This is a genomic window from Cohnella sp. 56 (assembly GCF_037963805.1).
Lineage (GTDB): Bacteria > Bacillota > Bacilli > Paenibacillales > Paenibacillaceae > Cohnella.
In genome coordinates, this window is record NZ_JAZDQE010000010.1 from 1 (window position 1) to 57,671 (window position 57,671).

Consider the following 57,671-nt stretch of genomic DNA (forward strand, 5'->3'; position numbering starts at 1 on the left):
ATTCGAGTGAAATCAAAGGACGAACTCAAACGACGGATCGAGCGATATCTTGAGGAAGTGAACCAGAATCCGGTTCCGTTTCGATGGTCGTACGGGTTAGAGCGTTAATTCTGGAGCGTTCTACTAGATGCTGACGATATCATAGGTTGAATAGGATTGTTTCCTTTGGATTGCTAGGTTGCGGTTAGCCTGGCTGCGGTCGATCGGATATGATACAATTCAAGCTATTACTCGATTGCCAATAAAAGAAAGAAGGTACGACGATGACCTGGAGAGAAATATCAACTGCCGACGAGTGGCATTCGCTTGTAGCTAAATCCGCCGAACGCGGACAGGTTATTTTAAAGCATAGTACGACCTGTCCCGTCAGCGCCAATGCGCTTCATGAATACGAGCAATATTTGAATGGTACGCCGAATCCGGACGTGGACTATACGCTGGTCAAGGTCATTGAATCCCGCGCCGTATCGAATCAGATCGCGGAGGACCTGAATGTCAAACACGAATCGCCGCAAATTATTTATATGAAGGATAAGGCTAAATATTGGAGCGCTACGCACTGGGCGGTCACCAAAGCGCATATGACGGCCGTGTTGGACTAACTTCGGTGATTGCCGGTACTCGGCTTGGAGTGCGGCAGCTTTTCTAAAAAGAATACTTGACTGTATGGCCTGCCGCATGGTATATTATTTCTCGCTGATGCCGAATCATCGGCAGTACAGCACACCTTATGCGGTCGTGGCGGAATTGGCAGACGCGCTGGATTCAGGTTTTAGCGCGCCCACAATTTAACGCTTCAACCGGTACTCAGCCCGCACGGTGATTGGGTTCTTGCAAAATGAGCAGCGCGCCAAACAGTCGCAAGGCGCACCAATCATGAAATTTCCCTCAAAAGTTTAGCGCACCCCGCTAAAGAAATCTTTAGTGCGGCCGACATAGGCGCGGCTGGTGTGTCGACAGTAACTCTCCGGGGGAAGAGAGTCAAGCAACAATTTTATATGCGGTCATGGTGGAATTGGCAGACGCGCCGGCTTCAGGTGCCGGTGGTAGCAATACCGTGGAGGTTCGAGTCCTCTTGACCGCACCATACCTTCAAACAAACTCTTCTTTCGGGAAGGGTTTTTATTTTGTGTATTACAGTACTGTAATCTCAAATTATAAAGGAATTAAAATTCATCATCTGTTATAATGGGTTTGAGGTGACGGATATATGGCCGGAATAAAAAAAATAACGCTGGACAATCAACTTCAGGAGAAGCTTTGGAGCCTGATTCATAACGAGGATGAAGTTATTGCCGACGTACTGGGTACGGAAGTCAAGTTGACGGTTATCTCCTCTGTTCCGCACGATCAGCGCGAGATTATAAAAGAAATTGAGTCTGACCCGGAACTTCAAACCATGTTGAAGGATTCCGAAGAGGATGAAAAGGCCGGTCGTAACTATTCGGTTGAAGAGGCCATTAAATATATTCAGGAGTTCCATGCGGAATAATGCGACGGGTGACTTTTTCCGAGCAAGTTTTGAAGCGGATTGCTACCATACAAAGTCTGCTTTTTTCTCGACAGGAAACAGAAGAATTTCAAATCAAGCTCATTCATTCGATACATGCTCGTCTTTCTGTAATCGCTCCACATGAAGGTTATCGTGAATATGATCGGGGGTCATGGGCGAATACACGTCGTATTGTAGTGATGGGCTACAAAGTATATTATGTTTACAACAGGATGGAAGATATCATTCGAGTGAGAGCCATAAAAGCACCTGGAATGAAGTAGGTTTATTCTTGTTTATGGGGATGACATTTTGGAATGCTCAGTGCCTATTATTAAGAGTGCTTCCGCTAAATTAGATTCGTTGCTCCAGGCTTCAGGAAAAGTTAATCTGTAGATGATGTTGTTTCGTAAAGCCTTACAATAAAAAGAGATGCCGGATGGGCAATGACCTGTCCTGGCCTCTTTTTTTGTTTATCGCTTTCTGTGAAGCCGATGCTGCTCCAGTATAAAGTAACGACTTGCGTCTCGTCTGGATAATATCTAGGGGGAATAACCCAAGTAAACTGCAGAGATGACAAAAATGTAAAGGAAATATGACATTATAAATAGATGGTGTGTTGCTGAATTTGTCAGAGATTGCTATGGCCGATGCAGGAACTAGAAAAGGATTTAGAAGCATTACGAATTGTTTAATTGTTTGGCAACTTTGCTTCTTCAGCATGCAGTCAAAGGGAACGTTGCCTCGCCGCAGAACTTCCGCAGTGAAGCTTTGGTAATGCCGATTACTTGCATTTTAGATATAGGTGGCAAAGAGTGCAGGTACTGTCGTAACTATAGCACTTCGTTGGATGTTGGAGCGTAATACCCCCGATCTTAGTAGGGAGCAGAATGATGGCTACTCTAACATAGAGAAACATGTAGAAAAAGCATATGATTAATTTGAGTTTTTTTGATAAAATATGACTATACCAAATGATTCCAATGAAGGATAGTCAGAAGGTGAATGGACAATGTATAGATCAAATGAATTATTGTGCGAAAAAATCAAACTGGAACTCTCCAATATACAAGTGAAAACAATTAAACTCCGTCAGCTTGAAAATCTTTTCGAAGGAGAGGTGGAATACGATATATTCTTTGCAGCCATAAGGCAGTTAGAAATGGAAGAGCTTCTTAAACCGATTAAATCACATGGCATCAATCATCATGGCCTTGCTCATGCCTTTCGCATACAAAAACAAGATTTAAATAAACCGCTGCAGGAGCAAATCCGTATAAAACAATTACAAATACACCCTCTGATTAATTTATCATGCTATTTTACTTTGTCTCTTGAGACCTGGGAGAACGATCAGGAATTAATCAATCGGTTAAATAAATATATAAACGAAAAGGGACTTCCGGACAAGGAGGCATTCTCCTCTGAACGTTCCTATGAACTTGCAGGCGATGAAAAATGGATCGATGAAGGGGGAGGCCGTGCTTTTTTGGAACGAGTAGGGATCTACTCGTCACTGCGAATTGTCTCTATACCAGAACCACTAATGTTTGCTATAAATCCTTCGCAAATGGCATCGGCTGAGCATATTCATTTGATTGTAGAAAATAAGGCAGTGTACGCCGCGCTTTCTACTTGTCTTGTAGAGTCACCGTATACAACCTTAATTTATGGATCAGGAAAAAGCTTTTTATCTAGTATTATGAAATTGGAAGAACAATTGAATATGCCGGATCGAACGCATCGGCTTTTATATTTTGGAGATCTGGATCGTGAGGGTATTACGATTTGGAATAGCCTTCATCATAGACGATTTGCTCCACCTTGTTTGATTTTTTATCGTGCGCTCCTTGAAAAAGATTTTACTTACGGCAAACAGAATCAACGGCATAATCATGAGGCAGAAAACAATTTTGTCAGATTTTTTCTGGCACATGAACAGGACAAGGTCCGTCAGATGCTAGCAAAGGGCGGCTATTACCCGCAAGAGGCTTTAAAAGCTGATGAACTTCGTGAAATATGGAGGCACTCATGGAAAGAGTAATGGATGATGCTATCAAAGGATACGGTGAACGAGTAAAACGGCTAGCTATAATGGACCCTTTATTTCGATTAAAGTATCGAAAGAGAAATGAAGAAGATGAAAACGTGGATTGGTTTTCTATGGGCTTGTTATCGCTTCTTTTCTTTTTTGAATGTATGCTTCAACGCCAATTTAAAAAAGGTGTTCCTGAATTATCAGATTTTTTGTATAGTATCTGCGGAAAACGCTTGCAACTTAGTCGCTCACGTTTTCATCAAATTGCAGAAACCATTGTTCAAACGTACCGTGATCCAACAGGGAAAAGACAAGAGGAACAGTATTGGGATTGGGAGACAAGGATAACCGAAACATATTCCTTTTCTATTCTAAAGACAGCTGGATTTGATAAATCTGAAAATCGGCAATATTATACGTTGGATGAAGCGGGAATCGAGCTTATTTTTGCTACTAAAGAGTATTACAGCGAGTTTCGAATTTCCATTAATCAACTTCTTATTCGTAAGCAACTTGAAAAAGGCGAATTTGTCAACGCTCTAACTGAAATACACGAAATGAGAATTGCCGTAGAAGTGATCCGGGAACAGATGCGTCGGCTTGGAATGGATGTCGTTAGAAATATCGTATCAGATGAGACTTATCAGAAATTTTTGCAAATCGTTAAAGACACTCACTCACGTTTGGTGAGAGAAGACGAAGAGTTCAAAGAATTGTACAATTTTGTCATGGATACGACTCAAAAGCAAAGTGCTGATTTGCAAACATCCAAAGATTTGAAAGCTTATGAGCAACTATTGCAAATCTCCAAAGAATTAGGCGAGGTCCATCATTTGCACCAATTGTTACTCAAAGAGGCTATTCAATTAAAGAACAAAGCATTTGATTCGGCTAAACAGGCGCTTTATTCCATTGGATTACAAACTTTTCATTTCGATCATGAAATTGTATCACGACTTGTCTCTTCTCCATTGCCTCCTCTCGCGGCTAAGGGGTTAGCTACAACTTTCACATCGTTACATCGGCACAGAAGTTGGTCACTTTTGACGGTCTTTGATAAACAAAGAAGTTCTTCCTTCAATCAGGAGCCAACGAACTATGGTTACCCAGAAGTGGACGATGAGCAGGTTGAACAAAATCGACAGATACAACAAAAAAATTTCTCACTTATTATGAAACAAGTTCTGGAGATTATGAAGGAAAGTCGTGAAATCGAACTCAAGGAACTCAGTGAGTTGCTTCCATCACATATTGTGAACCATCGATCTTACTATGATTTCTGGCTAGTCCTGCATCAGCGTTCCCCAGCAAGGTGGGAGCCAGATCGAGACGGAGATGTTATGAATGGGGCGCTTGTGCAACTAGAAGGTGATGTTCTTGTTGTAACCGAATGCATAGGAGTCATTCAGCCCGCGCCTCGATTTGCCATTCAGAATATGCGTGTGGAACGGAGACTGAAAGAACGTGAGATATAATGAGCAGGCAGTGATGCAGGCATTTGAGATATTTGCAGCATTAATGGGTAATGGGGAACAGTCTGGGAAGGAGATTGAACCTTATTTATTGAATGACGATGTTCGTAGTTTGACCGAACAATTCGCTTGGCGAGTCGACAGTGTAATTGTGCAAGCTGGAGATATATTGTACCTCATTCCGAAGACAGGTTTCTCTCCATTTCATTTAAAAATGGAAGAAGTACGTCGCGAACTTGGCGTGAATGCTACAAATGCTGATGTGTATATGATGTATTTATGCATTTTGATTTTTATAGGCGAATTTTATTGCAGTTATCAATCTTCCAATATCCAGCGTGATTTTTTAACTGTTGATGAATGGCTGGACAAAGTTGGAGAACGGATAGAGACGTTGCGTGAGCATGGAGAAGAAGCGCTTTTGCGTTACGAGAAGGATTTTGACTGCAATTGGATCGCGATTATCCAGAAATGGGACGCATTAAATGATATTCGAGAATCCTCCTTCAGACAAGCTGGGCGAACAGTTACACGAATCAGTTTCTTGTACAAAACATGTGAGTTTATGAAAAAACAACAGATATTGATGGAAATTGGCGATGATGAGTATACGCTGACCGAGAAAGCTCAGATCATTGTTCAGCGCTACTTTATGGAGACACAATACAATCGGGGCATTTTACAGTTCATGTATCAATATGATGGTCGAAAGGAGAACGAGAATGCCGGCAATATCTAAAATTAGATTTGCTAATGTTGTATATGAGGGCGGCGGAAAACGATATAATGATGAAACTTTTCGTTTCGATGGTCATAATGCCGCAATATTATTGGAAAATGGAGGAGGAAAGACGGTATTTATTCAAACGGCTCTCCAGGCAGTGATTCCCCATACTAACCTGGCAGACCGTAAGTTGCTCCAAACGCTAACATTAAGCGGCGCTCATGCGCATATTGCTATTGAATGGATTTTACAGGACAAGCCAAGACAATATGCGGTTACTGCGGTCACCTTGTTTCTTCGAAATGAAAGACTTGACTCTCATAAATACGTTTATACCTATACAACAAATGACGAAGGAGCTATCGAGAAAATACCATTCTCAGTTCCGGATTCGAGAGAAAATCTGCGCCCCGCTTCTGCCGGGGAAATAAATGATTACTATATAGGAATGAGCCGAAAGCATCTTACGGCAAAAACATTTTCAACCATTGAAAGCTATCGCGCTTATTTGGAAAAGCATTTTAAAATCGTTGAAACTGAATGGGATTCGCTTGCTACGATTAATAGCGGTGAAGGCGACGTAGAGGCATTCTTTGAGAATTGCAAAACCACCTCTGACCTGGTGAATCGATTGCTTATTCCTTCCGTACAAAAAGCAATCGGTGGACATGGTGTTGGGGGATTTACTGATTTGTTCGAAGGGAATCGGGATAATTTTCGAAAGAATAAGCAGCTTAAGGAACAGATTGAAGAAAATATACGGATTGAATCAGAATTGGCAGGTATGATGATTGGTTTCGAACGGCTGGATCAATTAAAGCAAGAAGAAAATAAATATTACGAGCAAATGAAGGCAATATATTCTTACACCTCTGCTCAAAAAGTGGAAGCGGATGAAAGATATAGCACGCTACAAAAGCAACTAGAGAGTCTAATAGAGGAAGAAAAGATACTCGAGCAAGAGCATGCGTCGCTTGCTATTGCTGACTTGACTATTAAGGAAGAACAAGCGAATCGGTACTTTCTTGAGTCAAGAACTGCTTATGAAACGATTAAAACCGAGCAACTCAAAGTACAGCATGAATTGGAAAAATTAAAGTATTTACGAGACAAACAGGATTATGATCGCAAAACAGCTCAGTTACAGGCAGAGGAACTGCGTCTGAAATCATTAGATGAAGAGCATGACGAATCGGAGTTAAAGGAACAGCTGCAGGTCACGCTAGCTCAATTAAAAGATGTGTATGAAGACAAGGAGCACTACTTAGGGAGAGAGTATGAGGCGGTTAAACGTCAGATCGAGAATACCAAACAAGAAAAAACGAAATTAGATCAGGATATTGAGAGTAAGCATGCTCAATTGATTGAACTCGATAAACAAACGGTAAAGTTCTCTGTATTAACCGATGAGCTGGTAAAGCAGAAGGAACGCATTGAACTTGAAATTTTGGAAAACAGCCAGCAACTCGTAGAAAGCGAGTTAGTCGTCTGGATAAACAAACTGGAGCAAGTTCAAAAAGAACTTGTTGAGCAGAAAGCGCTAGAGCAGAAGGCTCAAAAGGAGAAAGAAGAAAATCTTGAATTGATCGGTTTTCTTCGTGAAGATATAAGGGTCACAGAGCTTTCACATCAGGATGCGGAAAATGTTGTGAAGAGGGTCATTCAAGAGCAAGAACAACTCCTTACGGATTTACGTGGTTTGTATGCACTGAGAAATGTTTCGGATGTTTATTTGGAGCAGGACAAAATTGTGATGTCGCTTGAAATTGAGGAGACAAAGAAGAAAAAAACGCTAGAAAGCGCGCGGCTAAAGGAACGGGTTGCTAGCCGTTTGCAGGATTCATACGGTGATTTGGATGTCTTTACGGCTGACCCTTGGATTCGCCAGTGGATCAGACAAATCGATTATCCTGTCGAAAGCGGAACGGATTTTGCTGAAAGATTATTACGTGAAACGCAACTAAACAAGCAGGAATTATTTGTTCGTTTTCCGTTTTGGCAGATGAGTATTGTGGTCCAACCTGAGAATAAGCACATAATTGAAAAGAAACTTGAAGATTCTGCTAGCGAGCTTACTTTTCCAGTAATAGTACTTTCTGTTTATGAAGCCAGGACACTTGCCGAACAACCATTTATTTATCAAACAGTGACACCGTCTTATTGGCCGGATGTGTTAGAAACGTCAGGCTTTGAACTATGGAAGCAAAAAATTGCGGATCATGCAAAGGCAGCAGCCGACAATGTAAAGCATTGTGAGTTTGAGTTGAACGGCATTATAAGGATGATGGATGATCTTAAACGTTTCCTTCAACGTAATTCATATAAAGTATATAAAGAACGGGTTGAACAGAAAAAGCAATGCGAAGAGAAGCTGCGTCAACTCCGTGGGGAGATTGTTCAATTAGATACCAGCTTAGCCGAAAACGAAAAAGTGATAGTAACGATAGCGGAAAAAAGACAGTGGTTATCCGATTTTATTCGTAAGTTAGAGTATAAAATGCGTAAAGCTGCAGAGTGGCAAAATAAAGTGAAAGAACTACAGACGATTAATATTCAACTTAAAGCATGCAGCGAGGAAATGAAAATTGCTCAATTAATGATAGATCGAATGAAAAAAGAACAGAAATCTTTGGTTGAACTACTGGAAGAACTGGAAAGTAACCGTGAGGCTGTATACGATCTGATTAGTGAATTAAAAGGTGAAGAGCTTTTCCTAGAGTTGAAAAAGATAGAAAAGTCGATGCCGGCAGAAAACTCGGAAGCAGCGCTTAAACAAACTCGTATTTTACTAAAGGAGATGCTGCTGGAGGTTGAGAAAGAAAAAAGCGCAATTGAAAGACGGATTTTCCAATATCAGGAGGAGATCAAACAGCAAATAATAAAACTAGCGGAGTATAAAATTGAACTTCCCGACCAGGAGTTTCCGGCTGACGGACAAATTCGTATTCAACAGGCAGCGTCCAAATTAAGTGGGCTGACAAATCTTATGGAAGATAAACATATATCCTTTAAGGAAGCGGAATTAAAAAAAAGAGAAGTAGAAGCAAGATTAAGTGAAAAAATTGATGCTTATCATAAAGGACATAAAGGACCAATCCATTCCTTTAGTGATCCGTTGGATATGGTTGAAACCCACCTGATTGAAAAAGGAAAGCGGCTCTTATCTCAACGTTCTTTTTTGGAAAAGGAGGAACAAATAACTAGAACAGCAATGGAAGAATTGAAAAAAATGCTGAATCATATGGACAAACAGAATATTAGATATGAATTTCTATCTGAACGTGTCCGGCAAATTGTTTTTCCCACGGAAAGACGGAACGAGTTTAATTTAAATAAGGAGCAATTCGTGCTTGAATTCCTAAAACAGATAGAGGACATTTATAAACGGGTGACGCTTGAAAAGCAAGGGGTCGAAAGGGAGCGTCAAAAATTTGAACGATTTGTGGAGTTTAAGATTAAAAACGAGAAATTGCGTCAGGCAGCGCTTAATGGAATTCGGCAGCGAAGTACGTATCAAGAATTGAGAGAATGGGAACGCGGAATGAAGGAACGTGTAGCGCGTGCTACCTTGATTGCGGAGCAAGGGATGCAAGAATTTAATCAGGATTTAAAACATTTTATTCAGCAGTTACATACGTACATGACTACAGTGCGTGATGAACTTGGCAATATTGAAAAGATGACGAGAGTCAAAGTGGAAGACGCTTATAAATCCATCATTGTAATTACAACTCCAACGTGGGAGGAAGACTTTGCCCGAGAACGATTGTTTCGCCATGTTGAGTGGATAAGTGAGCGATTGACCGGAGACGAATATAAAACAGACGAAGGGATCGAAGATACCACAAAAGTTCGTCGAGACATTGAAAAATGGTTGCACCCGAGACACCTTTTAATGAAAATTAGCGAGCATCCCATTAAAGTCCAGGTTCGCAAAGTTTCCAATGACAATCGAGTAAGTCACGCACTCGAAGAGTGGACTACCTCCAATTTATGGTCAGGTGGCGAAAAATGGAGTAAAAACATGGCTCTTTTTTTAGGAATTCAAAGTTATCTATCGGAAAAACGGCAATATGTTACCAAGACAAAAATGAATAACAGGTCAGCTATTCTGGATAATCCCTTCGGCAAGGCTTCCAGTGACCATGTTTTAGAACCTGTTTTTTTTATTGCGAATCAACTCGGATACCAAATCATTGCACTAACCGCTCATACTGAAGGTAAGTTTCTAAGGGATTACTTCCCTATTATTTATAGTTGTCGCCTCCGTAATGCGAAAGATGGGGGAACGTCGATAATAAAATACGATCAGGAAATCCGTCACGCTTATTTTGAGGATAAGGAACCTATAGTTTTGGAGAGGCTTGGCAAAGTAGAGAAGATACAACAACTCCAAATGTTTTAAATTAAAGAAAATGATTCGGCAACTTGTTTTTTTGTTCTCTTAGATCCCATGGAATCCCTCAAGCTGAATAAAGCTAATATTTCAATGCAAAGAGAAAAGTTGCATTCGTATTGAATAGGACTAGGGCGTGTATTCAAACTATCGAAAAGGGCTAGAATCCGGTAAACTTTTCATATGAGAAGACGATACGAGATCCGTGATGATCAATGGGAAAGCCTCAAAGACCTCTTGCCGCCGGAACGGAAACCCCAAGGCGGACGCCCGGCCATCGACAACCGCCATATGCTCAATGGGATGCTCTGGGTGATCCGTTCAGGAGCAGCCTGGCGGGATTTGCCAGACTATTATGGCCCCTGGAGCAGCATTTACACCCGATTCCGCCGCTGGGAGAAGGCCGGGATATTTGACCGGATGCTGGAGACGCTCGCTGCCGAGCCCGATTCGGAAAGTACGATGATGGATGCCTCCATCGTCCGTGTTCACCAGCACGGCGCGGGGGCAAAAGGGGGCAGCAATTTCAAGCCATCGGACGATCCCGAGGAGGCTTGACCACCAAGATTCATGCGGTGGTGGATGCCCTCGGCAATCCGCTTCAATTCGAAGTGACGGCAGGCAACATCAACGATTGTGTCGTGGGCTATGAGATTTTGCTAACCTTGGATCTTAAAGGTCAAAATGTGTTGGCCGACCGCGGCTATGACACCGACAAGATTATCGAACTATTGGATGAAAAGCAGTCGAATGCGGTCATTCCTAGCCGTAAACATCGCACCGTTCAACGAACGACCGATTGGTACTTGTTTAAAGAACGGCATCTGGTCGAATGCCTCTTTAATAAGCTGAAGCACAATCGGCGATTGGCAACCCGATACGACAAATTAGCGCGGACCTTCATGGCCTTTTTAAAGCTGGCGGCTTCCATGGTTTGGTTGGCCTGAGGTTTGAATACACGCCCTAGGAAAATCTCTTGAATGCTCATTTTCTAAAAAAAAGTATTGGAGTGTCAGGCTATGTTGCATGTGGATAAAATGAGGAATATAATGTAAGAGGGGCTTGTGCTCCACACTAAACTACGGGTAAGTTCCGTAGGCTAGTGCAGTATAAGGAGCGACTCATAATAACGTGAGTCAGCTAAATTGTTCATTCAAGGTTTGACGAATACCAGGCTAAGCTTGGTACATGCACTCGTAACGAGTGAAGGAGAAGACCAGGAGAATTTTTGGTCAATAGGTATTTTTGAAGAGCAGGTAATGCATTCTCTACAAGGTATAATTGAAAATTACGTTCTGCTCTAGTCTTGGTACGTACCCCATGAACCCATGGAGGATGCGTATTCGAAGAACAAGAAAGAACAAAAGTAAGAAACGCGGTCATTTCAAGCAGTATTTGATTGAGGTGGCAACTGGCCTGACTGTGGGCTTGTTGCTTATCCTGATTGAACGACTGTGGAAATAGGCGCGTAACGCGGAAGAGGGGCAGGCCACCCCTCTTTTTTGTATTTCGTTGCCGAAGCCCCAAACGAGGTGAACCGTATCCTAAGTGACGGCGAAAAATTTGGGGTATGGGTAAGTGTATCTGACATAAAGGAATTTATAGCCCCTATTACCTGAGCCGGGAGGAAACAACGGCGTATATTGTCACTTAGGAATACCGACTTCGATGAGCATTTCTGTGTCAGCGCCGAGTGCGTTTTATGCTGGTAGCACTCGGCGAGCCACACATGAACAGTTATCGCCTTCTTCGAATCTGAGCATGTTCAACAGGGCTGTATTTCCGATGCTGCTCCCGCACCTCATTGTTAAAAAGTCGAACATATATCTGAACCATGTCCAGGCAAGAATGGCCGAGAATGAGTTGCAAAGAAAAAGGATCGCCGCCATTTCGAATGTACATTTTGGCCATCGTGTGGCGGAAGGTATGTGGGGAAACCCGCACGCCCGTAACTTTCGCCATCAGGCCATAGTCATGAATTCGCTCTTGCAAGGAGCGGATTTGCAGCGGTTGATTATCAATCGAAACAAACAATGCCGGAGTGGGCAGATTCCCACGTTCGGCCAGATAAGATCGAAGCGATTTGGCGCAGGTTTTCTGGAACGGAACCCGTCGTTCTTTTGCTCCCTTTCCCATAACGCGCAGCTCCCTTTCTTGCATATGGAGATCGTTTACGCGCAAACCGAGGAGTTCGCCAATACGAATGCCTGTATCCAGCAATAGCAGCAGGATGGTGTAATCGCGAAGCCCGGTGAAAGTGGATTGATCCGGCTGTCGCAGTAACCGCACAAGTTCGTTTTGGGAAAACGTAGCGATCGCATCTTTGGGAGCTTTGACAGACGTCAAGGCTGATGCCGGATTCGTCGGGATGTGCTGATGCTGGTGCAGAAACCGAAAAAAGATCCGGCAGCAACTTAGACGCCCATTTATCGTTTGCGGGGCCAGTTGCTTCCCCAGCATGTAGCCGAGGAAATGACGCTGCAAGTTATCAGCTGTGATTTGATCAAAGTCCGCGCATTGCTGTTGTTCTTCCAATACCTGCAGCAGGTAACGCAATGTGCTGTCATAATAAGCAATGGAACGCTGGCTGAGGTTCCGGGATCGGCAATCCTGGAGGAAAAGATCAATCCATTCCTCGTTCGATGCTTTGGCCGAGAAAGACCGATCCGTTTGGGTGGACACACGATTGGTACGACGTTTAACGGGACTATTCACGAGACATCTTCCTTTCTTCTTTGCATTCCTGAGCATAACGGAGAAGCGATTCGACGGGGCTGCATGTTTCGTGCCAATGGCGTACATCGGCGGGCTGGAGCGGCACATATTGACGGGTCATGGTGATGTCGCTATGTCCTAAAAGGGCTTGCAAAGCGTAGGCATTACCGCCATGCATTAAAAAAGATTTGGCCATCGTTCGTCGGAAGGCATGGGCGGAACCGGGTACACCGGCGTCATGGCAGTGCTTGATAATCAACTGCTTGATCGTGTCTGGCTGAAGGGGTTGCCCTTTGCTTGAGATCCATAAGCCATCATGCTGCTGCCCGCCGCGCAGTCGCAGATACGAGCGGAGTGCCGCGGCGCAAGTGTTCTGCATGGGGACGAAGCGGCTTTTGTTTCCTTTTCCTTGGGCAATGCGAATAAAGCCGTCCTGAAAGTCCAGGTCGGAAATAAGCAAGGTGCTTAATTCGGCAAGTCGAATACCGGTATCCAGCAATAACAACATCATGGTGTAGTCCCGCAGTCCCGTGAATCGCCGGAGATCGGGTTGATGAAAAATCCGTTCGACTTCCGCTTCCGTGAAGCAGATGGGCTCGTAAGGGTTGACCTGTGAATTCGAAGGCATGGCTATGGCGAAGTTTTCTCCAGCTGTATCCGGAAATGCGAATCGAAAAAATTGCCGACACGTATAAAATCGGCCACGAATGGAATGCCGGGCATAGCCTTGCTCGTTCAATTGTTGAAGCCAATCCTGAAGGACCATCACGCAGTTGGAAGCGAGGAACGGCATCTGGCGAGAGATAAAAAATCGTTCCAAGCCCAACAAGTGGAAGGAATAGTACGTGATCGTTTGGGGGGATAAACCGCGATGCGAGGCGGCGAGGAGAAACTGCCGAACCTGGTCTTGAAATTCAGGCTGGTGGAAGCTCGGCAGGTTGTGGGGAGTAGAGGTTGGACTCGTAATCGTCATACAGAAGGCCCTCCAATCAGGAAATGGAGGGAGAAGCAGAATGGAGATTTAGAGGGGAATCGTCCGGTTGACGCGCTTTTCTCCCGCGCCAGATTCGGCGAATGAAATCCACTGGGCGAATAATCTGGCGCGTCTCCCCAACATGAAGAACTCTTGCTCCACCTGCATTTCCCAGCCCCGAATTTAGCGCGTCTCGGGCCAGACACGCCGATTTCAGGTGCCGGTGGTAGCAATACCGTGGAGGTTCGAGTCCTCTTGACCGCACCATACCTTCAAACGAAGCCCTACAGATTATCTCTGTAGGGCTCTTCATATTTTATGCGTTATACGTAACTATTGATTTAGGTGCAAGAAGAGGATTAATAGCTATTCCTTCTTAGGTAGACATAACAAGTTGAACGGGTCACTTATGAGATACAGAGTTTCATCAGGCGGAGGTCGATTATAGATTGAATCCTTGTGTCCAAATGTAGCCGATATCAAATGAGAAAAACGGTCTTGGACTTCCGCTCCTTTATTGAGGTATCTTTCGCTTTTAGCACAAAACAATGATTATCGATTCATGTCCATTAGTGGCATGTCAATTGAGTTCAATTGGGCGTGCCGACAGTTGAAGAATCAGCGTGCAGGTGTTGATTATTTCGGCGCGGCAGAGCCACGCGGTTGATGAGTGAGAGCCACAATGTTAATGAAATAGGGCCACTGTGTTAGTCGGGAGAGCCACCGCTAAATTCGACAATTCTGTATTCCGTATATAGTAAGCCAGTCAAGGCCGCGAAGTGTTCATTTCAGCCTTAATGGCGATCTCTCGTCCTCACCTCTTCTATGGTCCAGCAAAGCCTTGCTGGACCTGCTAAACGGCGAGTGACGGGGTGCAAGGGGCGTGCTCCCTGCGTTTCCCTCGAGAGGGGGACGGAAGGGGGAGTTTGCATTCCTTGACATAAAAACAATGTGGCTCTCGCCATTTACATCGAGGAACGGCATCTGATGAAAGATAATAAATCGTTAGAAAGAATAATATGTGAGCGTTCAGGGAGATAAAACCGCGATGAGAGGAGGTAAGGAGAAACTGTCGAATCTGGTCTTGGCTGATGGAAGCCCTGCAGATTGTGGGGAGTAGAGGTTGGACCCGTAATACTCGTATGGAAGCGACCCTCCAATAAGGAAATGAGGGGAGCAGCAGAATAGGAGTTAGTGGGGGCTATCCGATCGACGCACTTTCTCCCGCATCGGACTCGTCAAATTATCAGTGCGATCTCACAGACAAGAATAAGCCGGAATAAAGGATTCTGATCAAATATGTCGAATTATGAAAAATAACGTACCATGTTAAATTTTACTAAATGGGCGAGTGGAAAATATGAACGAGTACTACGTAATTTGCAGGAGTTGTGTTGACGATCTAATTGAAGTCATTAACAGGCTAAATATAAAAGTAAGTATTAATAGAAGACCACGGACCATAAGAGAAAGGAAAGAAAAAACAAAGTATAACTGTTTACTGTGTAATTTAAAACTTGATGCTTACGTTGAGTATTATCCTGAAGAGTATTTTGAAGAGAAGATAATACCCATCTTCATGTTAATTGGAGGCGAACTTTCAAAAAAAATTCATGGGTGTTTTAAATGTGTCGGAGCGCAACTTGATTATGATGTTTATCGTTGGAATAAAGATGAAGAAGACCCAAGTAATTTTATTGAAAACAACGCAGGACAAACTGTTGAAAGTTTTTTGTGGGAAGAAGGAATAGACGAGAAGTTCCATAAGCTACTACTTGAACATCTACGATGTCAAACTTGCCACTACGGTGAAGAACCAATTGATTACTCCCATAATCCGGATGGAGGTACTTTTGAATCCTATGATCAAGTTTATGATGAACATGAAACAATTTCGGTATTTGGATTAGATGACTTTGACTTTATTGAGTTTTCTCAGTTTGCCCAAAAATATAATATTGATCTTAGTTGGCTGGAACTCCATGAGTTTAAACAGCATCTTTTGAAATATCCTCTTCTGGCATATAAGCATGAAACGGGGAAAAAAGTATATGATCTTCTGCAAAAACATTATGAAAAGAGAGACTATATAGAATTAAGAAGTGGGACTCAACTTTTTAGAGGAAGGGCACGAAAAAAAGATAGGAAACATGTGTTTGGAGAAGAGGAAATCTGGAATCCACCTGAGGGATTGCCTCAGCACGGACGTTATAATGCTGTTGGCGTATCCGTTTTATATCTGAGTAATCGAATGAAAGCCATCCCGTATGAAATTCATCCGTTAAACGATGAAAATATTGACATTGCTCTTTTTAAAACGAGAAAAAAATTGAAGTTGTTTAACATCGGGTTGTTTGATCACAGTTTCCAGGGTTTTTTTAATGAGATAAACGAAGAGAGTAAGCCCTTGAAAAAGGTTTATCTACTAACCAATTATATTGGTAATTGTTGTGCTGAAATTGGATTTCATGGTGTGGCTTATCAAGGTGTAAGCGATAGAAAATATACAAACTATGCATTGTTTAATTTTGATAAAAACAATGAAATACGAATTGTTGAGGTTGTCAGTTTTGAAGTGGAAATTATATATAATCTGAAGACAGAAGCTAAAAGTACAAAACATAAAGGGAATGAAGATTCCTTTCAGTTCTAGCACGTATATCAAATTTCAAAGGCTAAGAAAGAGGTGGGGTAATGTATATATCTGAGCTAAAAGTGGCTGGGTATAAAAATGCGAAGGAAACCTCACAAATAAAATTTAACAAAGGACTTAATGTTTTAGTCGGTGAGAATGGATCAGGGAAAACCACTATAATAAATGCATTGAGGTTAATTCTCAAAGAAAATGAGTTTTCATATATGAACATATCGGAGGATGACTTCTTTATATCGCTTGATAAACAAGTTTCTTCTGAAAATATTAAAATTGATATCACCTTTGATTCATTAACTCCAGATGAAGAAGTAACCTTCTTATCATGGTGTGATGCTGAGTTCAAAGCACAACTCCATTTAGAAGTAAATGCCAATCCCAACCGGAAAGGCTACTATAAAAAAGAAGTTTGGGGAGGACAATCAAAAGCAAGTATTTTCGAAGAAGAAACCTTCGAGTGTATTGATTGCATTTATTTTCCACCATTAAGAGATGCTGAAGAGAAATTAGTGAACGGGAAAAAATCTCGTCTTGCTCAGCTTCTAAAAAAGCAATATGGTGATAATAAAGAGAAACTTGTCGATAGCGTCAAAGGTTTTAACGACATAATCACCAGTAATGCTGATGGGAACTATAATGAAATAGAAGCAGCTAAAAAGAACATAAACACAAAATTAGTGGAAACCTTGGGAAGTCATCTTGGACAAAGTGTCAATTTACAGTTTGCAGAGACAACCTTTAATAAAGTGGTTGAAAGTATTAAAATGGTGTTTTTTCCTCTTAGCGGAGAGACGGATCCCAATAAGTTCAGAGATATTGCAACAAATAGTCTAGGCTACAACAACCTTTTATATATCGCTACAGTATTCGCCGAACTTGAGTTGCTAAAAGACAATAACCTGGTGACGGTATTACTGATTGAGGAGCCTGAAGCTCATTTACATCCTCAATTGCAAGTAAAATTCATTAAGTACCTAAAACAGTTAACAGATATGTTGCATAATACTCAAGTGGTCATTACGACACATTCCCCTGTTTTAGCCTCATCAATAAGTATAGACAACTTAATTCATATCGTGCAAAAGGATGAGAGGTTTGTTGCAACTGCTTTGAAAGATATCAATATGAGCAACAGTAAAGGGTATTTAAATCGATGGTTAGATGTTACAAAATCAACGTTACTTTTTTCAAAAGGAATCATTTTAGTAGAAGGTATCAGTGAAGCTATGTTAATTCCTGTGCTAGCGCAAATAACGCTGGCAAAATATAATATTTCAGTAAGTGAAACTTCAAAAAAACCATTGCCGAGTTCCTTGGAAGAGGCGGGGGTCTCAGTTATAAATATAAATGGCATTAATTTTAAACATTTTTTGAAGTTGTTCTCCGATTGTGATAATAGTTCGGGAGATGAAAAATTACCAATCCGTTGTTCTGGTATTACTGATAATGATCCGGGGAAAACGGAAATTCCTTTATTCGATCAAGATGGAATGCCAATTTTGAGTGATGATGGAGAGCCCCAAAAAAAGTTTATCGAGACATACCCACTTTCCAGTAATCCTTCAAAAGGAAACAATAGCGCCCTTGCATTAATTGAAGATGTTAACAAAAGCAAGTGGGCACGATTATTTCATTCACCATTAAAAACTTTTGAATATGATCTTGCTATGGAAAAAAACACAAAATTAATGGCGCAAACGCTTAAAATTTTGTGGCCTATTGAAAATGGAAAGGTAAGTAAAGATTGCGAAAAAATTATTGAGTACGATAATAAGTACGTTGATGAGAATCTTCTGAGTGAAGATGCAAAGTTTATTATTGAGCATATTGACGATGAGAATGTAGGTAAAGGAACTTATGCTCAACAATTTGCAGAAATAATCGAAACTCAAATCAATAATGAACTTTTTAAAATTGCTTCAGATAAATCTAATTCGACGGCAATATTGCAAAATATCAACAAGCTGATAAATGTCCCAAAATATATTGAGGATGCAGTAATTTGGTCTTGTGGTGGTGACTTACATGACTAAAGAAGAAATGCAAGAGGTACTGTCAAAGGTTTTATGCAGGAAAGACCACCCTCTTCATTGCGACAGTTGTTCTCATAATCCAAACAAGATATCATCGTCACAGGAAGATCGGTTTATTTGCCGCATTTCAGAAAAGACGGAACAGCAGTTGCAATATATATTTTCCTCAATTAAGCAGAACATTTTTTTAGAGGCATGCGCTGGAAGTGGGAAAACCGAAGTTGTTGGGATGAAGATGTCATATGAAATTAGTAAATGGACAGATAGAAACAACGGAATAGCTGTACTAACGTTCACTAATGAAGCTACAGAAACAATAAAAAATCGCGTTGAGCAATTTTCTAAACTATCCTCATTACACCCTCACAATATTGGGACACTAACAGGATTTCTTCATGGATTTATTGCTCAAAAATTCGGCTACAAATTTTTTGGTAATAATGGGAGGAATGGAGACTTTTCTTATCGGTTGATTGATAAAATGATGGATACTTTTAAAAATCATTGGCTCGAGAATTATAAGTCAAAAATTCCATATGTCTATGGAGCTGGAAAACAAGAAAGTATTTACGCAAATCAAATTTATTATGATTATCAGAAAAAAGATTACTATATACAATTCTCCGAGAATTACAAATTAACTATTACTGAGTACTATAACTCAAAAAACTTCCAGAAATTTGTTCAAGATACTCGAAATAAATATAATAATAACGAGCTATATAAAATTGAATACGTAAAGAAACAACTCATTAGTGACAAAGTTAAATTTTTAAAAGATGGATTTGCAAATTTTGAAGATATGAATAACATTGCTTTCAAGGCTTTGCAAGAAAATATAAAAGTAGCTTCAATCATATCCAAGAGGTTTCCCATCATTATAGTTGATGAGTGTCAGGACTTATCATGGATCGAAATTCAAATCCTTAAGAAATTAAAAGATGCTGGAAGCACACTTCATTTTATTGGTGATTTAAATCAAGCCATCTACGATTTTAAGAATGCCAACCCAACATATACAAAGGAGTTCCTGTCTAACTTTATTTGTTATAAATTAACTGATAATTTTAGAAGCTGTCAACCGATTGTTGATGTATCAAATCGTATATCTTCTATTACAACAACAATAGCAGGAAGAACCAATAATAAATTAAGTGACAATAGTGTTTGTTACTACGAATATGATGACTTACAAGTACTTCAAGAAAAATATTCGTCATTCTTAAACCTATTCAATATCCAACCTGAAAGCTCCTCTATTCTGGTGCGTCAACTTTCTTTAAAATCAAATTTACAAGTTCGTTCAGCTCAAAAAAGCATTCACTTGATATTAGATGCAATTCAACTTTGGAAAGCGAAGCAACAATCAACTAGAATAATGGCGTTAGAGCTTGCAGGAAAGCAATTGCAAAAATGGTTAGGTGGATCTAAAAATAAAGATAATTATTTTTGTCCAATTGATATTAAATCTGCATTCAGATGGCGGATTTTTATCAAGGATTTCCTTGAAGCCTGTTGCTCAAACTCTTTTATAAATAATTTTGAAAATAAAAAATATGGTGAGTGGTATAAAACAGCAAGGGAACAACTCCCTTCTATCTTGCTGAATACATATAAAAGTTTAAAAGAATATGATGAAAATCCGCGTGATTTTAATAGTTTTCCTATTTTACGTACACCTTCAGGTACAACAGAAAGTGCCATCGACGCGATATCAATGTTTGAGCCTCCTACGTCAATAAGAATTAATACGATCCACTCTGCTAAAGGTTGTGGTTTTGAAAGTGTAATGGTCGTTTCGAGTAAAGATCAGAAGAGTATCGGTGGGCATTGGAAACAGTGGATAGAAGTGGAGGGCGAATCAAAACGAATAGGATATGTTGCAAGCACTAGAGCTAAATATTCATTAATATGGGCTGTACCGAAACTAAATGCAAAAGACAGAAAGCAATTAGAGACTTATGGATTTAAAAGAATTGAATAGTTCTATGTATTAGCAGAGATGAGTTTTCGTTATATAAGATGCTGGAGAGTTAAAGACATTACGGGGTGAGGAAGCCAAACTTTGCAATGGAACGATTCAATGGAAGGCGCGTTTATTGAATCGCGGTGGAAAAAATTCCAGTGTCAATGCTTACGTCATTGATGATTATTAATGCACCGATAAAGTACGTGAACGGCGACATTCCGGCGATAAGCTGCTACGATCATTAGATTAGACCAATGAGCCTAAAGCGATATTATGAGATACGGACAATGAAATTTGAGGAACCGAGATGAGAGTAAAAATATGTTTTGTTCTTTCGCGTATATTCTACACCCATTGTAGTTCCGGCGACCAGACGAGTAATTGGTCTTCGAAAAGTATGAATTAGAATGAAAAAGGTCAGTTTCATTGAAGGTAACGGTAATTCGGGTCGTGCAGCATAATGAGAAATAATGTGAAGAAAAGGTGAGTTCAGACGTGGACGTGGCCAAATATCAGTTCAAAGAAGTGAATGGGTTTATTTTGCGATTGCTTTTGCATCAGGGGTTTGATTACACCAATGACCGAATTGTAGATGCGTATTTGAAAGAACGTCAAATCTCATGTGTGTTGCGAAGTGTGCAAGATCACTTTTTATATCTTGCGGGTAAAGGCAAGGAATATATAGAAGTAAAGCATATTCAAATAGACGAAAATCAAATGGCGGCAAAACTCACACCGCGCGGTGTTGATCTGCTGTACGGTGTTATTGACGACGATCCTGGAATTTCAATCGATCACTGATTTTTTCTCTGATCTCTTTCCAAACAATTAGTCTGATCATTTGCAAATAGTGGACAACAGAGACTGATACCTTCCTCCTGGGTATCGGCTTTTTTGTGTTGAAGGTCCCGTTACGAGTTTAGGAGAACTAATCCGTTGTTCATCCGGTCGCCGCGGCACATGTTCGGCAAGAAATCGGTCGTTTGAGAAAATCGATTGACGCCAACTGAAAAGCAGGTGCTGGATCTTCTACTTCAGAGCTGTACAAGAAGAGAGATTGCGGAGAAGTTAAATATATGGCTCCAAATACGGTGGAATTCCATCTGTGAGGGCTGATCAAAAAAATAGGAGAGTCTGTAAAATAGATTGTGTAAACTCCCCAAACCATTACAATGGAATGAGATGAAAGGTTGGGGAGCACACATGGGATTATGGACGGAAGAGCAACTGCGTGCGTTTATTAAGGAGAATCAATTGGTGCTGTTGCCACTCGAATTGTCCATGTTACAGGCAGTTCGCAGTAGAGAAAGGCGATAGCAAGCTTGTCTTGATCCTTGAACTGTAATGCCTTCTTATCACTTAGGAATCCAACTTCGATGAGCCTTCTATGGCAGCGCCTAGCGCGATTCATGCTGGTAGCACTCGGCGAGCCGGACTTGAACAGTTCGCTCCGGCACTCTAGCGTCTATTCATTTATCATTTTCTTCGAGTTTGAGCATGTTCAACTGGACTGTACTTCTGATGCTGCTCTCGCACCTCATTATTAAAAAGTCGGACATACATCTGGACCATGTCCAAACAGGAATGGCCGAGAATGAGTTGCAAAGAAAACGGATCGCCGCCATTACGAATGTACATTTTTGCCATCGTATGTCGGAAGGTATGTGGAGAAACCCGCAAGCCTGTGATTTTCGCGATCAGGCCGTAGTCATGGATTCGATCCTGCAAAGATCGAATTTGCAGCGGCTGATTATCAATCGATACAAATAAGGCGGGAGTGGGCAGATCTCCACGCTCGACCAGATAAGCCCGAAGCGCTTTGGCGCAGGTTTTCTGAAATGGAACCCGTCGTTCCTTTGCTCCCTTTCCCATGACCCTCAGCTCCATCTCGTGCATATGGAGATCGTCTATGCGCAAACCGAGGAGCTCGCCAATGCGAATGCCTGTATCCAGAAACAACAGTAGGATCGTGTAATCACGAAGTCCGGTGAAAGTTGATTGATCCGGTTGTCTCAGTAGCCGCACGAGTTCGTCGTTGGAAAACGTAGCGATCGCATCTTTGGGAGCTTTGACAGACGTCAAGGCTGATGCCGGATTCGTCGGGATGTGTCCGTTTCGATGCAGAAACCGAAAAAAGATCCGGCAGCAGCTCAGACGTCCGTTGATCGTTTGCGGGGCTAACTGTTTCTCAAGCATGTAGCCGAGGAAGTGACGCTGTAAGTTATCGGCGGTGATTTGATCAAAGTCCGCGCATTGCTGTTGTTCTTCCAATACCTGCAGCAGGTAATGCAACGTGCTGTCATAATAAGCAATGGAGCGTTGGCTGAGGTTCCGGGATCGGCAGTCCTGGAGGAAAAGATTGATCCATTCCTCGTTCGAAGGTTGGGTCGAAAAAGACCGATCTGTTTGAGTGAACACGCGATTGGTACGACGTTTAACGGGACTATTCATGAGACATCTTCCTTTCTTCTTTGCATTTCTGGACATAACGAAGAAGCGATTCGACGGGGCTGCTTGTTTCGTGCCGATGGCGTACATCGGCGGGCTGGAGCGGCACATAGTGACGGGTCATGGTGATGTCGCTATGTCCTAAAAGGGCTTGCAAAGCGTAGGCATTACCGCCATGCATTAAAGATTTGGCCATCGTTCGTCGGAAGGCATGGGCGGAACCGCTTATACCGGCGTCATGGCAATGCTTGATAATCAACTGCTTGATCGTGTCTGGCTGAAGGGGTTGCCCTTTGCTTGAGATCCATAAGCCATCATGCTGCTGTCCGCCGCGCAGTCGCAGATACGAGCGGAGTGCCGCGGCGCAAGTGTTCTGCATGGGGACGAAGCGGCTTTTGTTTCCTTTTCCTTGGGCAATGCGAATAAAGCCGTCCTGAAAGTCCAGGTCGGAAATAAGCAAGGTGCTTAATTCGGCAAGTCGAATACCGGTATCCAGCAATAACAACATCATGGTGTAGTCCCGCAGTCCCGTGAATCGCCTGAGATTGGGTTGATGAAGAATGCATTCCACTTCCGCTTCCGTGAAGCAGATGGGCTCGTAAGGGCTGACCTGTGAATTCGAAGGCATGGCTATGGCGAAGTTTTCTCCAGCTGTATCCGGAAATGCGAATCGAAAAAATTGCCGACACGTATAAAATCGGCCACGAATGGAATGCCGGGCATAGCCTTGCTCGTTCAATTGTTGAAGCCAATCGCGAAGGACCATCACGCAGTTGGAAGCGAGGAACGGCATCTGGCGAGAGATAAAAAATCGTTCCAAGCCCAACAAGTGGAAGAAATAGTACGTGATCGTTCGGGGAGATAAACCGCGATGCGAGGCGGCAAGGAGAAATTGCCGAACCTGATCTTGAAATTCAGGTTGGTGGAAGCCGTGCAGGTTGTAGGGAATAGTGCTTGGACTCGTAATCGTCATACAGAAGGCCCCCCAATCAGGAAATAGAGGGAGAAGCAGAATGGAGAATTAGAGGGGGATCATCCGGTCGACGCGCTTTTCTCCCGCGCCAGATTCGGCGAATGAAATCCACTGGGCGAATAATCTGGCGCGTCTCCCGTTCATGAGGAACCCTGACTCCATCTGCTTCTCCCGGTCCCGAATTTAGCGCGTCTCGGGCCAGACACGCCGACTTCAGGTGCCAGTAATGGAAACATTGTGGTCGTTCGAGTCCTCTCGACCGCATCATACCTACAATCAAACCCTTCTTCGGAAGGGTTTTTATTTTGTGTTTTTAAGAAATGGACCATCGCAAAATTCCAATAGGAAAAGAGTATACTTAACGGGGCCGTTTTTTAAGTTTATGAAGGAACCGCAAAAAATGATGCATTTATATCGTCCCTTTAAGGTTCAATCGCTGATAGTGACGATGCGGCATTTTTATCGCGGAACCGCAGATGAACGAAGTGGGGGTCATCTTCTTGTGAAAGATGCCCTTCATTGTATATTGTAACGGGATGGATACATCAAATTGATAACGGAAACATCTTGATAATTTGTCGTAAAATGCGATAAAATGGAACTATATAATAGCTTGAGAAAAACAGCCTCGAGGCGGTGGTGCCGCATCGCGGCTATTTGTATAAGCGTATTTTCAATTCGATAAGTAGGTGTTGTTTTGTTAGAGATTACAGGAACGGACATACAATCATTGAATGATTCTGATCTTCGGTCGCTTGTCGGATATCTTTGTGAAGCAGAACTACGTTCACAAGGATTGTCGATCGCAGGGGTAACTTGGGGTGGTCATCAAAATGCAACAGATGGTGGAATAGATGTTCGAGTAGATTTAACTACGATGTTGCATAATGATAGTTTTGTTCCTCGTTCTAAAACAGGTTTCCAAGTCAAAAATTCCGATATGCCTCGTGCAAAAATAATAGCTGAAATGAAACCGGATGGGATGTTGAGAGAGGTCATTCGTGATTTAGCTGTCAATAACGGTGCATATGTTATTGTGAGTAGTCAAGGATCAACATCCGATTCGGTGCTCAGAAGCAGAAGACTAGCAATGCAGGATGCATTGTCAGATGAGGAGCCTTCAGTAGCAATAAAATTGGATTTCTACGATCGGGAAAGAATAGCATCGTGGGTTAGATCTCATCCTTCACTCATCCTTTGGATCAGAGAAAAGATTGGTCGTCCAGTACAAGGTTGGGAACCTTACGGGAATTGGTCAAATATTACAAGAGAAAAAGAAGAAGAATATCTGCTTGATGGCCATCTTCGATTATATAATAGTTCGACTCGTCATTCTGGTGGTTTGACTGCAGTGAATGGCATTAACGAAATTCGAAATAAATTACAGAATGCCAGATCGTCCGTTCGCCTAGTTGGATTATCTGGTGTAGGAAAGACCCGATTATTGCAAGCATTGTTTGATGATAAAATTGGTGAAAATCCTTTGAATCCTTTGCAGGCTTTTTATTGTGATATTGCAAACCATCCTATCCCTGATCCCCAAAATTTTGCTACCCAATTAGTTGCATTTCAAAGAAATGCTATTCTTGTTGTGGATAATTGCCCCCCGGATTTACATAGAAACTTAACTACAATTTGTTCAAGGTTAAACAGTTCAGTGAGCTTGATTACGGTCGAATATGATGTTCGAGAAGATCAGCCGGAGATAACTGAAATATTTCATTTGGAACCAGCGTCTACTGAGTTAATAGAAAGAGTCATTCGGATGCGATTTCCGCACATAGGCGGCGTTGGAGCCCGTGTCATTGCTAAATTCTCAGGTGGAAATGCGCGAATTGCTATTGCTTTAGGAAGAACAATTGATCATGTCGAAGATGTTTCACAACTTAATGATGAAGCGCTTTTTTCAAGATTATTTGTACAACGGAATGATCAGGATAACAATTTGCTAAAAGCAGCAGAAGTATGTTCGCTTGTCTACTCTTTCGACTGCCAGACAGGCGAGGATGATGATGAATTAAAGCTACTTGGTTCGCTAGTGGGAATGAATGTTCTTGAACTTTATCAAAAAATAAGTGAGTTAAGGCGACGTGAACTTGTACAGCGAAGAAGTGTATGGGGAGCTGTGTTACCTCATGCACTTGCAAATAGACTAGCGAAGAGGGCCTTAGAAAATATACCGCTCAGCTTCATGCTAGATACTTTTGAAAATAGAGCGTCTGAACGACTTTTAAAGTCATTTTCAAGACGATTGAGTTATCTTCACCTTAGTAAGCAGGCCAAAGAAATAGCTAAGATATGGTTAAGTGAAGGAGGATTATTGGGGAACCTATCAAAAATAAATTCATTCGGGACTAGCCTGTTAAAAAATATAGCGCCGATAGTGCCCATGGAAACCCTTTCAGCAATTGAAAGGGTAGGAACTGAAGAACTGATTATAAATGGAGAAATTGATCAATTAAATGAAATATCGAAAGTATTATATTCTATTGCTTATGAACCGGATTTATTTAATCGTGCCGTGAATCTGCTATGCCAATTCGCTTTAAATGAAGATTCGAAAGCACGAGAGTTATTGCAATCTTTGTTTCATATAAAACTTTCGGGTACCCACGCTACAGGAGAGCAGAGACTGGGCGTTGTTGTAAGATTGTTTGAATCAAATCAAAATAAATTAATCCACTTAGGTTTGTTTTTGTTGAGTGCCGCTTTACAAGTTTGGAGTATAAGCTCGAATAATAGTTTTGAATTTGGTGCAAGGCCAAGAGATTATGGATATTGGCCAAAAACATTCGATGAATCAAAACAGTGGTTTACATTGTTTTTGGAATATGCAGTTCAAATTGCGATTTCTGGATCCCCATCAGCAATGGATGCAAAGAAGTTGTTGGCAGACAAATTCAGAGAATTGTGGGTAGGTGCTGAAATGCATGAAGAGTTATCCGCGGCGGCTATCCGCATTTCTGAGAAAACCACCTGGAACGAGGGATGGATCGCGGTTAAAGCCACGGTCAGATACGATGGGAAGGATATGACGGAAGATGTGTTAGGTCGATTAGAGCACCTTGACTCATTATTAGTACCTACTTCTTTAATTGAGCGTGCGAGACTACTTGCGCTTTCACGCGGTCATCCTTATGATCTTTTAGATACTTTTGATGATGAAGTTGAGCCTCTACATACAGCTGAGAATCTTACCCGGTTACTTGGTAAGGATGTAGGTTCTAACGAAGAGACTCTTCTTCAATTACTGCCAGAAGTACTAGGCGGGGAAGGATCAAGGTTGTATTATTTTGGTCAGGGTTTGGCTGAGGGCTCTATTGCACCGGCAAAATTGTGGTGTTATTTTAAAAATAAATTACTGTCAATTGAAGAATCAGAAAGGAACTATCAAGTAGTTCGTGGATTTATAAATGTACTGTCCGAGACAAACGAAGTATTGTGCAATAAGCTGCTGGATGAAGCATTGCTGGACGAATTTTGGAGTACTGTGTTTCCAATTCTACAAATCAGCACATCTATTGGCACCCGAGGTGCTAGAAGGCTTATGGAGTCACTCACAATCGGAAAAGCTTCAATATCACAGTTCAGATACTTAGCTTACGGCAGAGCGCATGAGAATATAAACGACGAAGATTTATCAGAACTGTTATTGGAATTGGCACTATACAATTACGGAGTTTGGGAATCCATAGAGATATTACGTATGAGACTTCATGGTCTTGCAGCGAAGGAAGTAAGCGAAATCATAAAATCTACGGGACGCAAGCTAATTTCGGATTTCGGATTTTTGAGTGATGGTAATCATGGACATGAAATTAAATATGAAATCGCAGAGATTATAAACGTTTGTTATGCGGATGAGGCAATAGATGAAACAAAATCATTATGCATCCGACTTGCCAATGCGTTGATCAGTAGAGAAATTTATACTTTTGATTTCGACAGTGTATTTTCTGCGCTTGCTAAAACACAACCGTTTGTTTTCATGGATGTTTTCATCCGCAAAGAAGTAATAGGAGAGTCGGATTGGTTCTTTTCCAGACTCTCTGTTAGGGAAGATCCGGTAGATGTGATTGAGGATGAAATTATACTACAATGGTGCGAAATCGATCCGGAGAGCAGGTATGCACTTGCTTCTTTAGCAATAAAGCCATTTTTGACTGACGAAAATAGCGCTTCAATTATGTGGTCTAATCTAGCTGATAAGTTTGTTGCTCATGCACCGGATCCAGTCGAAGTTTTAAAAAATTTCGGAGACAAGTTCCATCCCTCACGCTGGAGTGGATCTTTATCCACAATCTTAGAGAGTCGGCTTAAACTAATTGATGAATACAAGGAACATACCAATCCTAAAATTTCACAATGGGCTTATCAAAAAGAACTTGATTTAAAAAGAGAAATTCAATTCCATCAAGAACGAGAACAGCGGCGGCAAAGTGAGGAAAATGAGCGATTTGAATAAACGATATTTATAGAGGAGTGATAAATGTGTTAGCCGGAAGATTAGAATATTCGGGGGGAGCAAGGACTCTCTGTGAATTTTACACACGTCACATTAACTCGGATTACCAAGGGGGCATCCCAAGACTTATTATTAGTTTGTCGCCAGAGAAAACATTCCCAATCGAAGTAGACGGAATAGATTATAAAACTTTTGCTGCCATCAATTGCGATGGAACTGCAAAATTATCAAATGTAAATGTGGGATATATTAAAGGGCCATCATTCTTCCGAATGCTTCCAGGTGGAATAACCTTCATTATTGAATTATCAAGAGAACAAATAAATATGATTGAAAGTAGTAGACAATTTAGGGATGTCGAAGTTGATTTGGATTTACAATTGCTGGTTTCTTTTAATAAAGAGTACTTGTTTAATTTTAATTATGTAGTTGAACTGCCTTTAAGGTTACATGTTCAAATAAATAAATCCGTATGGGTTGAGGAGTTTCTTAAGAATTGGAGTTACTACGAGGGTAACGAGAAAATGCTCCGTTTCAATTACTTGTTTAAGCTTCCAAACACATCAAAACTTATTATTTCAGCGCGGAAATCGTTCTCCGAAAATAAATTCAATGATACGCTTGCTACATGTTTTAAAGTGTTAGAGGCCATCCCTAAAGAAATGGGATTTAAAAATCCTAATTTATTTTTTGAAGAATTACGTGTAAAGGCTAGTAATCACAATAACAATTTATATGGGAAAGTTGATTTTGTCAATGAGTTATATGGAAAGATTAAAGGATTTATGCATATTGCCCGACATGTCGAAACCGATGAAGACAAAAACATAATCGATAGAACTATAAGTTCAAGTGATGCTTTTCTAGCTCTACATTGTACAGAATTAATTGTAAATTATCTTATAGAAAGTATTGCAAATGAAGAAACTTAAATCGGATATACGATAAAGCCTCAACGTATCTATTTGATAAATGATGATATGAGTGATTAGTGTTGAACGGAGGCGAGCAAGTAACTAGAGATATAGATGCGGAATTCGTGGAAAAGGCCACTGCAATATTGTTATCCATGCTTAAAATTGATTTAAACACAGGGGAAGATGAGTCAATTAAATTAAAGTATATAAATAGAGAAGATATTTTTCAGCTAGCAGAGAATCTGCGATTATTGGAAGAATATAATTTAAAGAATTTGAATGAGAAATTAATAACAAGTGGTAGAAAGGTTAGTGACTTTCTTACGGAACATACATTTGCTGCAGAACTGATAAGAAATCATGGCTGGAAAGTTGAAATTAAATACGAACCTCAGGAAGGAAGAAAAACTGATTTTGTTATTATTTTAGATGAATTCAAAGAAAAAATCTTTAATATTCAAATGAAGAATTCATCGCCCACTGAGAGAGAAAATCGAAGGGAGAAGATTTATCAGGAGATCAAAAAAGAATTAAAGAAAGTTAAGCGGGCAAGGTTCTATAGTATTTCTATGCATGAAGATTTTACAAATATATATACTTCGAGTTTTATAGAATTTATCAAACAAAATATTAATCAGGCCGATAATGTTAAAATACCGTTTTATGTTGGTAATAAATCGCTCGCAGAAGTATGCTTTAACGAGATAAACAATCCACAATGTGATTGTATGCTACCAGGAGTGAGCGGCGACATGAACTTTATTAATATAACTGGAGAAGAGAGAGGGCATTTTTATAATGCTTTAAAAAAAGCAGCTATTTCATTCTCCTTGCCTAGTGAAAATAATAATATAAATCTGATTATATCAGAAGCGAATAATAAAGATAATATTGACATAGCTGAAGCCATTTATGGAGCTGAGTTTTTTGTATTCGATAGTAATACTGATTCGATGAAAATGAGCAGATACGAAAATGGATTCTATCATAGTGAGGATTCGAGAAATGTTACAGCTGTTGTAACCATGAGAAAAAGAGAAGAGTCGAGAAAAATATCGAGCTTTTCAAAAAAAATATTTTTCAAACACATTCACGAAGATGCAGGGGAAGCTATCCTGGCTCTTCTTAAATTTGATAGAATTATCGGATCTAACAATACTATAACCCATCGATACTGAAAAGTCATTTGATAGCTTGTAACCAAAGTGCAAAAGAAAGCATAATAGTCGAAAAATTCTTCGATTTGGGTCTTGGTCTGTCAGAAGCTAGAAGAGGGTTCGACAAGGTATTTCAGCAATATGGAAATAAAATATTCCGGACATACACCAGTACCTAACCGCATCGCGGCCCTTCGGGTTTTTTGATGGAGTGGGTCTCGTCATATCAATACAAGAACGTTATAAAAAATTCCTGAAGGGGCGAAAAGATATGTATGCTTTATCAATAATGGAAATCAGACAAATAAAAACACTATTGTCTCAAGCCAAAGCGTTAGAAAAAACAGTTGATGATATTCTCAATAGGGATGTAGCTGAGCATAGTAGATATACATCTTTTAAGGATATGGCTTTAACATATAATGATTTAGCAAATCGTGCAAAAGCAGTGATGAGATTTGGTAGTTTTTATACTATGAATACAGACAACATGAGAACTTCAGGGAATACATTGTGGCCTGATGCAAAGAATATACTGGAATCGGTTTTAGTAAGCACACGGTTTTTAATCTCATCGTTAGAAAGTCAGATTGACTTTGTTTCAGAAGAGATCGATAACGTAGGAAATTTTATTAAGACTAAATTACGCAATGTAATCTTTGAAATACCTTCAAAAGAGAAAGATATTCAAAATGCAATTGAAAACTTATTTATTGGTAAAGGATATGATAAAGGAATTGATTATGACAGAGAAACGGGGAAATTTAATTTTTCTGGTCGCGAATATATTCCGGATTTTATTATACCTAAACTCAGAATTTGTATTGAAGTTAAGTTATTAAATGACCCAAATAAAAAATCTAAAATTATAGAAGAAATAAATGCTGATATAACAGCTTATCAAAAAATCTATGAAAGTGTTTTATTTGTAATATACGACATCGGGATAATAAGAGATGAAATTGAGTTTAGTAGAGATATTGAGAACCATAGTGGTGTAAAACTGATAATTGTTAAGCATTAATTTAATCTCTCCAGGTCAAATTGCCCGCAGCTTGCTGTGGGGAATTCGTTAGAGGGAGTCAGGAGGAAAATTAAAGAATTATGAAGATCGTTAAAACTGATTTAATAAACCGAAACAAAGTATCACTTAATATTCCAATCACACAGCGTCGCTGTTTCAGTGATTTGCAAAAAAGCATGACAGCTAGTGACTGGGAGTGTTACCGGCTATGGATAGGAGTGATTCAGCCATGGGCTTCGTAAGCAAAGAATTACTTGCAAAACACAATGTAATAGAGGATGTTTTCGATTATAAAGATTTAGATATTGATGAGAAAATATTAAAAATATATTCGTATTTTGAAAATTCGTTTTTAGAGTTGTACGGAAGTTATGCAGATCTCTTTAAAATTAAAGACTACTGTTTCTACATAAAAGATAATAATAAATGCAATGCATTTGCTTTAACGCGTAAAGGATATAATATTATTGGAATAACAAATGGTTATCCAATTCTTCTTAGTCAAAAGCTAGATGAAAAATACTTTAGAAGCATAGTGCTCGCTGGAATTGGTAACGATGAACCACTTCAAAAAGCATACATTGATTTATACGAGGATAGAGAGTTTGTTTTTGACAAGTTTATTTTGGATTGTTCAATAAAATTTACTTTCAATCATGAATTCCAACATATTATGCAATTTAGTAGTTCAAAACTCAAAAGAAATGATTTTCTTTTGCAGGAAAATTGGGCCGAGGATAATTTTGATATAAAACTACATGCGTGGGAGTTCGACGCTGATAGAATGGCCAGCTATGAAGTTCTAAAATATGTATTTAGAACACATGCCAATTTTAAAGTGAAGTCTGATGAAAAGCTAAAGTGTCTTTTGTACGTTGGATGTGCAAGTATGATAATTACAAATTGCCTGTTCTATTTTGGAGTAATGAATCAATTAGGGCCACAACTGTCAGTACGTAAATTGGAATTCTACGAAAAGAAATTCTCTCATCCTCACCCACTGGTTAGGTGCATAAATATAATGGAGTATTATTTTGATAGTATTACTACGGATCTTCCGAGATTAAAAATGGACTCTCAAGAACTTTTAAATAATACGCTTGTTATTACAAAGTTATATTTCAATATGCTTATTCCCACGCAAAATGTTATAAGCGAGTTGTTCAAGGACTTAGGAAAACATCTTGATAGTATAAATAAGTATATCGATGAATTGTATGACTGTGCAGTTCAAGATGAGGCAATTAGAAACTTATTGTTATTACGCAATGTTGAATTTGAAGACGTCCAACCAACCTGACGATTTGATTAAAAAAACTAATCAGATAAGATTATGAATGGCTAGGTCGTGTATTCAAACTTCAGGCCAACCAAATCATAGAAGAGGCCAGCTTTAAAAAAGCAACGAAGGTACGCGCTAATTTGTCGTATCGGGTAGCCAGTCGCCGATTGTGCTTCAGCTTATTGAAGAGGCATTCGACCAGATTGTCTATCGTAAAATAAAAATACCCCAAAAGATCAAATCGAAATACCCAAAAAAATCGTACAAAAATACCCCTCCTGATCGTCTCGGGTAAAACGAACACGAATCGAGAAACCGATACCTTTCGTAGCGAATGAACGAAGGGTGCGGGGACGGGAGATGTTGAAAATGAGTCAGATTGAGACGATCAAAGATTTGCAGGCGATGGGGCTGGGGCCGGTTGCGATCGCCGAGCGGTTGAGCCTCACACGGAAGACGGTGAGCAAATACATGGCGGCAGAAACGTTTGAGGCCAAGCCAAAAGAAAAGGAGACGGAGTATGGTGCTACAAGATGTCAAGACAGTTTTTTTGAATTTTGAAGGTGTGAAATCTTGCACAATGTTTGTTGCAACTGCCCTGAAGGAGCAAGCTGTTCACGGATTCGTGATGGAAAATATAATCGTTATTACCAGCAATGAAGATGTCCACTGATGGAGGACACAGCCCAAGCGCAGGCGCGGGAGAACTGTTTTCTCTTTTATCATTCACAGGTGGATAACAAGATAACGTGTCGGTTATAGACAGCAGCCGGCGTATGGTTTTGGAGGGACTGATGCGGTAAATAGTGATTGTGCAAGTGAAGGTAACGCTCCACGCCCTGCCGTGTCTCCCGCGGGGTGTTGTAGTCATTGAGATACACCTCATTGTACTTCAGGCTACGCCAAAAGCGCTCAATGACAATGTTGTCCTTGGCCCGGCCTTTGCCGTCCATGCTGATCCGAACCTCGTTCTCCTTCATCAAATCGATATACTTCGGACTCGTAAAATGGCTGCCTTGATCACTGTTAATAATGGCGGGCTTACGCCGTGCCAGCGCTCGCTTCGTGGTCTCCAACACGAACTCGATCTCCAGGCTTTGATCGAGCTGCCAATCGACGATATAACGCGAATACCAGTCCATGATGGCGTACAGGTACATCCAGCCGCGCTTCATCCGGATATACGTGATATCTACCGACCACACCTGATCGGGCTGTGTGATGAGAAGCTTCCGGAGCAGATAAGGATAGATCCGGTGCTGCAGATCGCGCTTACTCAGGTTCGGGCCGGGATAGATGGCCATGAGCCCCATTTCCCTCATGTAGCGCCGTACCGTATTCTTGTGGATCCCATCTCCTTCCCGATTCATAATGGCGGCAATCTTTCGATAGCCCAAGAACGAATGCTCGGTGTAAAGTTCGTCAATCCGGTGCTTGAGGCGAATTTCCTCCGGGGAGGGAGGGACCGGCTTGTAGTACAGGCTGGAGCGATTCAGGCTCAGCAGATCGGCTTGAACGCGGATCGCGTGTTCGGGGCACACCCATTCCAAAAGGTCGATACGTTCTTCTCGAGACAGGTTAGAGACCAGATTTTTTTTTGAGCCACGACAATTGACTGGTTAACTTTCCAATCTCGGCGTAGAGTTCGTTGATCTGATGTTCATAGCCGTTTTTCATTTTCGTGATGCCTTTCCGATCGTCGACGAACAATTGCGAGAGATTCTGAATTGCTTCCGATTTCCACCGGTTGAGGACATTGGTATGAATGCCGTGCTCGGATGCAAGCTGCGAAACCGACTTTTCTTCCTTCAGAATTTCCAGTACGACACGGGCCTTTTCTTCCGGCGTAAACTTCCTTCTGCTGGTTGCCATACAACTAAGAAACTCCTTTTTTGCTGTCTAGTTTCTATGTAGCATTATAGAGCAGCCCTCGAAACTGGATCCGTTCAAGCCGCTGATCCGGCAGTGGTTGGAAGAGGACCGCAAAAGCCGGTACAAGCAGCGTCACACCGCGATGCGCATCCATAAGCGACTGCTCGCCGAATGCAAGGACTACGACGCCTCGTATCCGCTGGTCCAGCGCTATGTGAAACGTCTGCGGGACTACCGGCACAAGGAAGGGACGCTCGAGCTCGTCTGGCAGCCGGGCGAAGCCCAAGTGGATTTCGGCGAAGCCGACTTCATGGATGTCGGCGGCCAGAAGCGGGTCGTAGCCTTCGAGCGTGCTGACATTCATAATTCTTGGACTGAACAAGAAATTATCAACCTATATAAAAAAGTCATGAACAATATCAGAACGTTTCAAGAAGCACATCCAGATTTGGACCATGCAATTCAGACACAACTTGATTATGAAGACAACCATAATAATTTCAAGTCATTCAAAGGCGGTAGGACTAGAACAAGCTTCCCTTGTCCACTGTTGAATGAGAAGACTGGGAAATGTTCTGTTTATGAAAAACGTCCAATGGTTTGTAGAACGCACGGCACAACACACTTCGAGTTGGATGACAAACTAAACAAAATTGAAAGTGCGGTATGTGAGTACATCCCGAGCCGTTTAAAAAATACTGAGAATACTCCGAACACTACAGTCTATCAGATGAAGTATGAAGAAATAGTTAACGTCACAACTAATAAGGGGTCACTATATATTCGGAAAATGCCTCTTTTCTATGGGATTCATTCATTGGCATATTTACAACAATTTAATCCTACAAAGTCGACTGTTGTAAATAGGCATAACTTGGATATGTCTATAAAAGAGAGCAATGAGATGCAGCTTAAGAAGGCGGCATCCAAACGGTGATCTGTATGAATTGTTGAAGCAGGACGATAATCATTTAGAGCATGGTAGCCGTTGAAGTGGCCGCCATGCATTTTGCTTTTTTTGAGGCCTAGTCCGATAATTATAACCGGTCGTAGAAGGGCATTCAGGTAATCCTCAAGGAGTAATACTACACTAAAGTGAATTACTCATTTGTGATTTCATCTAGGGGAAGGTCAAGCTGTTTGAAATTATGGATTAAACTTAAGGCCCATGGTAATATTATCCTAAGTACTTACGTTGGATATTAAATGATTAGTCATCACTAGATGGATAAAATGTATTGCGGGTAATCAATTTTTGGGGATTTACGAAGTTCGAAAAAAGTCGCTATTCGAAACCCTTGTAATCATTTAGCTTAGGAGAATTTAGATATGAATTTTAAGCATATTAATACGACTGAGTTCCATTTGTGGACAGATGTTTTGCACGCCAAAACACTCTCATGTCAGGCCCAAAACCCTTGGGATAGGGGCAGTTATGTTAGATGGTGTATCATTACGGGTTGGACTGTTTTGGAAATGGTTTTTAGACAGGTTCTGAACGATGAAAGCATTGGTTATAGGTTCAAAGAAGATGTTGACAGGGCAATAAAGAACTTAGGTTTACCAAGTTTTAATTGGGGGGAAGGTATCTGGCAGAGAATATTAGCTTTAAAAGATACAAGAAAGAATTTTGTTCATACAAATCTTGAACAAAATAAGCTATTTCTTGATACTTCAGTTGCCATAGATTATGTGAAAGGAATTCAAGACGGGATTCTTGAGATACATAAATACACTCGTACACCAATTCCCCAGTGGATATTATATGATGATGATAGAGGTTGGGATGATGGGAGCGAATCTGGAATACATATATTGATCGAAAGACAAGGAGCAACAAAAGAAGATCCTCAATCGATCATAGTTAGTTATATATACAAAGGCAAGGAATACCCTACAGAAGTTCTTCCTGCAAACTCAGATTATTTGAAGACAGTAACTGATATGATCACAAACTTCCGATCTCCTATAACTGGTATCAAAGTTTATCAAGAAGGTAAAGTTATTTTTGAAACAACTCTGCAGATGCGTGGTTCATTTTGAGTATCACTTATAAGTTAAAGATTTCGCATAGCTTTAATTTTTTCAGCATAGATATACGAACCAAGCGCTTGCAGGTTATGCGCAGAAAAAGAAATACGCACCTGACTTTTAAGTGATATACGAAGCTGGCGATCAAAGTATAACTTGACGTAATTCAGCAGTCAAATATTATTGCAAAGTGTTGACATGCTATTATGCCTGAAAAGTACTGATAATGGAGTAAAGCTTATAGATTTAGTTCAATCAGGGAAATGGGGGTAAAAATTTTTCTGCATACGATTCATATGGTGTGCCTAATATTGATGGTACGAAACGATATGTGACAGTACTGCTCAATGAAGAAAGAATTATAATCAATAGCCCTTTGGTTGAGTCTTTCTGTTTTGTGTAAGGTAATATATCATTTTAGTCAAGCAATGAGAACCTCAAGACAGATTAAGATATTTCTCCCGAGCACAACTAATAAAGCTTGTTCTCATAATCAAGAAATCAAGTATAAAAAGAGAGGGTTCTATTGATAAAACAAGACATTCCATCAACCATCATAGTGAACAAGTATGAGTTCTTTGAGACGTTCACTTTTTCCATTACTGCTTCACTAGTCACTCTTGTTGGATTAATCACTATTTTTTTGTCTATTAATGTCCAGCATTCCATACAAAAAGCTAGAGAAATATATTGGGAGGCTATAGGTTTTACTTATGAAGAACAGGATTCGACATACTTTAATTCAATTAGAGGTAAATTAAGAAGAAATGTAGAATTGTATAGACAAATATTAATGCCAAATTTTTTTAATAAGATTGTTATTTTTATTGCAATAGGTTCAATATTGGCAGTGGTATATATATGGTGGAGTTATGTCTATTATTTATCAACTATTGAGGCGGATGGAAATCAAGTAAATCATGCGAGACAATATTTAATTATTGTTACAACAGTATTAGCTGCATTTTGCATAATATTATTAATGATTATCCGGCCTTTCTTTACGGGTAAAATAGTGAAGGTCAAAAAAATCTTCAACGGAAATATCCGTACGGAATTATCTACAGTCTCATTAGCCGCGCATACCATTGAGATATTAGTTGTTGTGGATTACGGATATTTACAAATAGTGCCGAGGTTTCCTTTTGATTATAAAAATCTTAAGATCGAAACGGATATTGAATTGTATATTCCAGATGCAAAGCCATATCCTGCACTTAAATATATATCAAAATGTGTGCTACAAGGTGAGATGCAGATGAAATATGAAGTTGATGGGATAGTAGACTTATTTGGATATGATGTTAAATTTAATGAAACGGGAGATATAAATGACAGTAAGTACATTAATGAACAATGTAGAATTCCTGATTTGGGTGCGGGTAATGGAAGTGAGGTGAATATTACCCTTTATCTAGAAACAAAAGAAGGAAAACTTGTAGTGAAGTTTCCGAAATTCATAATTGAAGATATTTATGGAACTATAAACACTTTAAAGCCAACGTCCGTTCAACGTTCTTTGGATAGTATAGAAACATTCAGACAGTTGAGGACTAAAGACTAGCCCAATTGTGCTATTCTCACCTATCTTAATAAATAAGCTATGTAACTGACGCGCCTAGCTACTACTCTTCTGCCGTGTAATACCACAAATACTATAGAATTTTCGTCGCAGTGATGAGCATAACTATAAAATGGATCAAGAGCAAGGAACTGGAAAGTGTTGATGTTTATCGGGATATGAAAGGTTCATTTCAAGCTTAAGATCAGCCAGTTCATCGACGATAGGCGTTGAGGTGGGCAATCAGGTGGGTGCGGATAAGATGATTGAATGAGGTCTAAAGGACTATCTGAAGATGAGGCTCCCGCCGCTTTTCAGGAGCCAATTTATTTATTTTATATATAAATTTCGATATAATTCGACAGTTTTTTCATGGTGGTTGTGATACTGTAATCCTAATAAAAATTAGGATTAGGGGTTGAAGCATAATATGTCGATAAGGGATCAAAAATTAATTTACCATCTCACCAGCATTCAAAATTTCGAGTCAATTCTCCAGTCAGGATTATTGCCTAGAAATCAATTAGATAGCTTTATAGATGTTGCAGATGCTGAAATAATTGAGTTTAGAGAAGCGAATTCAATTACTGACTATGTTCCGTTTCATTTTTTTTCAAAAAACCCTTTTGATGGTAGGGTGCAAAGAGATAGACCTGATGAAGAATTTATCTATATCACTCTGAAGCGAAGTTATGCTAAAGATAATGGTTTTTTAATAATTCCACAGCACCCCATCTCAATGGAGGAATTTTCGATGTACTCTTATGAAGAAGGGTTTGATGTAATTGATTGGGAAACGATGGATGTTAGAGATTACCATAACACCCTATGTAAAAATATCTGTATGGCAGAGTGTGTTTCACCATCTCTAATTGATTCGAGTGACTTTCATTGCATTTTTGTGAAAAATGCAGATCAAAAGAAGATCATAACAGATCTATCCTCAAAGTATTATGATAAGATCCCTTACATGGTTACTGTTAATTCAAATATGTTTTTAGGCTGAGGAATGTTTGAAATTAAGTTATAAGTGTGAAGCTTTCTAACTAACAATTGTGTATAATTGAGGGTAGCATTGTTGGTTTTTATTTGATGGATGAGTAAGGGACAGAAAAGATACATAAAACTGTTTGTTTTAAGGAAGTGTATCTGTGATAAATTTTGTAAAAGGGAATTTGTTTGATTCTGAAGCGATGGCAATTGTAAATACTGTTAATTGTGTTGGTATTATGGGTAAAGGAATTGCCTATGAAGTGAAGAAACGATATCCTCACGTATTTGATGAATATAAGTTGATGTGTGATAAGAAAGAATTAAAGCCAGGGGTTATGCAAACAGTCCCCACTGAGAGTTTAATTGGAGCTCAATATATTGTTAATTTTCCAACTAAAAAACATTGGAAAGCAAAGTCTAAGATTGAGGATATTGAGCTTGGTTTAGTGGCACTAGTTGAAGAAATAAAAAAATATGATTTTAAATCGATTGCTATACCGCCTTTAGGTTGCGGAAACGGTGGGCTGAATTGGAAAGATGTAAAACCTCTTATATTAGATGCTCTACAAAGTATTGAAAATGTAGATATTTTAGTGTTTGAGCCCGGGAACTATGTAGAAAACTCTGCTGACATTAATAAAAAAAGTATTGAAATGAGTAATGAGAATAAGCCAAGGCTTACTGAAGGTAGAAGGGATTTACTAGCCTTTCTCATCGCATTTACAAAAGAAAATTTTGTTGTTTCCGTGCATGAAATTCATAATTTAGCATTTATAATGCAATCTGCGGGATATTCATTAAATTTGTCGTTTGTTCAATCGATTAATGGTCCCTTCTCTGAAGGTTTGAATCAAGTTTTATCCAAATTGAATGATCACTATTTTAAAGTACTCAGCTTCCCAAATAGATCATCTATTGTTAGAATAAAAGAAAATGAAATGTATAGTACCACTAATGCAGGTGAGCTTCATCAAGAAACTTTTAATAAATTAATGGAAGCCATTAGCGGCTATCGGAGTGAAGCTGGTCTTGAATTATATTCAAAGGTATTGTGGGAACTAATGAACGCAGGCGATCCGAATGACATTGACTTACTCGTGAAAAATGTATTTAATTGGAAAACGGTTAACGAAGCCTTATTTAGGGAAGAAGATGTGAAAAGACTCCATTCTCATTTGATGGATTGTTCCCTTTTTAGTTCACCTAAACTCACTCTGTGAAGGGGAATGCAGGTTCACTGGGTACGTTTTGTTTTCATATCTAATCATTTTTGAGAATGAGTTGGCATGTCTTTTTTATGGGCGTGTTAATGACTATCCTTGGGAAGGCGCTTGAATGGCATGCAAGAAGTCGTCGGTTCGATCCCGATAGTCCCCACCAACCACACAGACAAACAGCAGAGATGCTGTTTTTTCATTTAACGAGTTCACATTTATTGTGATTACTATTTACATTATCATAAGGTGGTGTTTTGGAATGCGAATAAAACTGGAAGATCATTTGATGGCACTTTTTAATGATAAGATTGACGATGTATATGTCGAAACTCATACAGCGCATTTTTCTGTTTGGGAAGCACATCCCATAAAAGTAAATGGTGAAGAATCTACTTGGGATGAGTTTATTTCTATGTTAAACAGTCATTGCGATGAATTAACGGTAAGTGACGGTACTCGATTTGTTAAAGTTGATAAATTATTTGTTGCTGCAGGGTCTTTGGATAGAGTGAAAGTCTTTTTGGATGACAATGTTCCAGAATATATGGACGGCATAATACGAATAGGCTCTGTTATCAGTTATGATGAAAACGACGAGGTTGTAGGAGACCACCAAGACTTAGTTGATAACATGGAATTTCATGATCCCACTGATCTAAGGAAATATGTCTCCAAAAAGCTTGATATTGATATTGATAAGATTGAGATTGTTGAGGAATAGAAAATAGTCGCTTCGTCAGGTCAGTATAGCTTTAAAAGCAATGATAATGAACCTCATGCTAATAGTGCATGAGGTTTCTTTATGCAAAAATCACTTCGGGTGAATGACCTCGGACAGCAGCAGCTGCCGCAGCGATCGTTTGTTTACCCATTCACAAAACAAAGCAAGCAGACCATACCCTTTCCTGATCTGCTTGCTTTTATGATTATTGAGATCGTTTTCCGAAATTCATATTCTCTACCGGACTGTACTTTTGATGCTGATCCCGAATATCAGTACTAAACAGCTCGACGTAATGCCTGACCATGTCCAGCGTGGAATGCCCCAATATTTTCTGCAATGTAAAAATATCTCCGCCATTCATAATGTAGAATTTGGCCATTGTGTGCCGAAAGGTATGGGGTGACACGCGGACGTCTTCAATTCCGGCGGCTTTCCCGTATTCCTGAATATTTTCCTGAATCGTCCGCTTTCCGATTCGCTCATCCTCTACATTAACGAATAGGGCTTTGGAATCCAATTCTCCCCGCTCGGCGATGTATTGTTGCAGTACATTGGCGCATGTTTTCTGGATGGGTACGCGCCGCGCTTTTCTCCCCTTGCCCATACGAATGATGATTTCTCGTTCCTTCAGAAACACATCGCCGAGTTCCAACGCGATGCATTCGCTAATCCGCATGCCGGTTTCAAGCAATACCATCATAATGGTGTAATCCCGAAGACCGGTAAAGGATTTGCGATCGGGCTGCTCCAGTAGGTCCAGCACTTGTTCCTTTGTCAATGTCTGAATCATTTTCTTTTCCGCTACAATTAAACGCAGTTGATCGAAAATGGGTTGCTTTATAATGTGTTCTTCATACAGGAAACGGAAGAAGGTTTTGCAGGCTCTGATTCGGTTGTTGATCGTATAGCTGGCAAGGCCGGAATCCAGCATATACCCGATATAATGCTCTTTGATGTTCCGGGCCGTCATCTTTGACAAGTCGATCGCCATGTTTTGTTTTTGAAAGGTTCTTTCGAAGTGCCTCAGAGCCTCCTGATAAAATTCGATCGTGCGCGGCGACAAATTCAAGGAACGTTTATGCAAAAAATACGCTTTGACGGCTTGCTCGAAACTGACCATCTTTTGAGGAAGATCCTCTTTGGTGACGGGGGTGGCGGACTGCAGTACGTTGTTCCGGCGTCTCATGTCTCCACCTCCAAATCGGTCTCGGCCTTAGAAAAGAGACTTTCGATCGGGCTGGCTTTCTTAAGTTGGTCATGTAAATCTTGATTGAAAAGATCAACGTATCTTTTCGTCATTTCAATATTGGTATGGCCGAGAATATGCATCAGGGAGAAGGCATCGCCCCCGTTCAACAAGTAGGATTTGGCCATCGTATGCCGGAACGTATGGGCAGATCCCCGAGTGCCTTGAATGTGGGCAGCTTTACAATGATCAATAATAAGTTTTTTGATGGCTCCGTGAAGAAGCGGGGTGTTTTTGAGTGTGACCCAGCAATCGTCAAATGGATGTTCTCCCCGTTCTTGAAGGTAGCGGAGGAGTTGGTATTGGCACGTTTGTTGAATGAATACGATGCGGGGTTTGCGCCCCTTGCCGGATGGAATCCGGATCGTCCCTTCTGCCAAATCAATATCGGATACCTGCATGCGGGATAATTCCATTAAGCGCATACCGGTTTCCAAAAGGATCAGCATCATTGTGTAGTCACGAAAACCGGTGAAGGTTTTTCGATCGGGTTGATTTAGAATCGCTTCAACTTGTTCCGCCGAAAAAGTGAAAATTGCACGATTCGTAGCTTTGATTAATTTGAAGTTCTCAGCAAGGTTGGCGGAAAGGTAGCCGTCTCGAAAGAGGAATTTAAAAAAGACTTTGCATGTACTGATGCGCCCGCGGATGGTTGCAGAAGCTAAATTTCGATCCAGCATGTAGTTCATATAGCGATTGCTTAAATCGAAAGGGGTTAGTTCTGAAAAAGTCAGTTTGTTTTCATTCAAAAATTTTTCGAACGTACGCAGGCTGAACAAGTGGGACGAATAGGCGGAATGCGTCAGATTGCGAAGTTTGCAATCTTGAAGGAATAAACGGGCAGCCTCAGAAAATGTTAAAACGGGTACATTTGACATGGACACAACATCCTTCCTCCTGAAATGTTTGGCGAGGGAAATGTTGTGCGCGGCTGGAGCCAATTGTCGCGCTAATGTTTGGGATGTATGAGCGCGCTAAAAACGATCGAAAATGAGGTATTTTTTCGTCGTTGGAACAAATTTGGAAAGTCCCTGAAATCCCTTGTCCCATAAGGGATTTCGGGAGGTGCGCTTTTCTTGTTCCCCTCCTGTTCGGCACACCAATTTCAGGTTCCAGTGGTAGCAATACCGTGGAGGTTCGAGTCCTCTCGACCGCACCATATTTACAAATAACTGGCTTCTGAACTTGTCCTTGCGACGGTTCAGGAGCTTTTTGTTTGTCCGGGATTTGCGGCGTGTTACTCATGACCTGTGCCGACGAAATTTTGAGCTATAGTCCAAATATGCATAGATGTTAGCCGTTGTGGAGTAATGGTTATGCCCCAGCCATTCTTGAACTTCTTTCATGCCAAAGCCATTAGCCAGCAGCAAGCTGGCGCAACTGTAGCGAAGATCATGGAATAATTCAGAACGATATAATAAGTCCTAATAAGTCCCTTTCTTCTCTTGCAGGTGGCCTGCTACCATTTTGTATCCCTCCCAGGATAGCAGCCCTGGCTCCCTACCTTCGACACTTTAATTATAACAACGGAATCAAAGAGGGTTCAAAGCTGTAAAGTGTCATGATCGCGTGGAGTGCCAAGGGCGCTCTACGCTGAAATACAAGGGGGCGTCATATCCGACTTGATGGGCCAGATCGTTGATCAATAAGCTTGGGTGGCTTTGAATAAATTCTTTCGCTCGCTCGATGCGCAAATAAGTCAAATACTCTACAAACGACATCCCTTTGAAATTCCTGAATAGTTTGCTTAGTTTGGATTGGGAAAATCCAAAGGCGGTGCTTAAGTCGGAAAGGTTATGTTTGTCTTTGAGATTGTTTTTCAAATGGATGATGACGGCATTTAATTGGTCTTCATCCGTTATAACGGTCATAGGCGCTTTCGGAAGAAAGTGACGCGAGATACACTCCCAGTATTCCGCCTTCAACTCTTCATAGCTCCCGGAACTTCGCACGATCGCTTCCGTTTTCTTTTCAAATTGCAAGCTGTCAGACCCCGGCGAGTATAGATAGAATTGTTCCAAGAAGAGATTCATCGTTTTGAGGAGATGCTCTACCAAGGAAAGTGGAAGATTTTCCGTCTGCCAACCAAGAGTCAGTCGAGTGAACTCTTGAATGGGCGAGGAACGGCGTTGCCGACACTGTACAGCTCGGCATTGTATCGGGAAGAAGCGCGTATAAGCTTGCGCCTAAGGATTACATGACCCGCGCCGAAGCTGCAGCGATAATTCAGCGTTTGCTGAAGCAATCGGGATTGATCTAGACAGTAATGTGATCGGCTGCGGTAGCGCCATTAGTTCTTTCTCACAACTGCCATCGTCAGATACAAGCCGGACATGTTGTTTTCAATGACGGCACGTGGCAGTCGGCTGCTTGAGCATTTGACTCCCCCGTTGTTCGAACCGCTGGGGATACACAAGCCAATACGGGAAAGCTGCCCCTCGAACGTTCATGCAGGCGGTTGGGTACTGCGGCTGAAGACGGATGGCGGAGGACGGAGGACATTGCCCATTTCGGTCAATTGTATCTGCAGCAGTGAATTGGGGAAAACCGGCGGATTTTGTCCGAAGAATGGGCTATGAACGCGGTAGTCAAGCAAATCGATTCCAAACCGTACAACCCGAAGGATACGGTGTCGGACAGCAACGAATGATATGCGGGTTGGGGCATTGGGTTGAAAGCAGCTTTATGCTTGCGGGAGAAGCGGTGGCGGCAAGCGGGGTATGAATCAAAAAGGATTCGGTCGGCGGCGCCATGGGCTGGTCGAGCAACTCATCGCTGACCGTGAACCATACGGAGTCGCTCACCCTGGATATGGGCAGCGTCAAGTCGCTCGGCCGGGTCGAGCTGTACCCGAGGAACGATGGAGTCAATACGGGTTACGGCTTCCCGGTCAACTTCACGATTCAAGTCTCGACGGACGGATCGGCCTTGACGACGGTCGTGACGCGGACGGGATATGCGCTTCCGGGCAACGCCGCGCAGAGCTTTACGTTTGCTCCGCAGGGGGCGCGATACGTGAAGATCGAAGGAACGAGCCTGAGGCAGAACTCGAACGACGGCAACCTGTATCGCATGCAGTTGGCGGAGGCGTTCGTCTACTGAACGCGGAATCTATAAGACTTCATAAAGGTAGAGCTGCGTGTGAGCAGCAGCATCCAGGTCGAGGCATTCCCCGGCGGGCGCAAGCCAGCCTACTGCGGCCGGCTAGCATGAATGGCTGCCGGACAGCTTGCACCCGGTATTACCTCTCATTCGATGTAACGCTGCAGCTCCACCAGGAACACGCTGCCCCCGTCGGGGCTGCTCTCCGCCCTTATGCTGCCGCGGAGCGTATCTACAAGCTCCCTGGCAATAGCCAGGCCAAGCCCGTGGCCTCCGGCTTCCCGTGACCTCGACTGGTCGGGGCGATAGAACCGCTCGAAGATCCGGCTCAGGTCTTCTGCGGGAATGCCCATGCCCGTATCATGAACCTCCAGCAGCAGCCAGGGTCGGCTATTCTTCTGAAGGGTCGCGGCTCGCAGCATTACACGGCCGCCAGCAGGCGTGAACTTGATCGCATTCTCCAGCAGAATGACCAGGAGCTGCACCAGCTTCTCCTGATCCTGCTTCACTGGCAGCTCCGCCGGAGCATCAAGCGTAAGCTGGAGCTGCTGCGCCGCGGCCAGCGCACGCAGGCCGGAGAGCGTATGGGCCGCTACCTGCGCGAGATCAAAGCTGCGGGGAGTCAGGGTCAGCAGCCCGGCATCGCTGCGGGCAAGCAGCAGCAGATCACGCGTCAGCGCGATCATCCGCCGCACCTCCGAATGCATCCCGTCCAGCACATGACGGGTGAAGGGCTGTTCATTGATTCTGTCCTCCAGCTTCAGCGTTTCGATGGAGGTCAGCATCACGCTCAGCGGCGTGCGCAGCTCATGCGAGGCGTCTGCCGCAAAATGCTTCTGCCGGTCATACGCCTTGCGGACCGGAAGCATGGCCTGGCGCGCCATTACCCGGCTGAAGATGGCAGCCAGCAGGATGAACGCCGCGGCGATGGCCGCCAGCACGCCGAGCAGCCAGCGGAATAGCTGCTGCTGGAAGGTGACGTCCTTGCCGGCATACAGAATACCGGCAGGCTGTCCCATCCGCTCAATGGTCCGGCTGCCGACCAGATAAGCGGCAGGCTGGCGCGCTTCAGGGTCCCCTCTGTTGTGCCGCAGATCAGCCCTTTGCTCCAGTTGTACTATTGTAAGTCCGCTCTCGGCTCCGTCCGCCCGGGCTTCCGCAAGGCTCAGCACCTGCTCCTGCAGTCCAGGCTGGATCTCGCCGCTGCCCAGCAGAGCGCCTCCGGCATCCAGAATAACATAGAAGGCCTGATCTGCACTGAGCGTAAACGCCTGGCTTCCCGGTCCCTGATACTTGCCTTGCAGTAGCTCGACATACATGGGCCCTTGCAGCTGCTTGACCTGGGCATCCAGCAGCAGGTTGAGCCGTTCCTTCTGGTTGTTCCAGATCAGAAAATAGAGGAGCAGGTAGATGATCAGGAAGGACAGCAGCAAAAACACGCTCATGACTGCACTGTAGCGGAGGGTAAGGCGCTTCTGGGTGTGCCGGAACAGATCCTTGCCGGAGCGTCCGCCTTCGGGACGGAGGTCTCTATCCTTCAAACGTATACCCCACTCCCCGGATGCTGTGGATGTATTGCTGTTCTTCGTCCAGGAGGGCCAGCTTCTTGCGGAGCAGCTTGACCGTAGCATCTATGGTCTTGAGCGTAACCTCGGACTCCATCCCCCAGATCCGGTCCAGGATCACCTCGCGGGTCAACACGGTTCCCTGATTTTTCAGGAGCAGATCCAGTAGCTGATACTCTCTGGGCGTGAGCTGCACCTCCTGCTCTCCTGCCAGCATGCGATGGCTGTTCCGGTGCAGCACCACAAGCTCGCCGATCCGGCAGATTTCATTCTCCAACGGGAGGAACGTCCTTCTGCCCAAAGCCCTCAGCCGCGCCAACAATTCGTCAATCTCAAACGGCTTCACCAGATAATCATCCGCTCCCGCATCCAGACCGCGAATCCGATCCTCCAGCGAGTCTCTGGCCGTTAACATCAGGATCGCCCCCGCATACCCGTCCTCGCGCAGTTGCCGGCACACCTCCCGGCCATCCCGCTCCGGAAGCATCCAGTCCAGCACCAGCACATCATAAGCGGAGACACTGGCGAGATCGTACGCCTCTTCCCCGGATGTCGTCCATTCCACCGTATAGCCCGCTTTTTTCTTAAGCATATGTGCGATCAGCTCACCCAGACGGGTGTCATCTTCTGCCAGCAAGATCTTCAAGTGGCCGCCCTCTCCCCTTCATCCGTTGCCTGGTCCCGGACACGCCTAATCACTCCAATACTTCACGATACCATATTCCTGTGAAAAACAGGTGAAAAAGCAGCTTCCTGCATTTCTCCGTTTTTTCACCCGGAGCGTATAGAGTAAATGGCAAGCCACACATTACCCCCCTAGCGGGAAAGGATGATCCAAAGATGATTTCAACACGCAAACTGCTCAGTTCCAAAACAAACAAACTGCTTGCAGGCACCTTGGCAGCGACGCTCACCCTCGGCATGGGCGGACTGACCGCCTTCGCCGCCGCCTCCACTTCGTCTGCAGACGTTCAGACGGTCCAGTCCTCTGCCAGCGCTCCGTCCCCGCTGCCCCCGGCGCCGGGAGCAGAATTGCCGCCTGCGGGCTCCGAGCCGATCGCACCGCTGGCCGGTCCAGCGGGCATCGGCCCCGGCCTTGAGGGCATCGACAGCACCGAGCTGCTCAGCACGCTTGGTCTGTCAGCCACCGAGCTGCGCACCGCTCTTGAGGCAGGCAATTCCCTCAGCTCGATTGCCAAAGGGCAGCAGGTGGACCCGCAGAAGCTGATCCAGCTGGCCGCAAGCGGACTGCAGGAGCGGCTGAGCCAGGAATATGCCGACGGCCGCATCAACGAGAGCGTCTACAAGGACCGGCTGAACGAAGTTTCGAGCCGCGCAGCCGCATGGATCAACCAGACCCGGCCGCAGCCGCCGGTTCCAGGCACAGAGCCAGCAGAGCTGCCGCCGCTGGGCCCTGGTCTGGAGGGGCTGGACCGCTCAGCGCTTGCCGGGCTTGTGGGCTTAGACACTAGCGAGCTTGCAGCGAGCCTGGCCAATGGGCAGTCCTTGGCTGACCTGGCCGGCGCCAATGGCAGCACTGCGAAGGTCGTCGATCTTGTAGAGAAGGCCCTGACGCAGCAATTGAAGGACCGTCTGGCCAGAGGGGACATCTGGACGGATGAGTATACAGCCGAGCTGAAAAATGTCTCCACCCGCGCGACTGATCTGATCGAGCACCAGCACCCGCTGCCGCCGCATCTCCAGCAGCAGGCCCAATAAGCGTAAGCGTCAATAGCCCCCGCCTGACGGCGGGGGCTATTTGGGCGCTCACAGAATAAGAAACAGATGGAGAGATGCTTCAAAATCGGGGTTAACGGGGCTATGGCCGGTCCTCCAGAATCGCTCGCTGATAGTCGCCGGGCGTTGGATTGGAGTATTGCTTGAACACAGCATGAAAATGCTTGGCGTTCGCATACCCGCAGGCTTCGGCAATGGCTGAAATTTTCATATTCGGATGAAAATAGAGCTGACTTGCGGCATACTCCATCCTGAGCTTGGTCAGGTACTTGACGAAAGAAATGCCTTCCGATTCCCTGAACAAGGTGCTCAAATAATTCGGTGAAAGTCCCAGTAAAGCGAAAACCTGCGCCAAGCCGATCGATTGGTTGAAATTTTCTTTAATATAGCGTTTGCAGAACGCAATATAATCCTGCGCTTGCGCAAGCTCCGCTTGCTGGGGCACATCCGGACGATATAAATTTTCGAGCGTTTTGAGAACGGCATTTGCCGCAATCAATTTAAGCGGAGCTCGCGGAGAATCCAAAGACATGATCAGATCGCCGCACGCATCCGAGAGCCGCATGGAGGAGACAGAACCGAAAGAGTCTGCCGAATACAAGTGGCAATAGAGCGTGCAGACAAAGCGGCATAGCTCGTCCCGACGTGATCCGGGCAAAGCTCGAGCAATTCGTCAACCTTTATTTGCAGCTCCGGCCTGTTGAAGGCATGTCCGATTTTAATCAGATCCTCCAGCAGCGAATGGAGCCGATGCGTTAATTCGCAGGCGTCGGAGCTGTAAAAATAGATGCTGCTTCGATTGTGCAGCAGTTTCTGAAAGCTCTGCCTGTTCCGGTACTTTATGCGCGTCAAAATCAAATGCAATAATAGCCTTGTAGTATTTGTACGATAATTTCTGATGCAATTGCTCCAGCTTGTCCGGAGGGATCCCGCCAACCTGAATCGCGCACGTTAAAGGGAACTGAGCGGAATTCATGTCCCTTTAGCGGATCCAGTGGTAGCAATACGTGGAGGTTCGAGTCCTCTCGACCGCACCATATTTACAAATAACTGGCTTCTGAACTTGTCCTTGCGACGGTTCAGGAGCTTTTTGTTTGTTCGGGATTTGCAAGGTATTGCTCATGACCTGCGCAGATGAAATTTTAGGTGCACACTTATTGTGCATGAAGCACAGGTGCGGCGGTTCAGTCGGGGGCTACTGTCGTGCAGATGCACACTTATTGTGCATGAAGCGCGGGTGCGGTGGCTTCGGCGGGACTACTGGCGTGCAAGGTGCACATTTATTGTGCATGAAGCGCGGGTGCGGTGGCTTCGGCGGGACTACTGTCGTGTAAGGTGCACACTTATTGTGCATGAAGCGCGGATATGGCGGTTCGGGCGGGACTACTGTCGTGTAAGGTGCACACTTATTGTGCATGAAGCGCGGGTGCGGCGGCTTCGGCGGGACTACTGTCGTGCAGGTGCACACTTATTGTGCATGAAGCGCGGGTGTGGCGGTTTGGGCGGGACTACTGTCGCGCAGGTGCACACTTATTGTGCATAAAGCGCGGGTGCGGCGGCCCGGGTGGGACTACTGTCGTGCAGTTGCACAATTATTGTGCATGAAGCGCGGGTGCGGCGGTTCGGGCGGGACTACTGTCGTGCAGGTGCACACTTATTGTGCATAAAGCGCGGGTGTGGCGGTTTGGGCGGGACTACTGTCGTGCAGGTGCACATTTATTGTGCATGAAGCGCGGGTGCGGCGGTTCGGGCGGGACTCCTGTCGTGCAGGTGCACATTTATTGTGTATAAAGCGCGGGTGTGGCGGTTTGGGCGGGACTCCTGTCGTGCAGGTGCACACTTATTGTGCATGAAGCGCGGGTGTGGCGGTTTGGGTGGGACTCCTGTCGTGCAAGGTGCACATTTATTGTGCATGAAGCGTGGGTGTGGCGGTTCGGGCGGGACTACTGGCATTCGAATACAGAGAGTAATCAGGTTGTGGCGAGCGACATAGCGGCATTTTTTTGCGCGTAATCCTTAACAATCTATGAGAGTAGGGGAGTCTCTCGAAGCCGCATTCGGCTGCGATCCAAGCGACATGGTTGCCCGTTTCAAGCAGCCTCTGCTTGGCTTAGACAATGCGCTTGGCAGCGATAAATCCGGTGACGTTCATACCGGTCATCTGCTTGAATACCCGGCTGAAGTATCGGCTTCATCCGCTTGGCCTCTGCAATCGGCGATTTGTTTTCAAAATATCAAAAAGGGATATAAAAATGCAAGCTCAAGCGATTTAAGGCTTCTTTTTGAATGCTATTATGGTGCAAGGATGTCTGAAACTCATCAATTGAAAGGGGAGATGCCAGATGAGAATCGATGCTCATCAGCATTACTGGCGCATTGAGAGGGGCGATTACGGCTGGATCGGGCCGGAGATTCCAGTCCTGTACCGGGATTACCTGCCGTCCGATCTCCAGCCACATATGGAAGCGCATCGACTGGACGGCTCTATCGTGGTGCAAGCGGCCCCGACGCCCGAGGAGACGGACTTTATTCTGTCGCTGGCCGACAAGCATGATTCTATTAAAGGCGTCGTCGGTTTTCTTGATCTGGAGGACGATGGGCATGGGGCACATTTCGAACGATTCGTCCGTCATCCCAAATTCGTCGGCTTTCGCATCATGATTCAGGACATGCCTGACGCCGGCGCGATTCTCTCGGATACGTATATCGAAGCTTTGCGGAGCTATGAGAAAAGGGGTGTCGCCGTCGACCTGCTCGTTAAGTCCGATCAACTCGACCCGGTGATCGAATTGATGAAGCGGGTGCCGGGCCTGCGCGGCGTGATCGATCATATCGCCAAGCCACGCATCGCCATGGGCACGATGGAGCCGTGGGCGAGCCAGATCAAGCAGCTCTCCGCGTATCCAAACCTGTATTGCAAGCTGTCCGGTATGGTCACCGAAGCGGATCATACGGATTGGCACGCGGAGCAGTTCGTTCCCTACATAAGGCATGTGTTGGATTGCTTTGGCCAGGACCGGGTCATGTTCGGCAGCGATTGGCCGGTCTGCTTGCTGGCGGCCGGCTACGACGAGGTCGTAGACATTGTTAAGCGCGCGCTGCCGGATGCTTGGGGGGAAGCGGAGAAGGAAAAGCTTTTCGGCAACAATGCGAAAGTATTTTACCGGCTATGATCGGGTTGAACAGAGGTGATGTTGAAAAGTGAGATACCGCAAATAAGGGCAAACGGGGCTCGGCGTCCCGTGACCGGATCATCGCAAGCGTGGACGAGAGCCTCGCGCGATTGAACGTGAATGAGATCGATATCTTATAGTTGCACAACATCCCATTCGTGCCGGCGGACGTCATTGTCCATGAAGCGGTCTGCTCGGCCAGCGGCCCTTTCTGGAAGCGCCGGCACCGGACTGGTCGACGCTTCGCCGTTGTCGATGGGTCGCCTCGGAACCATGGTCAATAAAGTAAATAATGGCGGAAAAGATATTGCACTGCAAACGGATAGCAGCCAGACGGGAGCTTCACATATAATTTGCAGTCCGCTACAGGATGGAATGGATTCCAAGCGTTCCAAATCATTGTGTATGTTTCTTTTCAATGAGTAGACGAGCCGACCATTAGCTTAAACTTCAGAACAGGGGTTGACGGTTCCATACGCACAAACTATTATAATTAATAAAGTTAGTTAATTAATTGAGAAATCAGAGGTGGTGGCTATGCGGACGTTCATCGAAGCTGATTACGAGTCTTTGTCGGAGAGGGCGAGCGCGTTGATCGCGAAGTGCGTGTCGGACAAGCCGGACGCTGTGTTGTGCCTGGCAGCGGGCGCTACGCCGGTAGGCGTCTTCCGCAAGCTGGTCGCGATGGCGAGAGCGGGTCAGGTCGACTTGTCGCAATGCCGCTTCGTCGGACTGGATGAATGGGCCGGACTTGGGCGCCAGGACGAAGGCAGTTGTAAGCGATTACTGTATGAAGAGATTTTCGAGCCGCTGCACATTCCCGAATCGCATATCTTTTTTTTCGATGCTTGCTCGGAGGATCTGGCCGGGGAGTGCCGGACCATGAACGAGCGAATCCGGACGCTTGGCGGCATCGACCTGATGCTCGTAGGCGCAGGCATGAACGGGCACATCGGATTCAACGAACCGGGCACTTCGTTCGACACGTATGCGCATGTGGCGAATCTGGACGATGTCACTCAGCAGGTAGGCCAGAAGTATTTCTCCAAGCCGATGAGGCTCAAGGCCGGCATCACGCTTGGCTTGAAGCATCTCGCCGAGTCGGGGGCCGCAGTTCTGATGGTGAACGGCTCCCACAAAGCCGATATCGTAGAACGCATCGTTAACGAGGAGATTAACGAGCAATTGCCGGCGAGCCTCGTTCGGAAGCATCCGAACGGCTATTTGTTGCTGGACAGCGAGGCGGCAATCAAGGTAAGGGAGGACTGAAGGAAGCTTGCAGTCAATAACCGAACACATCGCGCTCAAGTATCGCAACGCAGAACAGTTCGGGGTCATGCTCGGATTTGACGGTTTTATCGACAGCGTCGTTCGTGCGGTGCGGCAGCGCGACGAGGCGGATCGTCCTCAATATTTTGAGACGATGAGCGAGTTGGGGCAATATCTGATTGAGAAGAGCGGCAGGAACTGCTCGATCGAACTGGTAGAGCAGACCAACAAGCTTGGCGGCAACATGCCGATCACGGCGCTCGCATTGGGGAAGCTCGGCTTCCGGCTCACGAGCATCGGAGCGTTGGGCAGCCAGGAGGTGAAGCCGCAATTCGCGGGATTGACCGGGAAGGGCAACGAAGCAATAACGTTAATGGAGCCAGGATTGTCGACGGCAATCGAATTCCGGGACGGCAAGGTCATGCTGGCCGACGTCAGTTGCCTGGACTCCATGAATTGGACGCGATTGGTTGAGTGCGTCGGGAAGCAGCGGCTGCTCGCCATGTTCGACAGCAATCCGCTGATTTGCTTGTTGAATTGGAGCGAGACGAAGTATGCCACGGAGATTTGGCAAGGCTTCCTGGAGGAGATTATCCCGAACGCCCGGGCTGCCTCGGAGCAGACGATCTTCATCGACTTGTCCGATTGTTCCAAAAAAAGCGTGGGCGATCTGCGTCAGGCATTCTCGCTTATGAAGGCATTCCAGCGTCATTGCAAAGTCGTGCTCGGCATGAACGAGAACGAATTGGTGACAGTGGGCCGCAAGCTGCTTAATCGGGATGGGCAGGACATGACGAACACGGCGCGGCAACTGTACGAATACGCGGGCGTCGATCAACTGGTCGTGCATCTGAAGGACAGGGCGTTCGCCTGGAGCCGCGACGGATTCTGCCAAGCGGATAGCTATCCCATTGAGCGGCCGGTTATACTTACCGGCGGCGGCGACCACTTTAATGCTGGCTACTGCTCGGGGCAACTGCTCGGACTCGGCATCGAAGAGAGCCTGCAGGTCGGCAACGCCGTGGCCAGCTATTACGTGAAGAGCGGCGCAAGTCCGACACCGGACCAACTTGTTCAACATCTGTCGTATTTCCACACTAAGGGAGGTTATGGAGTATGAACAAAGTAAAAGTGGCTATATTCGGAGCCGGGTTCATCTCGGATTACCATGCAGAGTGCTATCAACGCTTCGTTCCGGAAGCGGAAGTTGTCGCCGTGTATGCCAGAGATGTCGGTAAAGCCAAGCAATTTGCAGACAAGCATCATATTCCTCAGGTTTATTCGGACGTCGATCGGTTGCTTGCCGAATCGGGCTGCGACGTCGTCGACATTTGCCTGCCGAACTTCCTGCACCATAGCGTCTGCATCGCTGCCGCCAACGCGGGCAAGCATGTCATCATAGAGAAGCCGCTATGCGTCACGCTTGAGGAAGCGGACGATATGATCGCGACTTGCAAGGCGAGGAACGTCAAGCTCATGTACGCGGAAGAACTGTGCTTCGCGCCGAAGTACGAACGCGTACGCAAGCTCGTTCAGGACGGGGCCGTAGGCGATATTTATATGCTGAAGCAGGCGGAGAAGCATTCCGGTCCTCACAGCCCTTGGTTCTACGACATGAACCTGGCCGGCGGCGGCGTTGTGATGGACATGGGCTGCCATGCCATCCAATGGTTCCGTTGGATGCTCGGCGGGAACCCGGTCGTGAAGAGCGTGAAGGCGCATATGCAGACCGTGCTGCATGGCGAGATCACGCAAGGCGAGGATAACGCCGTCATCCTCATCGAATTCGAGGGAGGCGTGCTCGGCGTGGCGGAAGACAGTTGGGCCAAGCACGGCGGGATGGACGACAAGATCGAGGTTTACGGTACGAAGGGCGTCAGCTATGCGGATATGGTGTTCGGCAACTCGGCGTTGACCTATAGCGTCGACGGGTACGACTATGCGACGGAGAAGGCGGGGACGACGAAGGGCTGGACGTTTACGATTTACGAGGAAGCGTTTAATTACGGCTATCCCCAGGAGCTGAAGCACTTCATCGAATGTATTGCCGAAGACAAGACGCCTCTGGTTACGGGAGAAGACGGCAGGGCCGTCCTTGAGATCATCTATGCCGCCTACGAATCCGCCAGAACGGGCAACAAGGTAGAGCTTCCGTTCCGTCCTCAAGTGAAGAGACCGATCGATCTCTGGCACGGTGTATAACATCAAGCCCGGAATCGGCGGCCGATCCGGGAGCCGGTCCGGGAGCCAGCCTCGCGTGTCATTGACGGGGCGCGGCTCGTCCCCCTATATTGGTTAATAAGCTTACTTAACTAATGAATAGAGGGAATTACATGGCAAGCTTCATTCAGACCCATCTTAAAGATATGAATCGCAAAACGGTATTCGACCTGCTATCCTCCGTCGATACGATCTCCAGAGCCGAGATCAGCAGGAGGACGGGGATCAGCTCTCCTACCGTTATCAAGATTGTCAGCTATTTGCAGGAGAAAGGCTTCGTGATCGAATTGGGCGAAGGCAGCATCTCCACGGCGGGCAGGAAACCTCAGTTGATCCGGTTCAACCCGGATGCCGCATGGTCGATCGGCGTCATCTATGAAGGCGACTATCTCCATGTCGGATTCGTCGATCTGAACGGGGATATCAAGCATCTGAAGAGCTTCAAGGCAGCCCCCAACCTGGACGAGATGATCGGACTCCGTCTGCCCGTTATTCTTAACGCTTTTATCGAGGAGTTCGGCGTATCCAGGCACAAGCTTCTCGGCGTCGGCATCGGCATCCCCGGCATCGTCGACCCGGACACGGCACAGATCGAGTTCGCCGCGCCGATCGTCGGCGTCGAGGGAAGAAGGGATTGCAGCAGCCTGATCGATCGGCTGAGCGACCAGGTCGGATTGCCCGTATCGATCGACAACGATGTCAAGTCGGCCGCATGGGGCGAATACATCACGCGCGGCGGAGACGCCCTGCAGGATCTGCTGTACGTATCGCTCGGCTCCGGCATTGGCGCGGGCATTATTCTCGACGGTCAGATCCGTCGCGGCAAGCATAGCTTGGCCGGCGAGATCGCCTTCACCTCCTTCGATCCGAACTTCCGGATGTCCAAGACGGAAGTGGGCTGGATCGAAGGCAGGGTCGGCATCCATCCGTTGATCGGCAAGTGGAGTTTCCTGGCAGACATCCTGAACGACGGACAGGTCGGCAGCTACCCGGCGACGCATCGCGAGTCTTACGAAGAGATGCTCGATTACATCGCTTCGCAATTGGCGCTGTGCCTCTCCAATCTGGTCGCCGCGCTCGACATTACTGACGTTGTGCTCGGCGGCGTGACCGTTAACGTGCTTGGAGAGGCATTGTTGGACCGGGTCAATGCGTACCTGGAGCGTCTGTGCGTCATCGATGTCCGCTGCACCCTGCAGCAGAGCAGGGAGCCCGGCGTCGTAGGCGTAGCGGCTATGGCGACCAATCGGCGGCTTAAGGAATGGCTCGAAGGCTGAGCCGCACCAAGTCCAGCATACAAGTCCAGCATACAAGTCCAGCATATATGAAGCGAGGAGAGAAACGGGATGAAATGGGCGTTTATGACGGCCAACTACGTGGCGAAGGAAGTTGGCTACAAAGATGTGACCGATTGGTTCAAGGATTGGGGCCGATGCACGGAGGCGACGTTCCGGAGCTTCCAGGGCAGTCAATTCGAGCATAAATTCGAGTCGCTCATCAGCGGCATCAAAGATAACGGGTTCGATGCGATCGAGCTATGGGTGGGACATTTAAATCCGACGACCGCAACGGACGATATGGTGCGCCAGGCATGCGATCTGCTCGACAAGTACGAGCTGTCCGTCGTGTCCTATACCGCTTCGTTCATGGCGCCGAACATGACGGTCCAGGAGGGCGCTCGCAAATTCGAGATCGCCCGCGCGCTCGGCGCTCCGCTGCTCGCGAGCAGCTTTAATGTCTCGAACGCGGAGCTGATTGTCGAGCTGGCGCAGCGATACGGCATTTTCTTCGGGCTGGAAAATCATACGGAGCGCAACGCGGAAGAGATTATCGAAAAAATTGCCCCGTATTCGCCCTGGATCGGGGCCACGCTGGACACCGGATGGTTCGGCACGAACGGCTGCGATGTGCGCGCTGCCGTCCGCGAGCTTGCGCCGTATTTGAAGCATGTTCACCTGAAAGACGTCCTCGCCGCAGGCGCGCACGACTCGTGCGGCTTGGGCGAAGGCGTCGTCGACATCGCGGGGACGCTGCGCGAGCTGCATGCGATCGGCTACCAAGGCGCTCTGACGCTGGAGCACGAGCCGTACGATCACGATCCGATGCCGGCCGTGGCCCGCAGCCTCCAGCTCGTCAAGCGACAGTGGAGCGAACTTCAAGCGCAGGAGGAACAACAATGAGCCTTCGAATCGGAATTATCGGAGCCGGCGCCATCGGCCAAATCCACGTC

At 44.3% G+C, this 57,671-nt stretch carries 45 protein-coding genes, 1 tRNA gene and 3 pseudogenes (1 of these 49 running past the window's edge); 35 read left to right on the plus strand and 14 right to left on the minus strand.

Annotated elements, in window-relative coordinates; genetic code table 11:
• The first annotated feature begins 263 nt into the window (after nucleotides 1–263).
• The 8 genes and pseudogenes from ytxJ to VQ071_RS17435 all read left to right on the plus strand — a co-directional run.
• Nucleotides 264–602 carry a bacillithiol system redox-active protein YtxJ gene (ytxJ, locus tag VQ071_RS17400; RefSeq protein ID WP_340515390.1) on the plus strand — a complete coding sequence of 113 codons (339 nt, stop codon included), beginning with the start codon at nucleotides 264–266 and terminating at the stop codon, nucleotides 600–602.
• Nucleotides 603–1,000: 398 nt separating this feature from the next.
• Nucleotides 1,001–1,087 (plus strand) — tRNA-Leu (locus VQ071_RS17405).
• 123 nt (nucleotides 1,088–1,210) lie between these two features.
• On the plus strand, nucleotides 1,211–1,492 hold the full coding sequence (locus tag VQ071_RS17410) for a hypothetical protein (RefSeq protein ID WP_136372024.1): 282 nt from the start codon (nucleotides 1,211–1,213) through the stop codon (nucleotides 1,490–1,492).
• Nucleotides 1,493–2,504: 1,012 nt separating this feature from the next.
• On the plus strand, nucleotides 2,505–3,536 hold the full coding sequence (locus tag VQ071_RS17415) for a Wadjet anti-phage system protein JetD domain-containing protein (RefSeq protein WP_340515391.1): 1,032 nt from the start codon (nucleotides 2,505–2,507) through the stop codon (nucleotides 3,534–3,536).
• Nucleotides 3,524–5,005, plus strand: a complete 1,482-nt coding sequence (locus VQ071_RS17420; RefSeq protein WP_136372026.1) for a hypothetical protein — start codon at nucleotides 3,524–3,526, stop codon at nucleotides 5,003–5,005. The genes VQ071_RS17415 and VQ071_RS17420 overlap by 13 nt, the downstream gene beginning before the upstream one ends.
• Complete coding sequence (locus VQ071_RS17425) at nucleotides 4,995–5,741, plus strand: DUF6063 family protein (protein WP_136372027.1); 747 nt, start codon at nucleotides 4,995–4,997, stop codon at nucleotides 5,739–5,741. The genes VQ071_RS17420 and VQ071_RS17425 overlap by 11 nt, the downstream gene beginning before the upstream one ends.
• Nucleotides 5,725–10,131: a hypothetical protein gene (locus tag VQ071_RS17430; RefSeq protein WP_340515393.1), complete on the plus strand. Its 4,407-nt coding sequence runs from the start codon at nucleotides 5,725–5,727 to the stop codon at nucleotides 10,129–10,131. The genes VQ071_RS17425 and VQ071_RS17430 overlap by 17 nt, the downstream gene beginning before the upstream one ends.
• 204 nt (nucleotides 10,132–10,335) lie before the next feature.
• Nucleotides 10,336–11,069: pseudogene (locus VQ071_RS17435) on the plus strand (IS5 family transposase); the annotation flags it as partial.
• A gap of 790 nt (nucleotides 11,070–11,859) precedes the next feature.
• Here the strand turns inward: VQ071_RS17435 and VQ071_RS17440 are convergent.
• Together VQ071_RS17440 and VQ071_RS17445 are read right to left on the minus strand one after the other, a co-directional pair.
• Nucleotides 11,860–12,837, minus strand: coding sequence for a tyrosine-type recombinase/integrase (locus VQ071_RS17440; protein WP_168735811.1), 978 nt, complete (start codon nucleotides 12,835–12,837; stop codon nucleotides 11,860–11,862).
• The gene (locus tag VQ071_RS17445) at nucleotides 12,830–13,810 is read right to left on the minus strand and encodes a tyrosine-type recombinase/integrase (protein WP_340515394.1); all 981 of its coding nucleotides are present in this window, start codon (nucleotides 13,808–13,810) and stop codon (nucleotides 12,830–12,832) included. Before VQ071_RS17445 ends, VQ071_RS17440 begins: the two co-directional genes overlap by 8 nt.
• 1,360 nt (nucleotides 13,811–15,170) lie before the next feature.
• On the opposite strand from VQ071_RS17445, the gene VQ071_RS17450 reads away from it, so the two are divergent.
• From VQ071_RS17450 to VQ071_RS17465, 4 genes are all read left to right on the plus strand, one after another.
• The gene (locus VQ071_RS17450) at nucleotides 15,171–16,463 is read left to right on the plus strand and encodes an RES domain-containing protein (protein ID WP_136372031.1); all 1,293 of its coding nucleotides are present in this window, start codon (nucleotides 15,171–15,173) and stop codon (nucleotides 16,461–16,463) included.
• Nucleotides 16,464–16,504: 41 nt separating this feature from the next.
• A complete protein-coding gene (locus tag VQ071_RS17455; RefSeq protein WP_340515395.1) occupies nucleotides 16,505–18,496 on the plus strand; it encodes an ATP-dependent nuclease in 1,992 nt (663 codons plus the stop codon).
• The gene (locus VQ071_RS17460) at nucleotides 18,489–20,480 is read left to right on the plus strand and encodes an ATP-dependent helicase (RefSeq protein ID WP_136372033.1); all 1,992 of its coding nucleotides are present in this window, start codon (nucleotides 18,489–18,491) and stop codon (nucleotides 20,478–20,480) included. The genes VQ071_RS17455 and VQ071_RS17460 overlap by 8 nt, the downstream gene beginning before the upstream one ends.
• A gap of 480 nt (nucleotides 20,481–20,960) precedes the next feature.
• Nucleotides 20,961–21,266, plus strand: a complete 306-nt coding sequence (locus VQ071_RS17465; RefSeq protein ID WP_136372034.1) for a hypothetical protein — start codon at nucleotides 20,961–20,963, stop codon at nucleotides 21,264–21,266.
• 675 nt (nucleotides 21,267–21,941) lie between these two features.
• Here the strand turns inward: VQ071_RS17465 and VQ071_RS17470 are convergent.
• Both VQ071_RS17470 and VQ071_RS17475 read right to left on the minus strand, forming a co-directional pair.
• On the minus strand, nucleotides 21,942–22,916 hold the full coding sequence (locus tag VQ071_RS17470; protein WP_340515396.1) for a tyrosine-type recombinase/integrase: 975 nt from the start codon (nucleotides 22,914–22,916) through the stop codon (nucleotides 21,942–21,944).
• Nucleotides 22,909–23,886 carry a tyrosine-type recombinase/integrase gene (locus VQ071_RS17475; protein ID WP_340515397.1) on the minus strand — a complete coding sequence of 326 codons (978 nt, stop codon included), beginning with the start codon at nucleotides 23,884–23,886 and terminating at the stop codon, nucleotides 22,909–22,911. Before VQ071_RS17475 ends, VQ071_RS17470 begins: the two co-directional genes overlap by 8 nt.
• Before the next feature lie 697 nt (nucleotides 23,887–24,583).
• Here VQ071_RS17475 and VQ071_RS17480 point away from each other — a divergent pair.
• From VQ071_RS17480 to VQ071_RS17500, 5 genes are all read left to right on the plus strand, one after another.
• Complete coding sequence (locus VQ071_RS17480; RefSeq protein WP_340515398.1) at nucleotides 24,584–28,351, plus strand: hypothetical protein; 3,768 nt, start codon at nucleotides 24,584–24,586, stop codon at nucleotides 28,349–28,351.
• Between the two features lie 26 nt (nucleotides 28,352–28,377).
• Nucleotides 28,378–29,283, plus strand: coding sequence for a hypothetical protein (locus tag VQ071_RS17485; RefSeq protein WP_136372039.1), 906 nt, complete (start codon nucleotides 28,378–28,380; stop codon nucleotides 29,281–29,283).
• A gap of 62 nt (nucleotides 29,284–29,345) precedes the next feature.
• Nucleotides 29,346–30,446: a hypothetical protein gene (locus tag VQ071_RS17490; RefSeq protein WP_340515399.1), complete on the plus strand. Its 1,101-nt coding sequence runs from the start codon at nucleotides 29,346–29,348 to the stop codon at nucleotides 30,444–30,446.
• Nucleotides 30,447–30,696: 250 nt separating this feature from the next.
• Nucleotides 30,697–31,449, plus strand: a complete 753-nt coding sequence (locus tag VQ071_RS17495; RefSeq protein ID WP_340515400.1) for a PD-(D/E)XK nuclease domain-containing protein — start codon at nucleotides 30,697–30,699, stop codon at nucleotides 31,447–31,449.
• A gap of 229 nt (nucleotides 31,450–31,678) precedes the next feature.
• On the plus strand, nucleotides 31,679–32,749 hold the full coding sequence (locus VQ071_RS17500; protein ID WP_340515401.1) for a hypothetical protein: 1,071 nt from the start codon (nucleotides 31,679–31,681) through the stop codon (nucleotides 32,747–32,749).
• A 61-nt stretch (nucleotides 32,750–32,810) separates the two neighbouring features.
• Here VQ071_RS17500 and VQ071_RS17505 read toward each other — a convergent pair.
• Nucleotides 32,811–32,936: pseudogene (locus tag VQ071_RS17505) on the minus strand (IS5/IS1182 family transposase); the annotation flags it as partial.
• A 164-nt stretch (nucleotides 32,937–33,100) separates the two neighbouring features.
• Here VQ071_RS17505 and VQ071_RS17510 point away from each other — a divergent pair.
• Nucleotides 33,101–33,292 (plus strand): hypothetical protein, encoded by a 192-nt coding sequence (locus VQ071_RS17510; protein WP_340515402.1) that lies wholly within the window; start codon nucleotides 33,101–33,103, stop codon nucleotides 33,290–33,292.
• A 161-nt stretch (nucleotides 33,293–33,453) separates the two neighbouring features.
• Here the strand turns inward: VQ071_RS17510 and VQ071_RS17515 are convergent.
• Nucleotides 33,454–34,603, minus strand: a protein-coding gene (locus tag VQ071_RS17515; protein WP_340515403.1) for an IS3 family transposase whose coding sequence is annotated in 2 segments (ribosomal slippage) — nucleotides 33,454–34,329 and nucleotides 34,331–34,603 — 1,149 coding nt in all. Because the reading frame shifts where the segments join, the coding sequence is not laid out codon by codon here.
• Nucleotides 34,604–34,745: 142 nt separating this feature from the next.
• Here VQ071_RS17515 and VQ071_RS17525 point away from each other — a divergent pair.
• The 6 genes from VQ071_RS17525 to VQ071_RS17550 all read left to right on the plus strand — a co-directional run bounded on the left by VQ071_RS17525 (nucleotide 34,746) and on the right by VQ071_RS17550 (nucleotide 41,126).
• Nucleotides 34,746–35,540 (plus strand): YkgJ family cysteine cluster protein, encoded by a 795-nt coding sequence (locus VQ071_RS17525; protein ID WP_445293305.1) that lies wholly within the window; start codon nucleotides 34,746–34,748, stop codon nucleotides 35,538–35,540.
• Nucleotides 35,541–35,932: 392 nt separating this feature from the next.
• Complete coding sequence (locus VQ071_RS17530) at nucleotides 35,933–36,646, plus strand: hypothetical protein (RefSeq protein ID WP_340515404.1); 714 nt, start codon at nucleotides 35,933–35,935, stop codon at nucleotides 36,644–36,646.
• A gap of 514 nt (nucleotides 36,647–37,160) precedes the next feature.
• Nucleotides 37,161–38,198 (plus strand): hypothetical protein, encoded by a 1,038-nt coding sequence (locus VQ071_RS17535; RefSeq protein WP_340515405.1) that lies wholly within the window; start codon nucleotides 37,161–37,163, stop codon nucleotides 38,196–38,198.
• Nucleotides 38,199–38,625: 427 nt separating this feature from the next.
• Nucleotides 38,626–39,201 carry a DarT ssDNA thymidine ADP-ribosyltransferase family protein gene (locus tag VQ071_RS17540; protein ID WP_340515406.1) on the plus strand — a complete coding sequence of 192 codons (576 nt, stop codon included), beginning with the start codon at nucleotides 38,626–38,628 and terminating at the stop codon, nucleotides 39,199–39,201.
• Nucleotides 39,202–39,346: 145 nt separating this feature from the next.
• Nucleotides 39,347–40,408 (plus strand): type II toxin-antitoxin system antitoxin DNA ADP-ribosyl glycohydrolase DarG, encoded by a 1,062-nt coding sequence (darG, locus tag VQ071_RS17545; protein ID WP_136372662.1) that lies wholly within the window; start codon nucleotides 39,347–39,349, stop codon nucleotides 40,406–40,408.
• A 256-nt stretch (nucleotides 40,409–40,664) separates the two neighbouring features.
• Entirely contained in the window at nucleotides 40,665–41,126 is a 462-nt protein-coding gene (locus VQ071_RS17550) for a hypothetical protein (protein WP_136372663.1), read from the plus strand.
• Between the two features lie 205 nt (nucleotides 41,127–41,331).
• Here VQ071_RS17550 and VQ071_RS17555 read toward each other — a convergent pair whose 3' ends face one another.
• From VQ071_RS17555 to VQ071_RS17570, 4 genes are all read right to left on the minus strand, one after another.
• Nucleotides 41,332–42,315 (minus strand): tyrosine-type recombinase/integrase, encoded by a 984-nt coding sequence (locus VQ071_RS17555; RefSeq protein ID WP_340515407.1) that lies wholly within the window; start codon nucleotides 42,313–42,315, stop codon nucleotides 41,332–41,334.
• Entirely contained in the window at nucleotides 42,312–43,253 is a 942-nt protein-coding gene (locus VQ071_RS17560) for a tyrosine-type recombinase/integrase (RefSeq protein ID WP_230986861.1), read from the minus strand. The genes VQ071_RS17555 and VQ071_RS17560 overlap by 4 nt, the downstream gene beginning before the upstream one ends.
• Nucleotides 43,254–43,616: 363 nt before the next feature.
• Nucleotides 43,617–43,721, minus strand: coding sequence for a hypothetical protein (locus VQ071_RS17565; RefSeq protein WP_340515590.1), 105 nt, complete (start codon nucleotides 43,719–43,721; stop codon nucleotides 43,617–43,619).
• Between the two features lie 213 nt (nucleotides 43,722–43,934).
• Nucleotides 43,935–44,396, minus strand: coding sequence for a helix-turn-helix transcriptional regulator (locus VQ071_RS17570; protein WP_340515408.1), 462 nt, complete (start codon nucleotides 44,394–44,396; stop codon nucleotides 43,935–43,937).
• 104 nt (nucleotides 44,397–44,500) lie between these two features.
• Between VQ071_RS17570 and VQ071_RS17575 the strand changes: the two are divergent.
• Together VQ071_RS17575 and VQ071_RS17580 are read left to right on the plus strand one after the other, a co-directional pair.
• A pseudogene (locus VQ071_RS17575) lies at nucleotides 44,501–44,635 on the plus strand (S-layer homology domain-containing protein); the annotation flags it as partial.
• 491 nt (nucleotides 44,636–45,126) lie between these two features.
• A complete protein-coding gene (locus VQ071_RS17580) occupies nucleotides 45,127–45,477 on the plus strand; it encodes a discoidin domain-containing protein (RefSeq protein WP_340515409.1) in 351 nt (116 codons plus the stop codon).
• 146 nt (nucleotides 45,478–45,623) lie between these two features.
• Here VQ071_RS17580 and VQ071_RS17585 read toward each other — a convergent pair whose 3' ends face one another.
• Nucleotides 45,624–47,018: a sensor histidine kinase gene (locus VQ071_RS17585; protein WP_340515410.1), complete on the minus strand. Its 1,395-nt coding sequence runs from the start codon at nucleotides 47,016–47,018 to the stop codon at nucleotides 45,624–45,626.
• A complete protein-coding gene (locus VQ071_RS17590; protein WP_340515411.1) occupies nucleotides 47,008–47,688 on the minus strand; it encodes a response regulator transcription factor in 681 nt (226 codons plus the stop codon). The genes VQ071_RS17585 and VQ071_RS17590 overlap by 11 nt, the downstream gene beginning before the upstream one ends.
• 194 nt (nucleotides 47,689–47,882) lie before the next feature.
• Between VQ071_RS17590 and VQ071_RS17595 the strand changes: the two genes are divergently transcribed.
• Nucleotides 47,883–48,761: a hypothetical protein gene (locus VQ071_RS17595; protein ID WP_340515412.1), complete on the plus strand. Its 879-nt coding sequence runs from the start codon at nucleotides 47,883–47,885 to the stop codon at nucleotides 48,759–48,761.
• A 100-nt stretch (nucleotides 48,762–48,861) separates the two neighbouring features.
• Here the strand turns inward: VQ071_RS17595 and VQ071_RS17600 are convergent, their stop codons facing one another.
• Nucleotides 48,862–49,311, minus strand: a complete 450-nt coding sequence (locus VQ071_RS17600; RefSeq protein ID WP_340515413.1) for a helix-turn-helix transcriptional regulator — start codon at nucleotides 49,309–49,311, stop codon at nucleotides 48,862–48,864.
• Between the two features lie 186 nt (nucleotides 49,312–49,497).
• Nucleotides 49,498–49,755 (minus strand): hypothetical protein, encoded by a 258-nt coding sequence (locus VQ071_RS17605; protein ID WP_340515414.1) that lies wholly within the window; start codon nucleotides 49,753–49,755, stop codon nucleotides 49,498–49,500.
• A gap of 1,101 nt (nucleotides 49,756–50,856) precedes the next feature.
• Here VQ071_RS17605 and VQ071_RS17610 point away from each other — a divergent pair.
• The 8 genes from VQ071_RS17610 to VQ071_RS17645 form a co-directional block, all read left to right on the plus strand.
• Nucleotides 50,857–51,159 (plus strand): hypothetical protein, encoded by a 303-nt coding sequence (locus VQ071_RS17610; protein WP_340515416.1) that lies wholly within the window; start codon nucleotides 50,857–50,859, stop codon nucleotides 51,157–51,159.
• The gene (locus VQ071_RS17615) at nucleotides 51,122–51,952 is read left to right on the plus strand and encodes an amidohydrolase family protein (protein WP_340515417.1); all 831 of its coding nucleotides are present in this window, start codon (nucleotides 51,122–51,124) and stop codon (nucleotides 51,950–51,952) included. Before VQ071_RS17610 ends, VQ071_RS17615 begins: the two co-directional genes overlap by 38 nt.
• Nucleotides 51,953–52,489: 537 nt before the next feature.
• Nucleotides 52,490–53,221 carry a glucosamine-6-phosphate deaminase gene (locus VQ071_RS17620; protein WP_340515418.1) on the plus strand — a complete coding sequence of 244 codons (732 nt, stop codon included), beginning with the start codon at nucleotides 52,490–52,492 and terminating at the stop codon, nucleotides 53,219–53,221.
• A gap of 7 nt (nucleotides 53,222–53,228) precedes the next feature.
• Nucleotides 53,229–54,341, plus strand: coding sequence for a PfkB family carbohydrate kinase (locus VQ071_RS17625; RefSeq protein WP_340515419.1), 1,113 nt, complete (start codon nucleotides 53,229–53,231; stop codon nucleotides 54,339–54,341).
• The gene (locus VQ071_RS17630; protein WP_340515420.1) at nucleotides 54,338–55,423 is read left to right on the plus strand and encodes a Gfo/Idh/MocA family protein; all 1,086 of its coding nucleotides are present in this window, start codon (nucleotides 54,338–54,340) and stop codon (nucleotides 55,421–55,423) included. The genes VQ071_RS17625 and VQ071_RS17630 overlap by 4 nt, the downstream gene beginning before the upstream one ends.
• Before the next feature lie 131 nt (nucleotides 55,424–55,554).
• A complete protein-coding gene (locus VQ071_RS17635) occupies nucleotides 55,555–56,718 on the plus strand; it encodes an ROK family transcriptional regulator (RefSeq protein ID WP_340515421.1) in 1,164 nt (387 codons plus the stop codon).
• Between the two features lie 69 nt (nucleotides 56,719–56,787).
• Entirely contained in the window at nucleotides 56,788–57,621 is an 834-nt protein-coding gene (locus tag VQ071_RS17640) for a sugar phosphate isomerase/epimerase family protein (protein ID WP_340515422.1), read from the plus strand.
• Nucleotides 57,618–57,671, plus strand: partial view of a Gfo/Idh/MocA family protein gene (locus VQ071_RS17645; RefSeq protein WP_340515423.1) — the start only. 999 nt of this gene lie beyond the right edge of the window; only the first 54 of its 1,053 coding nucleotides appear in the window; it begins with the start codon at nucleotides 57,618–57,620; the stop codon falls past the right edge of the window. The genes VQ071_RS17640 and VQ071_RS17645 overlap by 4 nt, the downstream gene beginning before the upstream one ends.

Excerpts from the sequence above, each read along its gene's own strand:
- ytxJ (WP_340515390.1), top strand. The coding sequence starts at position 264 with ATGACCTGGAGAGAAATATCAACTGCCGACGAGTGGCATTCGCTTGTA.
- VQ071_RS17410 (WP_136372024.1), top strand. The coding sequence starts at position 1,211 with ATGGCCGGAATAAAAAAAATAACGCTGGACAATCAACTTCAGGAGAAG.
- VQ071_RS17415 (WP_340515391.1), top strand. The coding sequence starts at position 2,505 with ATGTATAGATCAAATGAATTATTGTGCGAAAAAATCAAACTGGAACTC.
- VQ071_RS17420 (WP_136372026.1), top strand. The coding sequence starts at position 3,524 with ATGGAAAGAGTAATGGATGATGCTATCAAAGGATACGGTGAACGAGTA.
- VQ071_RS17430 (WP_340515393.1), top strand. The coding sequence starts at position 5,725 with ATGCCGGCAATATCTAAAATTAGATTTGCTAATGTTGTATATGAGGGC.
- VQ071_RS17445 (WP_340515394.1), bottom strand. The coding sequence starts at position 13,810 with ATGACGATTACGAGTCCAACCTCTACTCCCCACAACCTGCCGAGCTTC.
- VQ071_RS17450 (WP_136372031.1), top strand. The coding sequence starts at position 15,171 with ATGAACGAGTACTACGTAATTTGCAGGAGTTGTGTTGACGATCTAATT.
- VQ071_RS17455 (WP_340515395.1), top strand. The coding sequence starts at position 16,505 with ATGTATATATCTGAGCTAAAAGTGGCTGGGTATAAAAATGCGAAGGAA.
- VQ071_RS17460 (WP_136372033.1), top strand. The coding sequence starts at position 18,489 with ATGACTAAAGAAGAAATGCAAGAGGTACTGTCAAAGGTTTTATGCAGG.
- VQ071_RS17470 (WP_340515396.1), bottom strand. The coding sequence starts at position 22,916 with ATGAATAGTCCCGTTAAACGTCGTACCAATCGCGTGTTCACTCAAACA.
- VQ071_RS17475 (WP_340515397.1), bottom strand. The coding sequence starts at position 23,886 with ATGACGATTACGAGTCCAAGCACTATTCCCTACAACCTGCACGGCTTC.
- VQ071_RS17495 (WP_340515400.1), top strand. The coding sequence starts at position 30,697 with ATGTATGCTTTATCAATAATGGAAATCAGACAAATAAAAACACTATTG.
- VQ071_RS17500 (WP_340515401.1), top strand. The coding sequence starts at position 31,679 with ATGGGCTTCGTAAGCAAAGAATTACTTGCAAAACACAATGTAATAGAG.
- VQ071_RS17510 (WP_340515402.1), top strand. The coding sequence starts at position 33,101 with ATGAGTCAGATTGAGACGATCAAAGATTTGCAGGCGATGGGGCTGGGG.
- VQ071_RS17525 (WP_445293305.1), top strand. The coding sequence starts at position 34,746 with ATGCGCATCCATAAGCGACTGCTCGCCGAATGCAAGGACTACGACGCC.
- VQ071_RS17530 (WP_340515404.1), top strand. The coding sequence starts at position 35,933 with ATGAATTTTAAGCATATTAATACGACTGAGTTCCATTTGTGGACAGAT.
- VQ071_RS17540 (WP_340515406.1), top strand. The coding sequence starts at position 38,626 with ATGTCGATAAGGGATCAAAAATTAATTTACCATCTCACCAGCATTCAA.
- VQ071_RS17550 (WP_136372663.1), top strand. The coding sequence starts at position 40,665 with ATGCGAATAAAACTGGAAGATCATTTGATGGCACTTTTTAATGATAAG.
- VQ071_RS17555 (WP_340515407.1), bottom strand. The coding sequence starts at position 42,315 with ATGAGACGCCGGAACAACGTACTGCAGTCCGCCACCCCCGTCACCAAA.
- VQ071_RS17560 (WP_230986861.1), bottom strand. The coding sequence starts at position 43,253 with ATGTCAAATGTACCCGTTTTAACATTTTCTGAGGCTGCCCGTTTATTC.
- VQ071_RS17565 (WP_340515590.1), bottom strand. The coding sequence starts at position 43,721 with ATGAAAGAAGTTCAAGAATGGCTGGGGCATAACCATTACTCCACAACG.
- VQ071_RS17580 (WP_340515409.1), top strand. The coding sequence starts at position 45,127 with ATGGGCTGGTCGAGCAACTCATCGCTGACCGTGAACCATACGGAGTCG.
- VQ071_RS17595 (WP_340515412.1), top strand. The coding sequence starts at position 47,883 with ATGATTTCAACACGCAAACTGCTCAGTTCCAAAACAAACAAACTGCTT.
- VQ071_RS17600 (WP_340515413.1), bottom strand. The coding sequence starts at position 49,311 with ATGTCTTTGGATTCTCCGCGAGCTCCGCTTAAATTGATTGCGGCAAAT.
- VQ071_RS17605 (WP_340515414.1), bottom strand. The coding sequence starts at position 49,755 with ATGAATTCCGCTCAGTTCCCTTTAACGTGCGCGATTCAGGTTGGCGGG.
- VQ071_RS17610 (WP_340515416.1), top strand. The coding sequence starts at position 50,857 with ATGGTTGCCCGTTTCAAGCAGCCTCTGCTTGGCTTAGACAATGCGCTT.
- VQ071_RS17615 (WP_340515417.1), top strand. The coding sequence starts at position 51,122 with ATGAGAATCGATGCTCATCAGCATTACTGGCGCATTGAGAGGGGCGAT.
- VQ071_RS17620 (WP_340515418.1), top strand. The coding sequence starts at position 52,490 with ATGCGGACGTTCATCGAAGCTGATTACGAGTCTTTGTCGGAGAGGGCG.
- VQ071_RS17630 (WP_340515420.1), top strand. The coding sequence starts at position 54,338 with ATGAACAAAGTAAAAGTGGCTATATTCGGAGCCGGGTTCATCTCGGAT.
- VQ071_RS17635 (WP_340515421.1), top strand. The coding sequence starts at position 55,555 with ATGGCAAGCTTCATTCAGACCCATCTTAAAGATATGAATCGCAAAACG.
- VQ071_RS17640 (WP_340515422.1), top strand. The coding sequence starts at position 56,788 with ATGAAATGGGCGTTTATGACGGCCAACTACGTGGCGAAGGAAGTTGGC.